The sequence below is a fragment of the Sinobacterium caligoides genome (assembly GCF_003752585.1).
Taxonomy (GTDB): Bacteria; Pseudomonadota; Gammaproteobacteria; order Pseudomonadales; family Sinobacteriaceae; genus Sinobacterium; species Sinobacterium caligoides.
Genome location: NZ_RKHR01000006.1, coordinates 230,687 through 288,357 on the forward strand (window position 1 = coordinate 230,687; position 57,671 = coordinate 288,357).

Annotated in this window: 51 protein-coding genes (1 of these 51 cut by a window edge); 37 read left to right on the top strand and 14 right to left on the bottom strand. The window is 51.8% G+C overall.

Features of this window, described 5'->3' with window-relative positions; translation table 11 throughout:
• Nucleotides 1-962, top strand: the 3' portion of a protein-coding gene (locus EDC56_RS15950) for a M48 family metalloprotease (RefSeq protein WP_162844218.1). 358 nt of this gene lie to the left of the window's left edge; the window shows 962 of its 1,320 coding nt (coding positions 359-1,320); its start codon lies off the left edge, out of view; the stop codon is at nucleotides 960-962.
• A 1-nt stretch (nucleotide 963) separates the two neighbouring features.
• Entirely contained in the window at nucleotides 964-2,385 is a 1,422-nt protein-coding gene (locus tag EDC56_RS15955; RefSeq protein WP_123713571.1) for a hypothetical protein, read from the top strand.
• Nucleotides 2,386-2,566: 181 nt separating this feature from the next.
• On the opposite strand, the gene EDC56_RS15960 is transcribed toward EDC56_RS15955, so the two are convergent.
• Genes EDC56_RS15960 through EDC56_RS19480 form a run of 3 tightly spaced genes read right to left on the bottom strand, consistent with a single transcriptional unit; the run spans nucleotide 2,567 to nucleotide 4,157 of the window.
• Nucleotides 2,567-2,998: a hypothetical protein gene (locus EDC56_RS15960; RefSeq protein ID WP_123713572.1), complete on the bottom strand. Its 432-nt coding sequence runs from the start codon at nucleotides 2,996-2,998 to the stop codon at nucleotides 2,567-2,569.
• Between the two features lie 60 nt (nucleotides 2,999-3,058).
• Nucleotides 3,059-3,913: an SDR family NAD(P)-dependent oxidoreductase gene (locus EDC56_RS15965; protein WP_123713573.1), complete on the bottom strand. Its 855-nt coding sequence runs from the start codon at nucleotides 3,911-3,913 to the stop codon at nucleotides 3,059-3,061.
• Nucleotides 3,914-3,950: 37 nt separating this feature from the next.
• Nucleotides 3,951-4,157, bottom strand: a complete 207-nt coding sequence (locus EDC56_RS19480) for a hypothetical protein (protein ID WP_148059438.1) — start codon at nucleotides 4,155-4,157, stop codon at nucleotides 3,951-3,953.
• Nucleotides 4,158-5,046: 889 nt separating this feature from the next.
• Between EDC56_RS19480 and EDC56_RS15975 the strand changes: the two genes are divergently transcribed.
• Genes EDC56_RS15975 through EDC56_RS15985 form a run of 3 tightly spaced genes read left to right on the top strand, consistent with a single transcriptional unit; the run spans nucleotide 5,047 to nucleotide 11,148 of the window.
• Nucleotides 5,047-8,670 carry a Dyp-type peroxidase gene (locus EDC56_RS15975; protein WP_123713575.1) on the top strand — a complete coding sequence of 1,208 codons (3,624 nt, stop codon included), beginning with the start codon at nucleotides 5,047-5,049 and terminating at the stop codon, nucleotides 8,668-8,670.
• Nucleotides 8,671-8,728: 58 nt separating this feature from the next.
• Nucleotides 8,729-9,694: a DUF2608 domain-containing protein gene (locus EDC56_RS15980; protein WP_123713576.1), complete on the top strand. Its 966-nt coding sequence runs from the start codon at nucleotides 8,729-8,731 to the stop codon at nucleotides 9,692-9,694.
• A 14-nt stretch (nucleotides 9,695-9,708) separates the two neighbouring features.
• A complete protein-coding gene (locus EDC56_RS15985) occupies nucleotides 9,709-11,148 on the top strand; it encodes an alkaline phosphatase family protein (RefSeq protein ID WP_123713577.1) in 1,440 nt (479 codons plus the stop codon).
• A gap of 116 nt (nucleotides 11,149-11,264) precedes the next feature.
• On the opposite strand, the gene EDC56_RS15990 is transcribed toward EDC56_RS15985, so the two are convergent.
• Together EDC56_RS15990 and EDC56_RS16000 are read right to left on the bottom strand one after the other, a co-directional pair.
• Nucleotides 11,265-11,879 carry a hypothetical protein gene (locus EDC56_RS15990; protein WP_123713578.1) on the bottom strand — a complete coding sequence of 205 codons (615 nt, stop codon included), beginning with the start codon at nucleotides 11,877-11,879 and terminating at the stop codon, nucleotides 11,265-11,267.
• A gap of 572 nt (nucleotides 11,880-12,451) precedes the next feature.
• Nucleotides 12,452-13,114 (bottom strand): hypothetical protein, encoded by a 663-nt coding sequence (locus EDC56_RS16000; protein WP_123713580.1) that lies wholly within the window; start codon nucleotides 13,112-13,114, stop codon nucleotides 12,452-12,454.
• Nucleotides 13,115-13,821: 707 nt separating this feature from the next.
• On the opposite strand from EDC56_RS16000, the gene EDC56_RS16005 reads away from it, so the two are divergent.
• Complete coding sequence (locus tag EDC56_RS16005) at nucleotides 13,822-14,391, top strand: class I SAM-dependent methyltransferase (protein ID WP_123713581.1); 570 nt, start codon at nucleotides 13,822-13,824, stop codon at nucleotides 14,389-14,391.
• Here the strand turns inward: EDC56_RS16005 and EDC56_RS16010 are convergent.
• Entirely contained in the window at nucleotides 14,376-15,287 is a 912-nt protein-coding gene (locus EDC56_RS16010) for a lysophospholipid acyltransferase family protein (protein ID WP_123713582.1), read from the bottom strand. The two genes, EDC56_RS16005 and EDC56_RS16010, sit on opposite strands and share 16 nt — an antisense overlap.
• 330 nt (nucleotides 15,288-15,617) lie before the next feature.
• On the opposite strand from EDC56_RS16010, the gene glyQ reads away from it, so the two are divergent.
• From glyQ to EDC56_RS16030, 4 genes are read left to right on the top strand one after another with little or no spacing between them, the layout of a single operon-like run.
• A complete protein-coding gene (gene glyQ, locus EDC56_RS16015; protein WP_123713583.1) occupies nucleotides 15,618-16,565 on the top strand; it encodes a glycine--tRNA ligase subunit alpha in 948 nt (315 codons plus the stop codon).
• Nucleotides 16,565-18,658 (top strand): glycine--tRNA ligase subunit beta, encoded by a 2,094-nt coding sequence (glyS, locus tag EDC56_RS16020; protein WP_123713584.1) that lies wholly within the window; start codon nucleotides 16,565-16,567, stop codon nucleotides 18,656-18,658. The genes glyQ and glyS overlap by 1 nt, the downstream gene beginning before the upstream one ends.
• Before the next feature lie 8 nt (nucleotides 18,659-18,666).
• Nucleotides 18,667-19,272, top strand: coding sequence for a D-glycero-beta-D-manno-heptose 1,7-bisphosphate 7-phosphatase (gene gmhB, locus EDC56_RS16025; protein WP_245980720.1), 606 nt, complete (start codon nucleotides 18,667-18,669; stop codon nucleotides 19,270-19,272).
• Nucleotides 19,244-19,984 carry a lysophospholipid acyltransferase family protein gene (locus EDC56_RS16030; protein ID WP_123713585.1) on the top strand — a complete coding sequence of 247 codons (741 nt, stop codon included), beginning with the start codon at nucleotides 19,244-19,246 and terminating at the stop codon, nucleotides 19,982-19,984. The genes gmhB and EDC56_RS16030 overlap by 29 nt, the downstream gene beginning before the upstream one ends.
• Before the next feature lie 22 nt (nucleotides 19,985-20,006).
• Here the strand turns inward: EDC56_RS16030 and EDC56_RS16035 are convergent, their stop codons facing one another.
• Together EDC56_RS16035 and EDC56_RS19655 are read right to left on the bottom strand one after the other, a co-directional pair.
• On the bottom strand, nucleotides 20,007-20,474 hold the full coding sequence (locus EDC56_RS16035; RefSeq protein WP_342770050.1) for an Lrp/AsnC family transcriptional regulator: 468 nt from the start codon (nucleotides 20,472-20,474) through the stop codon (nucleotides 20,007-20,009).
• 52 nt (nucleotides 20,475-20,526) lie between these two features.
• Nucleotides 20,527-20,781: a hypothetical protein gene (locus tag EDC56_RS19655; RefSeq protein WP_211333736.1), complete on the bottom strand. Its 255-nt coding sequence runs from the start codon at nucleotides 20,779-20,781 to the stop codon at nucleotides 20,527-20,529.
• Between EDC56_RS19655 and EDC56_RS16040 the strand changes: the two genes are divergently transcribed.
• Complete coding sequence (locus tag EDC56_RS16040) at nucleotides 20,699-21,229, top strand: LysE family translocator (protein WP_162844220.1); 531 nt, start codon at nucleotides 20,699-20,701, stop codon at nucleotides 21,227-21,229. The genes EDC56_RS19655 and EDC56_RS16040 overlap by 83 nt on opposite strands.
• A 492-nt stretch (nucleotides 21,230-21,721) precedes the next feature.
• Here the strand turns inward: EDC56_RS16040 and gyrB are convergent, their stop codons facing one another.
• From gyrB to dnaA, 4 genes are read right to left on the bottom strand one after another with little or no spacing between them, the layout of a single operon-like run.
• A complete protein-coding gene (gene gyrB / locus EDC56_RS16045) occupies nucleotides 21,722-24,139 on the bottom strand; it encodes a DNA topoisomerase (ATP-hydrolyzing) subunit B (protein WP_123713588.1) in 2,418 nt (805 codons plus the stop codon).
• A complete protein-coding gene (gene recF, locus EDC56_RS16050; RefSeq protein WP_211333729.1) occupies nucleotides 24,132-25,250 on the bottom strand; it encodes a DNA replication/repair protein RecF in 1,119 nt (372 codons plus the stop codon). Before recF ends, gyrB begins: the two co-directional genes overlap by 8 nt.
• A 41-nt stretch (nucleotides 25,251-25,291) precedes the next feature.
• On the bottom strand, nucleotides 25,292-26,407 hold the full coding sequence (gene dnaN / locus EDC56_RS16055; RefSeq protein ID WP_123713590.1) for a DNA polymerase III subunit beta: 1,116 nt from the start codon (nucleotides 26,405-26,407) through the stop codon (nucleotides 25,292-25,294).
• Between the two features lie 47 nt (nucleotides 26,408-26,454).
• Nucleotides 26,455-28,071, bottom strand: coding sequence for a chromosomal replication initiator protein DnaA (gene dnaA / locus EDC56_RS16060; protein WP_123713591.1), 1,617 nt, complete (start codon nucleotides 28,069-28,071; stop codon nucleotides 26,455-26,457).
• Nucleotides 28,072-28,549: 478 nt separating this feature from the next.
• Between dnaA and rpmH the strand changes: the two genes are divergently transcribed.
• The 26 genes from rpmH to EDC56_RS16190 all read left to right on the top strand — a co-directional run bounded on the left by rpmH (nucleotide 28,550) and on the right by EDC56_RS16190 (nucleotide 54,923).
• Nucleotides 28,550-28,684, top strand: a complete 135-nt coding sequence (gene rpmH, locus EDC56_RS16065) for a 50S ribosomal protein L34 (protein WP_123713592.1) — start codon at nucleotides 28,550-28,552, stop codon at nucleotides 28,682-28,684.
• 20 nt (nucleotides 28,685-28,704) lie between these two features.
• On the top strand, nucleotides 28,705-29,085 hold the full coding sequence (rnpA, locus tag EDC56_RS16070) for a ribonuclease P protein component (RefSeq protein WP_123713593.1): 381 nt from the start codon (nucleotides 28,705-28,707) through the stop codon (nucleotides 29,083-29,085).
• 17 nt (nucleotides 29,086-29,102) lie between these two features.
• The gene (gene yidD / locus EDC56_RS16075) at nucleotides 29,103-29,378 is read left to right on the top strand and encodes a membrane protein insertion efficiency factor YidD (RefSeq protein ID WP_123713594.1); all 276 of its coding nucleotides are present in this window, start codon (nucleotides 29,103-29,105) and stop codon (nucleotides 29,376-29,378) included.
• Nucleotides 29,375-31,051 carry a membrane protein insertase YidC gene (gene yidC / locus EDC56_RS16080; protein ID WP_123713595.1) on the top strand — a complete coding sequence of 559 codons (1,677 nt, stop codon included), beginning with the start codon at nucleotides 29,375-29,377 and terminating at the stop codon, nucleotides 31,049-31,051. The genes yidD and yidC overlap by 4 nt, the downstream gene beginning before the upstream one ends.
• Before the next feature lie 112 nt (nucleotides 31,052-31,163).
• The gene (gene mnmE / locus EDC56_RS16085; RefSeq protein WP_123713596.1) at nucleotides 31,164-32,540 is read left to right on the top strand and encodes a tRNA uridine-5-carboxymethylaminomethyl(34) synthesis GTPase MnmE; all 1,377 of its coding nucleotides are present in this window, start codon (nucleotides 31,164-31,166) and stop codon (nucleotides 32,538-32,540) included.
• Nucleotides 32,541-33,191: 651 nt separating this feature from the next.
• A complete protein-coding gene (gene mnmG, locus EDC56_RS16090; RefSeq protein ID WP_123713597.1) occupies nucleotides 33,192-35,096 on the top strand; it encodes a tRNA uridine-5-carboxymethylaminomethyl(34) synthesis enzyme MnmG in 1,905 nt (634 codons plus the stop codon).
• A complete protein-coding gene (gene rsmG, locus EDC56_RS16095) occupies nucleotides 35,071-35,718 on the top strand; it encodes a 16S rRNA (guanine(527)-N(7))-methyltransferase RsmG (protein ID WP_123713598.1) in 648 nt (215 codons plus the stop codon). The genes mnmG and rsmG overlap by 26 nt, the downstream gene beginning before the upstream one ends.
• Before the next feature lie 45 nt (nucleotides 35,719-35,763).
• On the top strand, nucleotides 35,764-36,558 hold the full coding sequence (locus EDC56_RS16100) for a ParA family protein (protein WP_123713599.1): 795 nt from the start codon (nucleotides 35,764-35,766) through the stop codon (nucleotides 36,556-36,558).
• Nucleotides 36,559-36,611: 53 nt separating this feature from the next.
• A complete protein-coding gene (locus tag EDC56_RS16105) occupies nucleotides 36,612-37,505 on the top strand; it encodes a ParB/RepB/Spo0J family partition protein (protein ID WP_123713600.1) in 894 nt (297 codons plus the stop codon).
• A gap of 227 nt (nucleotides 37,506-37,732) precedes the next feature.
• Nucleotides 37,733-38,140: an ATP synthase subunit I gene (locus EDC56_RS16110; protein ID WP_123713601.1), complete on the top strand. Its 408-nt coding sequence runs from the start codon at nucleotides 37,733-37,735 to the stop codon at nucleotides 38,138-38,140.
• A gap of 18 nt (nucleotides 38,141-38,158) precedes the next feature.
• Nucleotides 38,159-39,082 (top strand): F0F1 ATP synthase subunit A, encoded by a 924-nt coding sequence (gene atpB, locus EDC56_RS16115; RefSeq protein WP_123713602.1) that lies wholly within the window; start codon nucleotides 38,159-38,161, stop codon nucleotides 39,080-39,082.
• A 48-nt stretch (nucleotides 39,083-39,130) separates the two neighbouring features.
• Nucleotides 39,131-39,370, top strand: coding sequence for a F0F1 ATP synthase subunit C (gene atpE / locus EDC56_RS16120; RefSeq protein WP_123713603.1), 240 nt, complete (start codon nucleotides 39,131-39,133; stop codon nucleotides 39,368-39,370).
• 60 nt (nucleotides 39,371-39,430) lie between these two features.
• Complete coding sequence (locus tag EDC56_RS16125) at nucleotides 39,431-39,901, top strand: F0F1 ATP synthase subunit B (RefSeq protein WP_123713604.1); 471 nt, start codon at nucleotides 39,431-39,433, stop codon at nucleotides 39,899-39,901.
• Nucleotides 39,902-39,910: 9 nt separating this feature from the next.
• Nucleotides 39,911-40,447, top strand: a complete 537-nt coding sequence (locus tag EDC56_RS16130; RefSeq protein WP_123713605.1) for a F0F1 ATP synthase subunit delta — start codon at nucleotides 39,911-39,913, stop codon at nucleotides 40,445-40,447.
• Nucleotides 40,448-40,465: 18 nt separating this feature from the next.
• Nucleotides 40,466-42,010, top strand: a complete 1,545-nt coding sequence (gene atpA, locus EDC56_RS16135; protein WP_123713606.1) for a F0F1 ATP synthase subunit alpha — start codon at nucleotides 40,466-40,468, stop codon at nucleotides 42,008-42,010.
• A 62-nt stretch (nucleotides 42,011-42,072) separates the two neighbouring features.
• Entirely contained in the window at nucleotides 42,073-42,933 is an 861-nt protein-coding gene (gene atpG / locus EDC56_RS16140; RefSeq protein ID WP_123713607.1) for a F0F1 ATP synthase subunit gamma, read from the top strand.
• A 48-nt stretch (nucleotides 42,934-42,981) separates the two neighbouring features.
• Nucleotides 42,982-44,379 (top strand): F0F1 ATP synthase subunit beta, encoded by a 1,398-nt coding sequence (atpD, locus tag EDC56_RS16145; RefSeq protein WP_123713608.1) that lies wholly within the window; start codon nucleotides 42,982-42,984, stop codon nucleotides 44,377-44,379.
• Between the two features lie 31 nt (nucleotides 44,380-44,410).
• Nucleotides 44,411-44,836, top strand: a complete 426-nt coding sequence (locus EDC56_RS16150) for a F0F1 ATP synthase subunit epsilon (RefSeq protein WP_123713609.1) — start codon at nucleotides 44,411-44,413, stop codon at nucleotides 44,834-44,836.
• 119 nt (nucleotides 44,837-44,955) lie between these two features.
• Nucleotides 44,956-46,338, top strand: a complete 1,383-nt coding sequence (gene glmU, locus EDC56_RS16155) for a bifunctional UDP-N-acetylglucosamine diphosphorylase/glucosamine-1-phosphate N-acetyltransferase GlmU (protein ID WP_123713610.1) — start codon at nucleotides 44,956-44,958, stop codon at nucleotides 46,336-46,338.
• Between the two features lie 58 nt (nucleotides 46,339-46,396).
• Entirely contained in the window at nucleotides 46,397-48,226 is a 1,830-nt protein-coding gene (glmS, locus tag EDC56_RS16160; RefSeq protein WP_123713611.1) for a glutamine--fructose-6-phosphate transaminase (isomerizing), read from the top strand.
• A 377-nt stretch (nucleotides 48,227-48,603) separates the two neighbouring features.
• Nucleotides 48,604-49,968, top strand: coding sequence for an ATP-binding protein (locus EDC56_RS16165; protein ID WP_123713612.1), 1,365 nt, complete (start codon nucleotides 48,604-48,606; stop codon nucleotides 49,966-49,968).
• A 20-nt stretch (nucleotides 49,969-49,988) separates the two neighbouring features.
• On the top strand, nucleotides 49,989-50,660 hold the full coding sequence (locus tag EDC56_RS16170; RefSeq protein ID WP_123713683.1) for a response regulator: 672 nt from the start codon (nucleotides 49,989-49,991) through the stop codon (nucleotides 50,658-50,660).
• Nucleotides 50,661-50,746: 86 nt separating this feature from the next.
• Complete coding sequence (locus tag EDC56_RS16175; protein ID WP_123713613.1) at nucleotides 50,747-51,295, top strand: hypothetical protein; 549 nt, start codon at nucleotides 50,747-50,749, stop codon at nucleotides 51,293-51,295.
• Nucleotides 51,296-51,490: 195 nt separating this feature from the next.
• On the top strand, nucleotides 51,491-52,501 hold the full coding sequence (locus tag EDC56_RS16180) for a TIGR03617 family F420-dependent LLM class oxidoreductase (RefSeq protein ID WP_123713614.1): 1,011 nt from the start codon (nucleotides 51,491-51,493) through the stop codon (nucleotides 52,499-52,501).
• Between the two features lie 95 nt (nucleotides 52,502-52,596).
• The gene (locus EDC56_RS16185) at nucleotides 52,597-54,051 is read left to right on the top strand and encodes a coniferyl aldehyde dehydrogenase (RefSeq protein WP_123713615.1); all 1,455 of its coding nucleotides are present in this window, start codon (nucleotides 52,597-52,599) and stop codon (nucleotides 54,049-54,051) included.
• A gap of 95 nt (nucleotides 54,052-54,146) precedes the next feature.
• On the top strand, nucleotides 54,147-54,923 hold the full coding sequence (locus tag EDC56_RS16190; RefSeq protein WP_148059440.1) for a DUF2889 domain-containing protein: 777 nt from the start codon (nucleotides 54,147-54,149) through the stop codon (nucleotides 54,921-54,923).
• An 8-nt stretch (nucleotides 54,924-54,931) separates the two neighbouring features.
• On the opposite strand, the gene EDC56_RS16195 is transcribed toward EDC56_RS16190, so the two are convergent.
• The gene (locus tag EDC56_RS16195) at nucleotides 54,932-55,561 is read right to left on the bottom strand and encodes a class I SAM-dependent methyltransferase (RefSeq protein WP_123713617.1); all 630 of its coding nucleotides are present in this window, start codon (nucleotides 55,559-55,561) and stop codon (nucleotides 54,932-54,934) included.
• Nucleotides 55,562-55,669: 108 nt separating this feature from the next.
• Nucleotides 55,670-57,607: a polysaccharide biosynthesis protein gene (locus EDC56_RS16200; RefSeq protein ID WP_123713618.1), complete on the bottom strand. Its 1,938-nt coding sequence runs from the start codon at nucleotides 57,605-57,607 to the stop codon at nucleotides 55,670-55,672.
• Nucleotides 57,608-57,671: the final 64 nt, after the last annotated feature.

Below are 57,671 nucleotides of genomic sequence, written 5' to 3' on the forward strand. Positions count from 1 at the left end.
AAAACGAGCAACAGCTGGCGGCGATTCTGGCCCATGAAATCGCCCACATCACCGAGCGCCACAACGTCAAAAATGTCATTTCTACCAAGAATTCGCTGATGGCCGGTCACGTCTTGGATGTGATCACCACGACTGCAATCGGCGTCGGCGGTATCGGCTACCTGCCCTCGGCACTGTCGATCGCCGATCACTCGCAGAGTGCCGAATCCGACGCTGACCAGCTCGGTTTGCAGCGCCTGGTCGCCGCGGGCTACCCGCCGACAGCCATGCCCGATGTCTTTGCCAAGCTGCAAAGCTTGCCGCGCTTAACAGCTAATAGCTACAGCATTTTTTCCAGCCACCCCAGCCACCCACAGCGCATTGCCGAGCTGCGCCAATCAATCGCTCGCGACTATGCCAGCATCGCCGCCCCGGCACCGGCGGATAATACGACGTTCACGCAGATCAAGGCATTACTGATGGAACAAAACGCCAAAATGTATTTGCTGCGCCGTGACTACCTCAAGCTGCGCATGATGCTCGAACAGGCGAAAGACAGCTACCCCGACAGCGATAAAATCGCCTTCTATCAGGGCGAGGCCGCATGGGGCGTTTATCAACACTGGTCCGAGCAACAGATTCTCAGCCATTGGTTTAACGCTGAAAGCGACCCCGAAACAACCGTAAAAACAGACAATAATGAGCAGAATAGCGAGGTCGAAGAAACGCTGAAACCGCAGCTGCTGGATAACGCCGAAGCCTTTTATCTGCAGGCGCTGAACAACGGTGACGGCTATCTACCAAGCTATAAGCGACTGGCCAAGATCGCCCTAGCGCGCGGACAGCCAGCGACGGCCGAGAGCTGGTTAACACGCTACCTTGACAGCAAGCCCGATGCACGCGAGCGTCGCCGCTTAGAACGTATGTTAGAAAAAATAAAAACCAACACACTATCAACTAAAACTCACTTGGAAGAAAAATAAAATGCGTTTTTTAAAATTGATTACGGTATCGCTACTGTTAACCACAGGAGGCTGTGCCGTCAATCACACCACCTCGCGCACCCACCCAACGTTGGAGCAGGAGCTGGAAAAGATCGACAGCGTGGTAATCGTGCCACCGGCGGTCGACATTCACTTACTCACGCTCACCGGCGAGAATGAACCTCTCGCCGACAAACAACAAGAAATCAAAAAAGAATTGATCGCTATCGCCAAACAGGAACTTTATAGCGGCGGCTATGAGGTTGTCGACTACGATTTTGATCAGGCGCTGATCGATAATGCTGAATTAAGTTTTGTTGTTAACCAACTGCGCGTCGGCTTCGACGAGGCGAAAAAAGAGCTGCGCCATGGCGCCCGGCTCGCCCCGGAAGAAGCCAGCAGCATGCGTGCCTCCGTCGGTGAGGCTGTGCATATTGTCGCCGATGAATCCGGTGCCGATGCGGTATTAATCATGCGCTATGTCGGCAGCCAGAAATCAGATGGCTATATCGCCAAAGACCTGGGTCAATCGGTATTAATCGGTGTGCTCACCGCCGGTACGGTGATCCCCGTCAACCAGACGAACAGTGGCTTTACCGAGGTCGCCCTGATCGACGGCCACAGCGGTGATGTACTATGGACCGACCTGCGCTCAGGCCAACTAACCAGCACGCTATCGGATAAGGCGATGGACTCACTGCCGGACGATACCGGCTTTGCCGATGATCTCGCCCGACAGCAGCAGATGTACGCCAAGGCGATGCCGCTGGTCAGTGCCACACAGATCCGCGAGCTGGCCAACAAGGCTTACAACTTGCCCGAATACGGCCAGCCACTACTCGATGCCTCGGCTCAGCGCGCCTGGCAGTATCGTCGCAGTGAAGACAAGTTAGTCGTCGATGGCGTCGCTTGGTTGACAAAAATTCTCGCCAACAGCGGCGAGCCCCGCTACCGTCAGGTATTGAATCAGATCGTCAGCGATGCCGGCACCTCGAAGACCAAGAGCGCAGCAAAATCAGCCTTAAAGGCCTTACGTGAAGGCGAGGCAGAGCAGTTTGTCGCCGTCGAGCTGCCGCAGCACGTCAAAGACCAAATGGCCATGGATCTACTCAGCAAGGCACCTAAGCGCAAGCGTGCCAGTGTGCTAAAAACACTGGCCGAGTCCGAGCAACTAAGCCCGTCGGTCTACGACACCATCGCCAAGATGGGCTGGGACGAGCGCGCAACGCGGAAGATTCAAGAAGCGAAAGTCGTCGATGAAGTCGCACGAATACTGGCCGCCAGCGGCGACAACCGCTACAAGACCCTACTCGACAGCATCGCCGAAGACGCTTATATCCCTGCGTTAAAGAAGAACGTGCGCATCGCCGCTGATAAACTCAGCCTCGACGGCAGCGAACAGCTGGTGTTTGCCGCCGAGTAACAGCCCATTATCAATGCAGTATTGCAGCGATAAAATAGGCAACAAAAAAGCGCCCACGAAGTGATTCGTGGGCGCTTTTTTATTGGGTTTAGCCCCTCTTCAAGCCAAAATTGAGTGAATCAAAGCAAATAAAACTACCGAGAAAATAATTCACGATCCAAACACGATCCACTCTACGCTATCAGCCAAGTAATTTTTGCCCGGTTAGCACCATAACGGCAATTGCAGACCAACCTAGGCCAATTGTTAAAGGTAAAAAACCCAATACCACAGCTGCCTTACTCATAAGATCGTTACCATCGGCAATATCCGGCTTAATCGCTTGCAGCAGAAAGCCAAACGGATTGTATAGAGCGCCTATAAAAATCAACCATAATATAAAGCTCGGCAATATCATACCGAGATTAACTATCACTAAGTATAATGAAAAAATAAGTGACGCCATCATTAAGTAATCGATATGTGAGCGAACTAAATTTCTATAACCTGGAAAGAGTTTTTTTACAGCCTCCAGTTTTAAATACCTAACCATCGTCATAAACCAAGCCTGGATTAGCGCTATAGTCAGGCAAATAGATGCAGCGAGTGGTAATAAATAAATATTCGATGCCATTTCTACCTCTTTTAATTAGTTTTCCATAACAATAACTTTTCTTATATTATTTTATGCGATTCAATCGGCCAAGCTTGGGTAAGAATAACCAGAGAGCCTTTCCGATTCAGACCACAGCCATTTAGCGAGTGATGGATCACTGGCCAAGGAGCTCACCTTTTTTATTTTTTTATCTTTAAAATACTGGCCAGAAACATTGTCACCCGCTGTATTATTAGCAAGGTACACGCCTGTTTCAGCCCCTTTCTTTGGCGTACGCGCTATAAACCTTCGTACAAACGGATACAGGAAATTTAGTTTTTTAGGAAATCCCTGCTTTAACATCGGAGTATCAACAATCCCCGGATCAAAACAGTTCACTGAAATCGAAGTATCTTTAAGTAAGCCAGCAAGCTGCTTAGTGAACAAGATGGAATATAACTTACTGTTACAATAGGCTAACTCGGAGTTATAGTCAGATTTAACCTCGATATCATTTCTATTTATTTTTGCATCAGAATGACGAAAAGAAGCGGTATTAATTATCGCTGATTTTTTACCGCGATGTAATAGTGGCAACAGGTTTCCGGTAAGAAGATATGGCGCTAATTGGTTCACCGCGAATGTCATTTCGATATTATCTTGCGAGAGTTCAATATTATCCCCAGACCATACCCCCGCATTATTGATCAAAATATCCACGCTATCGGTTAAAGCCGAGACCTTCTCCGCGGCAGACTCTATTGATTTTAAAGCGCTGAAATCACAGTTGATAAAGTGAGCGGTATTTTTTAACGGCCGCGCCGCTACAATAGCGTCAAATTTTGCTTTATTTCTCGCTAATATAAAAAACTCAGCCTGCTTATCTTTATCCAATTCATAGAGCCACTCAATACCAAAACCTGATGTCACTCCTGATATTACAATTTTTTCCATCTTGCTCTTCTGTTTCCCTGTGCTGTTGATCTGTGACTCAAACGCACTGTGTATAAATAACCGCCATTATTTCTCCAACAATGAGCCCCGCTAAAATACCGCCGCCTATCGCTTGCTCTGTCCCGATCATGGCACCCAATGCTCCACCCATTAAAGCACCAAAAAACAGGCCTAGGATGTGATGCTTGAATCGATAACGATTACCAACACCTTCTTTTCTGCTTGATGGTTTATTTGAGTTCAATTGCGTCCTTTCCTAATGCCACATACCGCCGCTAACTATGGCTAACATCGTGAATGCGGCTTTACTGACGATGCTGCTTACGTTGTTATCGCTGGGCTACACCGTTGCTGGTTGTGAGGTCGTCCATGCTTACTGCCGCTAAGCCTTATTGTTCACTAGTTGAACAATACAGTAGCGCACTAGCAAGCTGATTGGAAGATGCAAGTATCTGAAAGTTGTAAGTATTTACGACAACTAGAGGAAAGTCGATCACTATCGATCGATAACCACCGCTGTCACCATTAATATTCAAACCACTCAAATTAGAGCCGCTAACCACTCAGTCAAGTCCTACTAAAACCCACCCCTTCTCTTATGGCTATCAGCGTCCTTTTTCTGCGCCGTTATCTCTCACCCTGGTGGCCTTTCCAAGTTAACGATGAAGCGCGTGTATTTGGCTTTCTGAGTGACCAAGATTGCCGGCTGTTATCTGACGGTGGCGTCTCCTGTCATCTTGATCAATCAACAAGCCAAAAGAGAATAACAATCCAACATTTATTACCATTGATTATTAGGGGATGTATGGCCATTTGCTCAATCTTTACTAAATTGAAAAACGTAGTTTTCGTTCCAAAATATTTTATATTTGCATTGAGTAATATCCAATACGATAAAAACAAGGACACATCATGCAAGCCGTAAGCGAAGTAAATAAGGACAAAGATCCAGTCATAATAACTCATTATTTACTGCATATAATGACCGAATGACCTACGAACCCACTACCACAATTTTTTTACTTTTGTGTCTAACAGCGTAAACAGAAGATAAATTTTCGCTGAAAGCGACACCGATTTTTATTTATCAATTTCTAATAAAGCACGCATAATAACTAACCCGGAGGTTAGATATGAATGATCTCGTCCGTGAGAAAGCTGTCGATCAAATACAGCAACCCCAGCCATTAAATTTAGATTTTAGCCAGCCCGGCATCCCCTATTTTCCCGCCTCTGCGCACTTTGTCACCATCTACCTGAAAGACAAAGACTGCTTTGAAGTTTGGCAAGGGTTGTGTCAAACCCTCCAGACGCTCTGCGACTCCGCCACCGCGGAAACTGTCTGTCTGCGCGGCGTCAGCTTCGATTTATGGCTTCAGTGGTGTGACAACCACTCCATGCCTATACCATCGGGTATCACCTCTACAGACAAGCTCAATCAATCCCCCTTTGCCCACACCGGCGGTGATCTCTGGTTTCATATTAAAGGCGAAAACAATCAAGCTTGCGAAATAATTCGCGATGAAATTCTGCTGGTATTGGCACCGCTCATCGATCGCCATATTGAAACACCCGCCCATAAACGCCACCAAGGTAAGGTGATCGGTGGGCGCTTTCGCGATGCGATGATTAACCCCGTCGATCGTGTCAATTTATCCGAGCGCTCTATTGTCGGTGATGAAGATAGCTTCTACAAAGGCTCTGCCTATGTGATTCAGCAAAAATTTAAACACAATTGGTCACGCCTGGACGACATGACCATGGTAGAAAAAGAAAACATGATCGGTCGTAATCACAACGACGCAGTACTACCCACTCATGATGATCGCAGCCATATTAAATGCGTCAGACAACTGAGCGGCGAGCGGGTGACTCAGCGCATCCTTCGCCAAGCGATCCCCTATGGTGAAGTGGACAGCGGCAAGGGGCGAGAAGCCGGTATTTACTTTGCTGCCTACACCAATGCGGCAGAAGTCTATGATGAGTTGATCGACAATATCGTCGGGCCAGAGCCCGGTTTTATCAAAGACAAACTGCTCAACAACACGCACTCAGAATCCGGCAATTTCTGGTTTATTCCACAGGCCGAGTTGGCGGGTTTAAAGCCGGTTCAACGGGAGCCGGAAACGGTTCCGATCAATGAATATTATCAAGAGCGCAGCCAAAACGGTCTGATGTATTACAACAACCGCGACTTCCTCAATCAGGCCCAGCGCAATAACGGCAGCGGTGTTGATGCCATCAGTGATCGTATCATGGCGCTGCTGGGCCAAACCTTTAGTCGCTGGAACGATACCTGGTCGAAAAAATCGCTGATGCCTTCGCTGGGACACCTGCAAGACTATCTGAAAGAAACACGCTGGCAGGCCTACCGTGATTATGGCGACAGTGACTCCGCGGCGCTGCGCAAAGGCTTGGCCATCAAGATTAGCCTGTCCGATGTGTTGCAGCGCCAAAACTATATCGATAACGCCGGCTTATTCACCATCACAGCTAATGAAATTATTGTCGGTAACATGCCGCCGCTCACCCTCGGCAGCGGCTCGCAGGTGATGGAGTACCTCAACCCGCAGGAAAAGATCGAACACTTCTTTGGTATGCTCAATGAGTACTCTGCCACCGGCCACAATATTCCCAACTACCGAAAGGTACTAAAGCTGGGCGTGCCCGGCCTACTTAAAGAAGCTAACAACGGCTTAGAAAACGCTCGTGACGACCAGCGCGATTTTTATCAATCCACCGTTTGGGCGCTGGAGGGGCTGCAAAACTTTATTAAAAACTATGCCACCTTAGCATCACAGTTAGCCGAACAGACAGGCAAAACAGATCGGCAACTGTACGACAACTACCGTCAGATCGCCGAGCGCATGCAGCGTCTGGCCCATGCCAAACCTGAGGGTCTGCTCGACTGTCTACAGCTGATTTTCATCATTAACTGCTCGCTGCACCAAACCGGTGAGCCGATGTCGATTGGCCGCCTCGACCAATACCTGATAGCGCCTCTGGAGGCAGACCTAGCCTCCGGAGTATTAACGCAGGCGCAGGCACAGGAGGCGATCGATGCCTTCTGGTTAAAAATGGACGAGACAGTGCTCTATAACCGCCAGCATATGCAGGACTACCTGACCTATGGTACCGGGGCGGTGTTCTATTCCGGCGGCAACTTCCCGCAGGGCTCGGCACTCAATCAGTGGGTGCAACAGGTGACCGTTGGCGGCTATCTGCCCACGGATGATGAGCAGGGACTAGATGGCTGCAACCTGGTCACGTTAATGTGTCTGCGCGCGGCGCGACGGCTGCCACTCAACGCCCCCTGTCTGTCGCTGCGAGTGCACAAAGGCATGGATTCACCATTGCACAAAGAGATTATTGCCGAAGCCTCTAAAGCCATTCTCGCCGGCGGTGCGCACCCGGTGCTGCTAAACGACGACAAACTCTGTGAAGGCTTGGCCGAGAGCGGTCCTCTCACACGCAGCGACGCCCGCGACTATGTCTGTGATGGCTGTTACGAGCCTATTATTGGCGGCAAGAGTGAATGGGCCTTCAGTTATGTGCCGATTTTACCCGTCGTTGGCATGGCCATGAACCAAGGGGCTACCATTGCCGGTGCCGGCTGGGTACATTTACGCGGCATGAAAACCGGTTGGAACTCACCACCGGCGGAAGACATTCATAGCTTCGATGAGTTTATGACGATCTTCTACACCCAGTACAAGTGGCTGATCAGCGGTTTCTTTAATACTTTGATGAACAACTATGGCGCGCTCTGGAATGTCTGCCCCAGCCCGCTGTTTTCAGCGATGACTGACGGCTGTATGGAGTCCGGCCGAGACATGAGCAATGGCGGCGCTGAGTACCATATCGTCGCACCGATGATGTGTGGCATCACCGATGCCATCAACTCACTCTATGTCATTAAGCAGCTGGTATTTAATCCAGACACCGCCGTCACCACCTTGCCGGAGCTGCTGCAAGCCCTTTACAACAACTGGGGCAATACCATGCAGGAGCCTTTCCAAAACAGCTTTGCCGGCGAGGCTCGCTCAGAGGATCGAGCGGCTCGTTACAAAGACCTACGCAACCACGCACTGCAAGTCGCCAAGTTTGGCGAGGCCACCTCGGAAGAGCTGAAACAGTTTGCCGATGAAGTAGTCGGGCACTGTGTCAGTATCATTCGCGACAGTATTGAAACCCCGCTGCCATCGGTGAAAAAAGCCTATGACGCGATCATTGAAAAGTACTCAACACCGGAGCGAAAGTTTGCCTTTACGGTGACGCCCGGTGTGGGCACCTTCGAGGATAACGTCGGCCTCGGTTTGACCATGGGCGCCTCGCCCGATGGCCGCTTGATTGGCGACCCGGTCGCCGATGATTTTTGCGCGGCACCCAGCCCGTCGGATCAACCGCCAAAAACCCAAGCCCACGATATTTTCACCTGCTTAAATGATTGGAATATCGACGCCATTAATATTGGCCTATCCAACGCCGCGCCGGTCGACATTAATATTCGCGAAGATTTTGGCACCGAGAATATGGAAGAGGTGATTCGCCAATTTGCCAACAGCCAACTGGGCTCCAACCTGTTGACGGTGACCACCGCCAACCCGGAGACCTTTGCCCAGGCACAAATTTTCCCAGAGAAATACGACCTGGTTCGCGTCCGTCAAGGTGGCTGGAGTGAGTTTTATATGGCCATGTTCCCCGATCATCAAAAATATATTTCGCGACGCCCTTACTACTCAGCGAAAAATAAATAACTGACATGTTTGCCTGGCGCTAGCCAACACTAGCGCCAATGTTTCTCTGGAGAAAATCATGAATAACTGGAAATCCTATTGCATTACAAGTTTGCTGAGCCTGATATCGATACTGCTATCCAGCAATAATTACGCTCATGCTGACCTCAAATCAGCGCAAAGCTTCGAGGTCATCAAAACACTGGTCGAGGGTTTTGATAATAAAGGCATAGAACAAACCCTGATTGTGATGGATGACGATGACACCCTGACCATGATGCAATGTAACGATCAAAATTCACCCTCGAAATGCCAGTACTTGGGTGGCCCGGCCTGGTACAGCTGGCAGTCGGAATTAATTAGCAATAATTCTTCATCAAATTTTCGCGTGGCGGAAAAAAATAAGGAACTGCTACAGATTTCTGCACTGCTGTTGTCGATCAACAATATGCCCTACACCGACCCAATCATCCCCGGTGTTCTGCGTGAACTAACCGACAAAGGCTCGAAAGTATTGGTGTTAACCGCCCGCGGCGTCAGCAATCTTTCAGCCTCAGAAAATCAATTCGACAATCTCTATTTGACAGAGGATAAACAGCAATCTTTTCTCAGCTTTCTCAATAGTCATGCCCTGCTCGGTACCAACAGCGGCATCAGCAGCATTGCCGGCCCCATCAAGCCCGCGAGCTGTAATGCCGAGCGGCGCATCGCCTATCAACAGGGGGTGATGTATGTGGCTGGGCAAAATAAAGGGGTAATGTTGGAATGTCTGCTGGCGCGCACCGACGCCAAAGCCATTAAAAATATCGTCTTTATCGATGACACACTGCAAAACGTCAAGAACGTCTACAACGCCTTTAAAGACAACGAAAAATATACCGTTTACGCCTATCACTATACCAAACTTCAAGCGCACAAGGAGGCTTTAACCCAACACAAAGGCAAGCAAAATAAAAACCCCTATCAAGTTTCAGCCAACCAACGCTGGTTAAAAATCAGCGAAGTATTAAAAGCAACCCTGAAGCAACCAACCGCCATCCACTAAGCGAAGCTATCACTATGACGACATCCAATAAATTAAATAATATTGAGCACTTTGTGGTGCTGATGCTGGAAAATCGCTCCTTCGATCATATGCTCGGTTACCTGTATACCGAGCAGGGCAATGTCTCACCTCTGGGGCATGCCTTCGAGGGCTTAACCGGCAACGAAAGCAACCCCGATGAACACGGTAACGCTGTCCCTGTTTACAAGATTAGCGAAGCTGACGAACACCCTTATTTTATGCCCGGAAGTGACCCTGGCGAAGGCTATTTCGCCACCAACAGCCAACTGTTTTCCGACCATCAGGTAGCGTCGCCGGCACCCTCAGCAACCAACCAAGGCTTTGTCACAGACTACGCCTACACGCTGGGCTGGGAGGGTAAAAGCAAAGGCTGGAACGTGATGCCGGGAACCACGCCATCGAGCATTATGGGAATGTACACACCGGCCATGTTGCCCATTTTATCCGGCTTAGCAAAAGGCTACGCGGTATGCGATCACTGGTACTGCTCCGTGCCCACCGAGACGCTGCCCAACCGCGCCTTCGCAACCATGGCCACCTCCCAGGGCCGCATGAATGACAAAGACAAGCAATATACCGCACCGACCATCTTTAATGCACTGGCCAACAACGGCCAAAGCTGGGCCATCTATGGCTACGACGCGCCGCCGTTAAGCCGTGCCTCCTATACCGATATCACCGATGCCGACAACGCACACTTCGGAGAATTTAAAGATTTTCAACAGGCTGCCCAAAGCAACCAGCTCGCCAACTATACCTTCCTTGAACCGCAGTGGGGCAAAGGCGGCAACAGCCAGCACCCCAACTATGATGTCGCTAAGGGCGAAGCCTTTATTCAACAAGTCTACGACACCTTGAAAAACTCAGCGGCTTGGGAGAAAACCCTGCTGATAATTACCTACGATGAACATGGCGGCTGCTATGACCATGTGCCACCACCGGCGAATGCCGTCGCGCCGGACAGCTGTACCGGTATGTACGGTTTTGATTTCACCCGCTTTGGTCCAAGGGTACCGACGGTACTAGTATCCCCTTTAATTGCAGCCGGTACCGTTTACCGCGCCGAAGAAGGTGGCACACCGTTAGATCACACCGCCATTTTAAAAACCCTGCAAACACGCTTCGACCTTGCGCCCTTGACCAAACGCGATGCCGCCGCGCCCGACATTGCCAGCGTATTAACCCTCGACACAGCGCGCACCGATGATCCGCTGGCCGGGGTAAAAGCGCCGCAGAGCAAACAATCCTTCGCTGTTGATGACAGCGCAGATCACCTACAACAGCTCTATGTCCAATCCATGGAGTCGCTACCGATGGAAGAGCTACACCGTGAATCATACCCCGATGCGCTGCGTCACTATAAAAGTAGCGACCAAGCAATCGCCTATGGCCGACGCCGCTACGAGGATTACAGTAAATACAAAAAGCGTTAGAAGCGTTAAAAGCGCTTAATACAAGACGAAAGTGGCACCTTGGTATGATGACGATCGACAGACTAAGGTGTCATGGTTAACCCTTGTTATATCCGCTTTAAGTTAGGCCTACTTCCTTAACCATTATATAGATACACGACTGTTTTTTTACTTGGGCTTACGATGATTAAGCCTATACGACCGAATGAATAGAAATTACCTGATTCATTCACCATCTGATTAGCTAGCTCAACCATTTCACTATCGATATCAATACAAAAACCATAGGCACAAACATAATCGTAAATATCTAATATTTCTGTCTCTTTACTTCTTTTCCAATATCTCGTTGACTTAACAGGTGTTACATTCCACTCTGTAAACGAGCGTGTCATTCGTCTTTGCGAGCGATCAACGGCCATATTCTGAAAAAAACTTATTCCTTTCGCTTTAATTTCTGAAACCACTGATGGCGTTAACTGAAACACTCTGATTCCCGCCTCATTACCGCCAGGGCCGAACCCCCAAGATTCCTCATTATTATAAAGGACCTCATCAACCTTTAAAGCAGATGGGATAGAGCCGACAATAACGTTTTTCTCCGTGATTTTTAATGTCATCAAAGATGTGGCAATGAGAATAAAAATTATTAAAAAGAAATACTTTTTAGGTAAGGTTTTGTATGCATAGAATACTATCAATGATGTGAGGAATATTAAAAATACTATTGCAATTAAAAGATAATAAACCATAGTCTCGCCTCCCTAATCGTCTAAACGTGACGTAAGAGCTTAAACAGGGTGGACTGATAATTAACACACCCTAGAAACATTGAAAACCAGCTAATTACTCCTTAAAAAAACCTCCAAAAAAATACTAATCAACATAACAATACCACCTGCAACATTAAGAACAATCAGAATATTTAAACGACTATCTGACAACTTCAAAAATCTAAGGCTGAACACAAAACAAAGATACCGATAAATAACTACCAGCAGATGATCTAGCCTCAAACCAAAAAATGTCAATTTTGGCCAACTAGATACGGCGTCGCTATGGAGCTTAATCAACCTAACATAAATAACAAAACATAAAACATTCCAAACGAACATACTAACAATAAAAACTAACGTATTAATATCCAAGATCATTCCTCATACTCGTTAGGATGACACTCACATGGCCCGTCAATTGTCACTTCATTTCTTCCGTATCAATAACGCCTAGCTTGCCAACAAACTGATCAAATCGGTCAACATTCTTGTCCAAGCCATCCAGCCAATTTAAGTGATTTTGTGGTAGTCAGTCCGATACATCGCTATCAGTCAATGGCTGTATTGAGCCGTTCACAGGTATTAAGGTGGGTGGCCGCCCCATTGACCTCAATCTCTTTGAGCTGCCGAATAGTTTCTTCTAGCGCCATAGAGACGCTGGCATCTGGCTCTCTTGTTAACGCCTCATTCAGTTCATCAACATAATCAGTACTATCAAACATAGTCAGTCGAGTAGCCGTTAGATATCTGATACGTATATTCGGCGAGAGCAACCCATTTAATACAATATCAACACACTCTTCACAGTCTTTTGTTGTATTTAAAATAACGGAAGCAATATGTATTTTAATAGCCTCAGAACAGCGAGATTCTCGACAATTCTCTAAAGCAATTTTGTAACCCTCTATTTCATTATTTGTATAACCATATGTATTAACAAAAGCGACATGTTCAGCAACGGCCAAATCAGTCAAACCCAGCATACACCCTAAAACCACCAACTGACCAGAGGAAGCATATTCCAAGCAATCTACATTACTCTCTAATAGGCCACTATCAACCACATCACTTTCATTAACTTTTATTGCCCTGCCCTCAACACCTCTTTCTACCCTGAAAGGACTGTTACCAGTTAAAAACGCATAAAATATAACAAGAATAAAAAAATAAAATATAAAACGAAAAAAACCAACTCTTACTTTTACCTTCATACTGCTTACCTCACAGTCCAATGATTTTTATTTTTTCATAACCAGGTTCACCAGACCCAACCCGATAGTTAACCCGCATTCATTTTTGAGCTTAGTACTCACCCGTACAACAAATAGTCATTACCGTGAATCTCCGGTTAATTTATTTTTAAAAAATTAAAAATGAAACATTCAAATGTTGCCAGTAATTTTCCTAAGTCTATTGATATAATTGTCAGTTTACTTGCAAGCATATAGATGAGATCGCAGCAAACCTTAACCAAAAACCAGCATATTCTGGCCTATTATTTTCCACTAGAACGCCCTCATTCCTGTCAGCGTATGTCACCGCAACCTGCGCTACACCACCGTGGAGTTGTCACACTGAGATTCATTATTTTTTTAGTGGCGAATAAACTAAACGATTTACATTAACTTATCTAGCTTGATTGCAGCGCTTCTGACCATCACAGGCCAGCTTTAGCTGTTTTGGCTAGCAGCAGCGTACCGATGTATCTGTTTACTGTTGGCTCAGATCTAACGCCTTAATTATGGTTATAGTGCTGCATTCAGTGTCGGGGGGCTGTTATTTTTTATTAGGCTGACAGTTGTGATAAGGGCTCGATGGATTACGGTTTAACGCTAGATTTAGAAAGCCTGCATATGCGCGCAGCACCAGCTTCGCGTACAATGCCGGCCAAACAATGGCCGCAGGCGGAGTGAGATCGATGGATAACAGCAAACAGGCAAAGTGGGATGCACGCTATCAACAGCCGCGTGAGCAGCCTACTGCGGCGGCGGTATTGCGCCAGCACCATCAACAACTGCCCGCCAGCGGCCGAGCGCTGGATTTAGCCTGTGGCCTCGGCGGCAATGCGTTACTACTAGCAGCACATGGCTTGAGCGTCGATGGCTGGGATTTGTCACCGGTCGGCCTCGCCCAGCTCGAGCAGTTTGCCGAGCGTCGCGGCCTGCACATCGACACCCTGGCCCGCGATGTCGAGCGTCAGCCGCCGGCGGCGAAACAGTACGATGTTATCTGTGTCAGTTATTTCCTGCACCGCGCCAGCTGTGCGGCGATCGCCGAGGCGCTGCGCCCCGGCGGCCTGCTGTTCTACCAGACCTTCACCGTCGACAATCAAAACGGCCCCAGCAATCCCGACTTCGTGCTACAGCGCGGCGAGTTGTTGCAATTATTCCCCGAGCTGCAGGTGTTGGACTACTGTGAAGATGCCTCTATCGCCGGCCAAGCCTGGCTGCTCGCACGCCGGCCGGAGGACGATTATAAGCCTTTGTAGAAGCGCGGCTGACCTTCCGGCTGCTTGTTAAAGCGCTTGTATTCCCACTGATACTGCTCCGGGCACTGGCGCACGCAGGCCTCGACGGAGCGGTTCATCGCCGCCAGCGCCTGATCGCGGTCCTCGTGGTAAATATCCTGATCGGGGGCGCTGAAGATAATCTTATAACCCCCCTCGACACGCTTGGCATAGCCCATCACGGCAACGCAGCCGTTGCGCCGAAGCAGGCTATCGACCAGCGTCACGGTCAGTGCCTGCACGCCAAAGAACGGCGCGAAGCTGCCGCCGCTTAAATCCGGCTGCTGGTCCGGCAAGATGCCGGTGGTACCGCCGTTTTGCAGTGTCTTGATCAGCGACAACACACCGCGCTTATTGGTCGGCACCGACACCGAGCCAGAGCGTTCCCGCGAGGACTTGATCACCCACTCCAACGCCGCTTGCTTGGGCGGCTGGTAGAGCACGGTCATCTGTGTCACATCCTGCAGGTACAGGCCCAACACTTCCCAGTTGCCTAGGTGCGGGGCCAACAGCACGGTGCCGCGACCGGTGGCGATCGCCTCTTCGAACAGTGCCTGGCCCTCGACCTCGACAATCTTGTCGCGGGTGCGCTGCCACGGCGCCGCCCATACCTGGGCCAGCTCGGCACCGACCTTAGCGGTCTCCTCCAGCGAACGACGCACCAGCTGTTGGCGCTGCTGCTGGTCGAGCTCGGGAAAACACAGCTCGATGTTCTTCTGAGTGACCTTGTAGGCGCGGCCCTGTTGTCGCCACATCAGATATCCGGCGGCGGTGCCGATGCCACGCAACAGGCGCAGTGGCAATAGTCCCATGGCGCGAAGCACGCCGTGCACTAGACGAGCCTTTAGCGTTGGGGTATCGGGGGTAGAGTCGGGCATAGTGCTGTTACCGGGCTGCGTGGTGATGTCGCCATCGGGTGTTTTCCGGGCGCGACAAAGTCGATGTTGCCCGGCATCTTATAGCATTCCGCTAGGCGCTCGCAATCGACTGCAACAGGGTGTGCGCAGACAATGAACCGAAGCCAATAACAGGTTATAATGCCCGGCTGAATGATAAACACTGGTTATGCACGCCTTTTTAACGGCCAACCAGCGTCTGTTCGACCCAATATCAGCGTCAGCGCAAAGCGTGTGGAGTGAGTCCTTACTCCGCCCAGAGGCGTTTGACGCTCTTTTAATGACGATTTTTAACGACAATAGGTGGCTTAGGTGACACAACAAACAGCCAATGCGCAGACCTTTCAGGGGTTGATCCTCGCACTGCAAGAATTTTGGGCAAAACAGGGCTGCGTGATCTTGCAGCCCCTCGATATGGAAGTCGGTGCCGGCACCTTCCACTGGGGTACTTTTCTACGGGCGATCGGCCCGGAGACGTGGAACGCCGCCTATGTGCAACCGAGCCGCCGTCCCACCGATGGCCGTTACGGTGAAAACCCTAACCGCCTGCAGCATTACTACCAGTTCCAGATGGTGATGAAGCCGAGCCCGGACAATATCCAAGAGCTCTACCTAGAATCGCTGAAGGCGCTGGGCATCGACACCGACGTGCACGATATCCGCTTCGTCGAAGACAACTGGGAATCCCCGACACTGGGCGCCTGGGGTCTCGGTTGGGAAGTCTGGCTGAACGGCATGGAGGTGACCCAGTTTACCTACTTCCAACAGGTCGGCGGCATCGAGTGCTTCCCAGTCACCGGCGAGATCACCTACGGCCTTGAGCGCATCGCGATGTATCTGCAGGGTGTCGACAGCGTCTACGACCTGATCTGGACCCACGGCCCTGAGGGCCCGGTCACCTATGGCGATATCTATCACCAGAACGAAGTCGAGCAGTCGACCTATAACTTCGAGCACGCCAACGTCGATTTCATGTTCAGCGCCTTCGATGAATCCGAGGCCGCCTGTCTGCGTCTGATCGATGAGGGCTTAGCCCTACCCGCCTACGAGCATGTATTGAAAGCGTCACACTACTTCAACCTGCTCGACGCCCGCCACGCCATCTCGGTCACCGAGCGTCAACGCTTCATCCTGCGCGTGCGCACCCTGTCTCGCGCCGTCGCCGAGACCTATTTAGCTAGCCGTGCCAAACTCGGCTTCCCCCTTGCCCCTGCCAGCTTACGCGAGCAAGCCCTGGCCCAACTGGCGGAGAAAAAATAATGAGCACCCAACACTTCCTCGTCGAGATTGGCACCGAAGAACTGCCGCCAAAGAACCTCAAGAAGCTCGGTCTCAGCTTCCGCGACTCGATCATCCGCGACCTCGCCGATGCCAAGCTCAGCTACAGCGAGCTACAGTGGTTCGCCGCGCCGCGCCGCCTTGCCGTATTGATCAAAGACTTGCAGCAGAGCCAGCCCGATAGCGTGGTCGAGAAGCTCGGCCCCAACGTCAAGGCCGCCTTCGACGCCGACGGTAACCCGACCCGCGCCGCCGAAGGTTTCGCCCGCGGTCTCGGCATCAGCGTCGCCGAACTCGGTCGCAAAGAAACGCCGAAGGGAGAGCAGCTGGCCTTCAGCCAGTCGATTCAGGGTCAGCCCTGTACCGCCCTGCTACCCGGCTTCGTCAACAACGCCCTGAAGGCACTGCCTATCGCCAAGCGCATGCGCTGGGGCGCCAGCCGCATCGAGTTTGTGCGACCGGTGAAATGGATCGTAATGCTCAACGGCAGCGACGTCGTCGACGCTGAGATCCTCGGGCTCAACAGCGGCCGTGACAGCCGCGGTCACCGCTTCATGTGCAAGCAGGCGATCCGTTTTGAGCACGCCGGCGACTACCAGCAGGTGCTGCTAGAGCAAGGCAAAGTGATCGCTGACTATCAACAGCGTCAAGCGCTGATCAAGGATCAGGTACAGCAGCAGGCCGATCAACTGGGTGCCCGCGCCGTCGTCGAAGCCGCCCTACTGGACGAGGTTACCGGCCTGGTCGAGTGGCCCGTCGCCCTCACCGGTCAGTTCGACCAGCGCTTCCTCAGCGTGCCCCGGGAGGCGCTGATCTCCTCGATGGCCGAGCACCAGAAGTATTTCCACGTCGAAGATGAGCAGGGCCAGCTACTGCCCAACTTCATCTTCCTCGCCAACCTCGCCTCCAACGATCCGGCCCAGGTGATCAACGGTAACGAGCGCGTTATTCGCCCTCGCCTCGCCGACGCCGCCTTCTTCTTCGAGACCGATAAGAAGTCATCGCAGGCCGCCCGTTGTGAACGCCTGAAGCCGATCGTGTTTCAGGCGCAGCTAGGCAGTGTCTGGGAGAAGAGCCAGCGCATCGCCGGCCTCGCCGCCACCATCGCCGAGTTGATCGGCGGCAACCGCGACGACGCCGAGCGCGCCGGTCAACTCTGTAAGGCCGATCTAGTCAGCGAGATGGTCACCGAGTTCTCCGACATGCAGGGCATCGCCGGTTACCACTACGCGCTAGCCGAGGGCGAGAACCAGGAAGTGGCCATGGCGATGGTCGAGCAATACCTGCCCAAGGGCGCCAGCCCGGCACTGCCGACCACCCTCACCGGCTGCGCCGTCGCCCTCGCCGACCGCCTCGATTCGCTAGTCGGTATCTTCGGCATCAACCAGCCACCGACGGGCTCGAAAGACCCCTTCGCACTGCGTCGTGCCGCCCTCGGGGTGATTCGCATCATCGCCGAACACGGCTTCCTCAACATCGACCTGTGCAAGCTGATCGAGCAGGCGGTTGCCCAATACGGCGATAAGCTGGCCAACGCCAACACCGCCGCCGACGTCAACGCCTTCATCTTCGACCGCTACCGCGCCATCAACCAAGATGCCGGCATCAGCACCGAGACGGTGATCGCGGTACAGAACGTATTGCAGCAACCCGGCCAGGTACACAACTGCGCCGACTTCGCGCTGCGCATCGACGCGGTCGAGGCGTTCCGTCAACTTGAGCAGGCCGACGCGCTGGCCAGTGCCAACAAGCGAGTGAAGAACATCCTCGCCAAGCAGGCCAGCGACAACAGCAGCACCGCCATCGACAGTGCCCTGCTCAGCGATGCCTCGGAGCAGGCGCTGAATGCCACCCTGGCCGAGCTGGCGACGCAGATCCCCGGTCTCTGTGCCGAGCGTCAGTACAGCGAGGCGCTACAGCGTCTAGCGGCACTGAAAGAGCCCGTCGATAGCTTCTTCGAATCGGTAATGGTGATGGACGAGGACGCCGCCGTGCGCACTAACCGCATCAACCTGCTGCGTCAGCTGACTGCGCTGTTCGCACAGATCGCCGACATCTCTGAGCTACAAGGGTAGGCGGCGCGGTGTTCGATTGCAGCTCACTGGGCATCCCCAAGGCGGTCATTCTCGACCGCGACGGGGTGATTAACCAGGACAGCGACGACTACGTACGCACGGTCGATCAGTGGCAGCCCATCGCCGGCAGTATCGAGGCGATCGGGCGGCTCTGTGACGCCGGCTACCAGGTCTATATCGCCACCAACCAGTCCGGCATCGGCCGCGGCTACTACGATCTCGACGAACTACACGCCATGCATCGCAAGATGCAGGCGCTACTCGATGCCGTCGGTGGCCACATCGCCGCCATCGAGTTCTGCCCCCACACCCCGGACGTCAACTGCGACTGTCGCAAGCCGCTGGCCGGGATGATCGTCAACATCGAGCAACACATGGGCTGTAGTGCCCGTGGTGTGCCGATGGTGGGGGATAGCCTACGCGACCTAGAGGCAGGCATGCTGCGGGGCTGCACACCGGTGTTAGTTAAGACCGGCAAGGGCGAACGTACTCTCAAAAAGATTGCCCAGGACCCACTGTGGACGGGACTGACAATCTGCGATGACCTCAACGCGGTCGTCGACCAAATTCTTTCAGGTGAACTTTATGAACAGGCCAGTAACACTCGGGCTTAAACTGCGCGCGATTCTCTTCTACATCGGCTACGGCATCAGCGCTTTCTGGTTTGGCACGACCGGGATGATCTTCTTCGGGCTGCTACCCTTCAGCATTCGCAGTAAGTACCTACTGCTATGGAATCGCTTCATCTGCTGGTGGTTGAAGGTGACCTGTGGCATTCGCTACGAGATCAAAGGCCTCGACAATATCGCTGCTGATGGCCCACGCGTGGTGCTCGCCAAACACCAGAGCTCGCTGGAGACGATCTATCTACAGCTGCTGTTCCAGCCGCTGTCGACGACGCTCAAGCGCGAGCTGCTGCGCATCCCCGGCTTCGGTTGGGGGCTCAGCCTGCTGAAGCCGATCGCCATCGACCGCGGTAACCCACGCCAGGCGATCCGTCAGGTGATGGAGAAGGGCAAGGCGCGCCTCGCCGAGGGCATCTCGGTGTTAATCTTCCCCGAGGGCACGCGTATCTTACCCGGCAAGAGCGGCAAACACGCCAAGAGCGGTGCCGCCCTCGCCGTTGCCGCCGAGGTGGCCGTCATTCCGGTCGCCCACAACGCCGGCGAGTTCTGGCCCAGCGAGGGGCTGGCGAAATTCCCCGGCACCGTCACGCTGTCCATCGGTGAGAAGATCGACAGCGCTGGCAAGACCGCCGAGCAGTTAAAGGAAGAGGTAAAGAACTGGATCGAGAGCGAGTGTGAGCTGATCTCGACGCTGAACTAACGCGTCGAGCGAGAAAGCCCGACTAGAGGGGCAGCGCCGTGGTGTATTTAATCGTCTCCATGGCGAAGCTCGAGGTCACCTTGGTGACACCATCGAGCTGCTCCATCAGCCGCTTGTAGAAGCGGTCGAAGGAATGGATATCCTTCACCTGCACCCGCAGCATGTAATCGAACTCCCCGGTCATCCGATACACCTCCATCACCTCGTCAAACTTCTCCACCACGCTATTGAATTCGTTCATCCACTTGGCGCTGTGGTTGACGATCGACAGCGTCATGAAGATCGACGTCGGCAGGCTGACCTGTTCCGGGTTCAGTAGTGCCACCCGCTTGACGATCACCCCCTCATCCTCCAGCCGCTTGACGCGCTTCCAACACGGCGTGGTCGACAGATTCACACGCTCGGCCAAGACCGAGAGAGAGATGGTTGCATCGGCCTGCAAATAGGAAAGTATTTTTTTGTCTTTCGTATCGAGAGAAACCATTTTCATCTACTCAAGCTAGTTAGAAATTTTTCCCAATAATACACCGATTGCCCTCTATTTAAAGAATCTTTTTCTCGTCCGACAGGCATAGAATTGCACCATACAGCCACAAGCTTTCTAACAATAAAATAGAGACTGCACCCATGTTAACCTTCGCCAGCTTAACAACGCTTTTCGCCGCCGCGACCTTCTCGTTCGTCGCCTCCATCGCACCGGGCATCAACACCCTGTTGCTGGCAAACTCCGGCGCTAACTTCGGCATTAACAGAACCCTACCGCTGTTGCTCGGCTGCAACATCGGCCTGTTTATCATGCTGCTGCTGGTCACCTGCGGTGCCGGTCAACTGTTCGAAATCTATCCCTGGCTGAACCATGTGTTGCTCTATCTTTGCACCGGCTACCTGCTCTACCTCGGTTACCAGCTCACCTTCGGCAGCAGCGCCAAGGCAGATGACGAAGCCACCACCGTCAAAACACCCATCGGTTTTCTGCAAGGCGCTTTCATCCAGGCGATTAATCCCGGTATCTGGATGCTCGCCGTCGCCTCCATGGGCTTTGCCAGCCAGGTCGGCAGCGGCCTCTCCGCCGGCCTGATTATCTGTACCATCGTTACCCTCGCCAACCTCCCTGCCATCGGCATCTGGGCTGTATCAGGCAGCAGCATCAACAAGCTACTACAGTGTCCACGCCGCCAGCATCAATTCAATATGGTACTCAGCGTGCTCACCCTGCTCACCATTCCGATGCTGTGGTTAAACTAACAGCTTCATTCTTTTTGGTCCGTTTGCCGGCTATATTCGCCGGCTTTTTTTTGCCTGCTCGATCCGTACAGCCTCTCGCTAGCTCTTCACTACCTGCTTCACTATCTTCCTCACTGTGCTGCTCACAGGGAGCCTGTCAGAGCGGCGAGAAGCCTTATTCGCTGGCCAGGCAGACACTGCCTCGCATCACTCAATTAAACCGTTATATCGCAGCGACACAGCCCCTCAGCCAATGCGTTGTTCGCCTACATCGTTGGCCCTCAACGATGTCCCTCGATAAACACTCATCATTCATCCACCCTGTCCTGGCCAGAGCAACTACGCTGCTTTTCCATCACCCCTTCGTACTTCATAGCTTCATCGTTTCGCTCGTTGTGCGACGCTACAGCTTCACAGGTTACGTCGATACTTTTCTTCGGGCACAAAAAAGGCCGCTATTTAGCGGCCTTTTATTATTCACTGCCCTAAGGCGGTGATCTCATCTACCCCATACTAGACGTCGAGGTTGGCGACGCTCAGCGCGTTCTCGACGATGTAGTCGCGACGCGGCTCAACCTGATCGCCCATCAGCGTGGTAAAGATCTGATCGGCACCGATAGCATCATCGATGGTTACCACCAGCATGCGGCGGACCTCGGGGTCCATCGTGGTCTCCCACAACTGCTCTGGGTTCATCTCACCCAGTCCCTTGTAGCGCTGAATGTTATAGCCACGACGTGCTTCTTTCATCAACCATTCGATCGCCTGCTCGATGTTATCGATGTCAGCCGTCTTCTCACCGCGCTTAATATACGCCGTTGGCTCCAACAAGTTATCCAGCTTATCGCCCAGGGCGAGAATCGCTTTGTAGTCGTTAGAGGCGAAGAAGTCTTGATTGAGTGCGTAGGTTGTCGGCAGCCCGTGTTCGGTGATGATCACCTGGGGCAACCACAGCTCACGCTCAGGGTCTTTCGCCGCTGTTACGGTGTAGCGGTTAGCACCACTGCGAGTATCAATATCCAGCTTCGTCTGCAGCTTGACACACCAATCTGTGACGATGCTCTCGGTGCCAAGACCGGCCACAGTCAACGCGTCAAACTCAACCAGCTCGCGCAATACTTCCTGTGGATAGACCTTCGATAGGCGCTCGATCAACCCCATGACCTTGCGGAACTCTTCCAGCAGCGCGCTGAGCGCAGTACCGGAAATCGCCGGTGCATCGACATTCACGTGCAGACTAGCGCCGTCTAAAGCGCTCTCTGTCATGAAGCTGTCCATCGCCTCCTCGTCCTTCAGATACTGCTCCTGTTTACCCTTGGCAATCTTATAAAGCGGCGGTTGAGCAATGAGGATGTGACCGTTCTCGATCAACTCCGGCATCTGACGGAAGAAGAAGGTCAGTAATAGTGTGCGGATGTGTGAACCATCCACGTCGGCATCCGTCATGATGACGATGGAGTGGTAACGCAGCTTCTCGACGTTGAATTCGTCCTTGCCGATACCACAGCCTAACGCCGTTACAATGGTGCCAACCTCAACAGAGGATAACATCTTGTCGAAGCGCGCCTTCTCGACGTTGAGTATCTTACCCTTCAACGGCAGAATCGCCTGATTCTTACGGTTGCGACCCTGCTTCGCACTACCGCCCGCAGAGTCACCCTCCACCAGGTAAATTTCAGAGAGGGCCGGATCTTTCTCTTGGCAATCCGCCAACTTACCCGGTAAGCCGGCGATATCCAGAGCGCCTTTACGACGCGTCATCTCACGTGCCTTACGGGCCGCCTCACGCGCACGAGCGGCGTCGAGCATCTTCTGCACGACCTGTTTCGCTTCGTTGGGATTCTCAGCCAGGTAGTCGCCAAACTTATTACTCATGGCGTTCTCAACAGCGCCCTTCACCTCGGAGGAGACCAGCTTATCTTTGGTCTGCGAGGAGAATTTGGGATCAGGCACCTTGACCGAGACAATCGCGGTCAAACCTTCACGAGCATCGTCACCCGAGGTATTGACCTTGGACTTTTTTGCCAACCCTTCACGCTCGATATAGCTGTTCAAATTTCGCGTCAATGCACTACGGAAACCGGCGAGGTGAGCACCACCGTCACGCTGTGGAATGTTATTGGTATAACAGTGAATGCTCTCCTGATAGGAGTCATTCCACTGCAGCGCCACCTCGACACCAATATCTTCATACTGGTGCGTGAAGTGAAAGACCTTATTGACGGTCTGCTTGTTCTGATTCAGATAGTTGACGAAGGCACTTAAGCCGCCCTCGTACTCGAACACCTCTTCCTTACCACTGCGCTCATCTTTTAAGACGATGCGAACACCCGAGTTAAGGAATGACAACTCACGTAGACGCTTGGCAAGCTGTTCGAAGACAAATTCAATATTACTGAAGGTCTCGCTCGAAGCCATGAAGGTGACCTCGGTGCCACTGCGATCGGTCTCTCCGACAACAGCCAGCGGCGCTTGAGGTACACCGTGTACATAGACCTGTTCGTGTACCTGACCATTGCGTCGAATGGTCATTTTCAGGTGTTCGGAGAGTGCGTTCACCACCGAGACACCGACACCGTGCAGACCACCAGATACTTTATACGTGTTGTCGTCGAACTTACCGCCGGCGTGCAGCACAGTCATGATGACCTCTGCAGCTGAAACCCCCTCCTCTTCATGGATATCGGTGGGAATGCCGCGGCCGTCATCTGAGACGGTGACAGATTCATCGGGGTGAATGGTGACACAAACCTCATTACAAAAACCCGCCAAGGCCTCGTCGATCGAGTTGTCGACGATTTCGAAGACCATATGGTGTAGACCGCTACCATCGTCGGTGTCACCGATATACATGCCTGGGCGTTTACGTACCGCATCTAAACCCTTTAGGACTTTGATACTGGACGAGTCGTAGTTTTTCTCTTCAGTCATTACTCTCTCCGATATTGCCTTCGTCTGAAGGCTGTTGTCTCACGCATCCATGTTCCACGTGAAACACCTCTAATTCTTCATTGCTCTGAAAACAAGACATCACACTCGCCTTGTCGATACAGGTCATAAACACCTGAGCATCTTGCGCCAAAAAAAGATCACACAGTGTCTGACGGTGTCGCTTGTCGATCTCTGCTGGCAAATCATCGACCAGGAAAATACAGGGGCGTTGCAGCAGCTGCTTATAATATAAGCCCTGGGCGATTTTCAACGCAGCCGCAACAATCTTCTGCTGACCACGTGAAAGTAACGTCGCGGCATCAACACCGCGATAGCGAATCTTTAAATCGGCTCGCTGTGCACCATATTGAGTATAACCAAGCTGTAAATCTCTCGACAGCGAAGCCGTCAACACATCGCCTAATTCCTTGCCCTCTTCCCAGCCTCGACGATAATGCAAACTCAAACCATCTAATTCGGTTAGCTCTGCCAACACCTGGCCAAATACCGCCTCAAACCCTTGAAAATAGCGTTTTCGATACTCATCAATAGCCTGGGCATAGCGTACTAATTCAACGTCCCATATTGCCATTTGTGAGCTATTTATTCCACTGCTACGCAGCAGTGAATTCCGCTGTTTGAGGCAGCGTTGATACGACTTCCATGTGTTGAGGAAGTTTTGTTCCACGTGGAACACGCCCCAATCCAAAAACTGACGACGTACCTTCGAACTGCCCTCGAGCAATAGGAAGGCGCCGGCATCTAGCACCAGCACCGGGAGTAAACTCGCCAGCGCCGAGACACTCCTCACCGACTCACCATCGATGCGAATCAACGGCTCACCACGCAACGAGCGTTGAATACCCACCGAGCGCAAGCTGCCACGATCCTTAAGCTGTGCATGAACCACCAAGCTCTGCTCACCGCGGCTGATCACCGGGCGGGCCTGGCTATGACGAAACGAACGCGCCAAAGAGACCATGTGGATCGCCTCTAGAATACTGGTCTTACCGCTGCCGTTTTCGCCATAAAAGATATTAATCTGTGCGAGCGGCATCACCACCTGTTCGGCAATATTGCGCACCCGCGTGATCGAGAGTTTACTGAACATCAAAAAACACTCTCGACAAACAACCTAATGATTAACAAGGACTAAAGACGCATCGGCATGATGACGTAGAGCGCTTCACTGATACCGTTGGCAACCGACTCCTCGATCTTCGCCGATGTGACCGCGTCGACCAAGGAGAACTTCACCTGCGCACAATTCAATACACTCAACACGTCGAGGATATAGCTAACGTTGAAGCCTATCTCGATAGGTGCACCATTATACTCCAGGCTCACGACCTCTTCGGCCTCTTCCTGCTCCGGGTTATTGGCGACGATATTTACCGTATCGGTCTCGAATTTTAAGCGTACACCACGGTACTTCTCGTTAGAGAGGATCGCCACACGCGACAGTGCCTGCTTCAGCTCAGAGCGATCGGCGTTGGCGATGTTGATCGCCCCCTGCGGTAATACACGCTCATAGTCAGGGAACTTACCGTCGACCAGCTTAGTGGTAAAGGTAAAGGCTTCCGTCTTCGCCCGCAGGTGATTGTCACCCAACACTAGCTCAACACTATCGTCCTCGCTGAGCAGCAGTCGGTTCATCTCCAGCACACCCTTGCGCGGCAAGATCAATTGGCGGTCGATATCGACCTCCAGACTGCGGTTTAGCGTACACATCGCCAGCCGGTGACCATCGGTAGAAACAGCCTTAAAGGTATTGTTCTTGATCTCCCAAAGCATGCCGTTGAGGTAGTAACGCACGTCTTGCTGCGCCATCGCAAAAGCCGTGCAATCGATCAAACGCTTCAACTCACCCTGGGTCAACGAGAACTGCTGGTTGCTCGGCTCATCATCAATGGCAGGGAAGTCGGCCGCAGACAGTGTGGATAAAGTAAAACGGCTACGCCCACTCTTCACAACAGCACGTTGATTGTCGACGACAAAGCTGATCACAGCACCATCAGGTAACGACTTGCAGATATCCACGAGCTTTTTAGCCGGCACGGTAATCTCACCGGAGACTGCCTCGGGGTCCTCAAGTTCAACGCGGCCGACTAATTCAACCTCTAGGTCGGTGCCGGTAAGTGATAACACGCCCTCTTCGAGACGCAGCAGTACATTAGACAGGATAGGCAGAGTCTGACGGCGCTCTACTACACCAGCAACCAGGTTAAGCGGTTGCAACAAAGCTTCACGGGCAATAGTAAATTTCATGAGTCTGTTTAAAATCCTCTAAAATATAGTATGTTATGAGTGCTAAATTAAGTTGTTAGCGAACGTAATAAGTTTTGGTAGTCTTCACGAATGTCGTTATCAGACCCTCGTAATTCCTTAATTTTGCGACAGGCGTGTAGCACCGTCGTATGGTCTCGGCCGCCGAAGGCGTCACCGATCTCCGGCAACGAGTGATTGGTCAACTCCTTCGACAGCGACATCGCCACCTGACGTGGCCTCGCGATCGAACGTGTTCGCCGCTTCGACAATAGGTCGGCAATCTTAATCTTGTAATACTCGACCACGGTGCGCTGAATGTTATCGATACTGACCTGCTTGTCCTGCAGCGCCAGCAAGTCCTTCAACGACTCCTTGATCAAGCTAATATCAATCTTGCGCGCGGTGAAATGCGCATTGGCGATGACACGCTTCAGCGCCCCCTCCAGCTCGCGTACATTAGAGCGGATCCGCTGCGCGATAAAGAAGGCAGCATCAGGGGGGAGATCGACATTGGCCTGCTCGGCCTTCTTCATCAGGATCGCCACCCGCGTCTCTAACTCAGGCGGCTCGACCGCGACGGTTAAGCCCCAGCCAAAGCGTGATTTCAGCCGCTCTTCCAGGCCCTTTATCTCCTTCGGGTAGCGATCACAAGTCAGAATCATCTGCTGACCACCTTCAAGTAAAGCATTGAAAGTATGGAAGAATTCTTCTTGTGAACGTTCCTTGCCGGCAAAGAATTGAATGTCGTCAATCAACAGTGCATCGACCGAACGATAGAAGCGTTTGAACTCACTAATCGCATTGAGCTGCAGCGCCTTCACCATATCGGCAACGAAGCGCTCTGAGTTTAAGTAGACAATCTTGGCATCCGGATTCTTTGCCACCAACGCATTGCCGACCGCGTGCATCAAGTGCGTCTTACCCAGACCAACGCCACCATAAAGGAATAGTGGGTTGTAGGAGCCGCCGGGGTTCTCCGCGACCTGAGAGGCGGCAGCACGAGCCAACTGATTCGACTTACCCTCGACAAAAGTATCGAAGGTGTAGTGATCGACTAAGTGACTCTTGTGCTTGATGCCACCCTCGACCTCTACTTTGCGCCCCCCCGTCTTCGACTGAGTGATAATGCTCGGCGCTACGGGCATAGGGATCGTATCAGCAGCACCAGGCGGTGCCTCAAACAGCTGCCCCTGCTGTACCGCCACCTCAGCGACGGTCTCCGCAGGCGCAGGGTTGAGCTGATGGCGACGCACCGGGGTTGGCGGCTTTGGCGAATGCGTCGGCGCGACAGGTACAGCCTCAGGCTCCACTGACGCCATCGGTTGCTCTGTACTGTAACTGGGCTCCGTACGACTAAACTGACGGCTAGTGCGCGTGGTGCGACGACGACGACGTCCGGTAAACTTGGGCATCACCGCCGCCTGCCCACCGACCTCGACCATCACCGTGGTAATGACTCCGCCACTGACATCACGGATCAACTCGCTGATGCGGTTTAAGAAACGATCACCCACCCACTCCTTGATAAAGCGGTTAGGCGCCAGCAGACAGAGTGTGTTCTCTGTCGTCTCCACCTGAAGCGGTTTTATCCAGGTATTGAACTGTTGTGCTGATAACTCTTCATGCAGCACAGAAAGGCTTTTCTGCCAAATATCTACAGGCAAAGTTGTTCCCTTGCGTAATACGGCCTAGACCGAATATTCAAAATGTAGATCGACCGCCAACTCGGACGGCAAAGAGACCCAAAACAAGCCCCCTACTTTAGCAAATACACACAACCTTATCCACAACTATATAACCATACATGAACAACTATTAAATCAATTAAAAACAAGAACTTATTTGTTTTAGGGAGAAAATGCACAGCACGACATCAAGCCCTCCTGAGCGATGACAACTACCTCTTCAGCAAGCGCTCTGAAACCGTCAAACTTAGCGCTATTCAGGGTGATGAGTAGCGCTAAAATCACGGCGCATAAATAAAGCGCTCAAATGCATTGAAAAAGACAGCTCAATTCAATATAATTCGCCGTCTTTAAAACCAGCCAGATTTACTGGTTGAAAATTGAACAATGCTTTGTTGGTCGAAACAACAGAAGTTGTTCGTTGAATCCACCAACTTACTTATAGAAGGGTGACGTCATGAAACGTACTTTTCAACCTAGCGTCTTAAAGCGCAAGCGTACCCACGGTTTCCGTTCACGTATGGCTACTAAAAGCGGTCGCGCTTTGATCAACCGTCGTCGTGCTAAAGGCCGTAAGCGCCTAGCTTGCTAAGTTGTTGTTGCTGATAAACTGTGACTGCCAACAGAGATAAATCATTTTGTTTTAGTCGTCAGTTACGTTTACTCACAGCCAATGACTACAAAACTGTTTTCGACGATGCCCAACTAAAAGTGGCCTGCCCACAACTGTTGATTCTGGCACGTCGAAACAGTGCTCAACACCCCCGCCTAGGCCTTATCCTCGCCAAGAAAAACATCAAGCAAGCCGTTCAGCGTAATCGCATCAAACGACTGCTGCGCGAAAGTTTCCGCCACCAACAACACCATCTACCGGACTACGATATCGTCGTTATGGCCCGCAGAGGACTTGGTGAAATGGAAAACGACGCCGTGCATAAGCTGATAGTAAAACAGTGGCAGCGACTCTGTAAGCGCGCCGCCGCCACCTCGTAAGCACACAGGAGAGCGCAGTGAAAAGCTTAGCCCTACTGATTATCCGTTGCTATCGCTACTTTATTAGTCCTTTACTCGGGCCCCGCTGCCGCTTTTATCCCACCTGTTCAGAATATGCCAGCCAGGCGATTGTTGATCACGGTGTCCTGAAGGGAAGTTTTTTGACGATTAAACGCCTTTTACGCTGCCACCCATTCCATGAAGGTGGTTGTGACCCAGTTCCACAGGTAGAATGTTCAACCACCAAAGATAATCCGACCCTAAATTCATCAACCGATCCCAACTCACTATGAATTTTATTAGATACGGTCTTATTGCTGCCATCGCTGCGGTGAGTATTATGCTCATCCATCAATGGACGCAGTTTAAAGACGAAAAACACGCGCAAGTTGCCGTCGAACGCTCTAATCAGACTATTGTCGATACGCCAACTTACAATGTTCCCGAGGCGACAGAAAGTAGCCATAACGGGGATGTGCCCGTTGACAGGGGTGATCAACAGGCGGTTACCCTACCCGCCAAGCTAGAGCAGTCACGCTACACCAAGGTCAACACCGATGTATTTAATGTCGTGATTGATCAACATGGTGGCGATATCGTCTCCGTTTCACTGATTGGTCACAAGGAAACCCAGGGCAAGGACGGCAAGCCATTTGTGCTACTTGAACGCACTGCCCAACGTACCTATGTGGCACAGAGTGGCCTGATCGGTCTCGATGGCACCGACACCGCAAATGGTCGCCCAATGTTCAACTCAGCCAAATCGACGTATAGCCTGGCTGACAAGGACACACTACACGTCGACCTGACCTATACCCAGCAAGGTGTAAAGATCACCAAGCGTTTCACCTTCAATCGCAATCAATACACCATCGGCGTCGACTACCTAATTAACAACCAGTCATCACAAGAGTGGAAGGCCACGCTATACGCACAGCTTAAGCGTGATAACTCAGAAGACCCTGGCGCGAATAGCTCCGGCATGGGCATGAAACCTTTCCTTGGTGTTGCCACCCGAACCAATGAGGATAAATACCTGAAGTTTACCTTCAAAAAGTTGCGCGAGGAGGAGTTTAGCGCCAAGGTCGATAACGGTTGGATCGCCATCGTACAACACTACTTCATCAGCGCCTGGGTGCCACCGAAGGATGGTGCCTTCTATTACAGCACCTACGTCACCAAGAATAATATGAATATTATTCGCTTCAAGGGTGAGAGCGCCACTGTAGCCCCGGGGCAACAAGGTAAAATATCCGCCTCTTTCTATGCAGGCCCTAAGGATCAAGACACCCTCGGCGCGCTCGCGCCCGGCCTTGATCTAACCGTCGACTACGGCTGGTTATGGATGGTGGCACAGCCGCTGTTTAAGGTGTTGGTGTGGATTCACAACATCGTCGGCAACTGGGGTTGGTCGATCATCTTCCTCACCGTGCTGATCAAAGCACTATTCTTCAAGCTCTCCGCTGCCAGCTACAAGTCAATGGGGCGCATGCGCAAGTTCTCGCCGAAGATGCAGCAGATCAAAGAGCAATATGGTGACGATCGTCAGAAGCAGTCTCAGGCGATGATGGAACTGTACAAGAAGGAGAAGATCAACCCTCTTGGCGGCTGTCTGCCTATCCTGATCCAGATGCCGGTGTTTATCTCACTGTACTGGGTATTGATGGAGAGTGTCGAGCTGCGCCACGCGCCATGGATGTTCTGGATTCAAGACCTCTCGGCGATGGACCCCTACTACATCTTACCGGTATTAATGGTCGGCACCATGTGGTTCCAGCAGACGCTGAATCCACCACCACCCGATCCAACACAGGCCAAGATCATGAAGATGATGCCCTTTATGTTCGGTATCTTCTTCCTCTGGTTCCCGGCCGGACTGGTCCTGTACTGGGTGGTTAACAACACCTTGTCGATTGCCCAACAGTGGTACATCACCAAGAAGATCGAGTCAGGTGAGATCACCTAAGACGATAAAGAAGGCTGCTGATGCAGCCTTTTTTTATGCGTCAAATAATGCAAATGGCGGACAAAAACTCTAGTATGCCCTCCTAAATTATCAGCTTAATAGCGACAGACTCATGAGCAACCTCTTCAACATCGATACCATTGCCGCCCTCGCCACGGCCCCGGGTCGCGGTGGCGTCGGCATTATTCGTATCTCCGGCCCGCAAGCCAGAGAGATCGCCACGGCAATGAGTGACAGCCCGCTGACCCCTCGCTATGCCCACTACGGCAACTTCTACGAACAACGCGACGGTCAAAAGTCTCCTCTAGACCAGGGTTTGACACTCTTTTTTCCTGGCCCTAACTCGTTCACCGGTGAGGATGTGGTCGAGCTACAGGGCCACGGTGGCCCGGTTATCCTCGACTGCCTGCTGCGTGCTGTATTGCTACAGGGGGCGAGGCTGGCTCGGCCAGGGGAGTTTTCCGAGCGTGCCTACCTGAACGATAAGATCGATTTGGCACAGGCCGAGGCCATCGCCGATCTGATCGATTCGGCCTCCGAACAGGCGGCCCGCGGTGCATTACGCTCACTGCAGGGGGAGTTCTCTCGGCGCATCAATCAACTACTCGAACGCCTAATCCAACTGCGCATCTACGTCGAGGCGGCCATCGATTTCCCAGAAGAGGAGATCGATTTCCTCGCCGATGGCAAGGTGGCCGGCGATCTCGCCGATGTTCAAGCCGAACTACAGCAAGTGATGCGCGAGGCGAAGCAGGGCAGCCTGTTGAGCGAGGGCATGACGGTGGTGATTGCCGGCAAACCCAATGCCGGAAAATCCAGTTTGCTCAACAGCCTGTCCGGTAAAGACAGTGCCATCGTTACCGACATTGCGGGGACTACCCGTGACGTGCTGCGCGAGCAGATACAGATTGACGGCATGCCGTTACATATCATCGACACCGCCGGCTTACGTGAAAGCACCGACTTGGTCGAACAGATTGGTATCGATCGCGCCTGGGCGGAGATTGATAAGGCTGACCGTGTACTGCTGGTCGTCGACAGTACAGAGACAGAAGAGACCGACCCACACCGCTTATGGCCCGACTTTATTGATCAGCTCCCCGACCAACTAAAAGTCACCGTGATCCAAAATAAGTGTGACCTCAACGCCAGCAGTGCGGAGATTCACAGCGGCCAACACACCGTCATCCGCCTATCGGCAAAGCAGGGTTTAGGGATCGACCTACTGAGAAGCCATCTGAAGGAAATCATGGGCTATCAGGCCGGTGGTGAGGGGAGCTTTACCGCTCGTCGACGTCATATCACCGCCCTGCAATCGGCAGAGCGCGCCCTGGCTAACGGCAGCGCACAACTGCAAGGCTACGGTGCCGGTGAGTTACTCGCCGAGGACCTGCGCCAAGCACAAAACGCCCTGGGCGAAATTACCGGTCAGTTTAGTCCGGATGACCTGCTTGGACGTATTTTCTCCAGCTTCTGTATCGGCAAATAATGTCCTTTCCGAGGGCAGACTCATCTGCTCTCACCTCTCGCTAGCCTCTTCTATTTTCCTGCCTCTCAGCCTTTACCCTCGCCTTGCAGACTTTCGCTAACTTTTCCCCGACTTTCCCCCAACTTAATCACCGATAAAGCACAGCCTCTCCATGCTCAATGGAGATACTCCAAGCTATTAACGATTAATACCCTGCTTATCCACTTATCGATGTGGCTAACTGCGGTATAAGCTGTATACAAGAAAATTAAAATACTTATCCAAATTTCACGAGGGATAAGCTGTGTTTCTAAGTGAAGAAGTCGGTGGATGAAATAAGGCAAAAATCACCTCATTGAGAACCCGTTGTATAAGTCGGCTATTTATACAGAGCTTATCAGCCACTTTTAGACCCCTCATACCGCCGTTATTGACAGCATAGTAAGTATACTAACCAACTGATAGTTAAGGTTGGTATGGGTTTATCAAAGGGAAAAGGGGGGCCTATATATAGTAATAAGAATAATAAGATATATAGATAAGAGATATGTATAGATAATATATTTAATACTTTAAGCGTTATCACAATATTTCTAGTTTTGCTCAACGCGACAGATATCCCTATAATTACGTCCCCCTAAATATTTCAGTCAGCGGCTCAAAGGTTTTTACATGGACTATCCCAATCACTACGGTGTCATCGTCATTGGCGGTGGCCATGCAGGCACAGAAGCCGCGCTCGCCTCTGCTCGCATGGGAGTGAAAACCTTACTGCTTACCCATAACATCGAAACCCTCGGTATGATGTCGTGTAATCCAGCTATCGGCGGCATCGGTAAAAGTCATCTGGTGAAGGAGATCGATGCCCTCGGTGGTGCCATGGCGACGGCAACTGACTTTGGCGGCATTCAGTTTCGCGTGTTGAATCAACGCAAGGGCCCGGCTGTACGTGCTACTCGAGCACAAGCTGACAGAGCACTGTACCGTGCTGCGATACGCAAGATACTGGAGAACCAGGCCAACTTGGAGATCTTCCAACAGTCTGCCGACGATCTTATTGTTGAGGGGGAGACGGTACGAGGTGTCGTCACCGATACCGGTATTCGCTTCCGCGCAGATACAGTGGTGTTAACCGCAGGCACTTTTCTGGGGGGCTTACTGCATGTCGGCTTGAAAAATAGTCGTGGCGGTCGCGCCGGTGACCCACCGTCAATCGCTCTTGCCGACCGTTTGCGTGAACTCCCCTTTCGCGTCGATCGTTTAAAAACAGGCACCCCGCCACGTATCGATGCAAAATCAGTTGATTTCACCGACTTGCAGCAGCAGTGGGGGGATAAACCTGAGCCGGTAATGTCTTACATGGGGCGTGTTGAGCAACATCCTGAGCAAGTTTGCTGCTGGGTGACCCACACCAACGAGAAGACCCATGAAATTATTCGTGGTGGCCTCGATCGCTCACCGATGTACTCCGGTGTTATCGAGGGCGTTGGTCCCCGTTACTGCCCCTCCGTCGAAGATAAGATCCATCGCTTTGCGGACAAGACATCACATCAGATCTTCGTCGAGCCGGAGGGGCTTAACACCCACGAGTTATACCCTAACGGTATCTCGACCAGCCTGCCGTTCGATGTACAAATTGACTTGGTGCGATCGATTAAGGGCTTTGAGAATGCCCATATCACTCGACCGGGCTATGCTATTGAGTATGACTATTTCAACCCTCAGGATTTGAAGCACAGCTTGGAGACCAAGTTTATCAATGGCCTATTTTTTGCCGGTCAGATCAACGGTACTACCGGCTATGAAGAGGCCGGGGCGCAGGGCTTGCTTGCCGGCCTCAACGCCGCACGGATGTCACTGCAGCAAGAGGTTTGGTACCCTCGGCGCGACGAAGCTTATCTCGGTGTATTAGTCGATGACTTAATCACCTTGGGTACCCGTGAACCCTACCGAATGTTTACCAGTCGCGCGGAATATCGTCTGTTGTTACGTGAAGACAATGCTGACCTGCGACTGACTGAGAAGGGGCGCGAACTAGGCTTAGTAAATGATGAGCGTTGGCAGGCTTTCAGTGCTAAGCGTGAAGGTATTGCCCGAGAAACCGAGCGTCTAGGGCAGACTTGGGTACACCCACAGCAAGATAATATTGAGCAGGTTAACAGCGTGCTCGGTCAGCCGATCAGCCGAGAGTATTCTCACCTGGAGCTATTGCGCCGCCCTAACCTAAATTATCAACAGGTTGTCTCTCTTGCCGAGGCACCGGAGGTGTCAGAGCAGGTAGCTGAACAGGTCGAGATTCAGGTGAAGTACGCAGGCTATATCGAGCGTCAGCAAGAGGAGATTAAGCGCCTGCGACGCTACGAGGATACGGTGATCCCCGCCGTCTTCGATTACAGCACCGTCGAGGGCTTGTCGAATGAGGTGAAGCAAAAGCTGATTGATGCGCGCCCCGCCTCACTGGCAAACGCCTCGAGAATACCGGGCGTAACACCGGCAGCAGTGTCACTACTGCTGGTCTACCTGAAAAAACAAGGCCATTTAGTGAAGAGCAATGCGGGAGCACAGTCTGTTGAGTAACTTGTTACGGGCGCAACTAGAGCGCGGTATTGCTGCATTACACCTCGAGCTTCCCGAGGCAACCGTCGACCAGTTGATGGCTTACCTGCAGCTGTTGGTAAAATGGAATAAGGCTTACAACCTCACCGCCATCCGCAACGCCGAGGAGATGGTGGATAAACACCTGTTAGACAGCCTCAGCGTCGTGCCTCATATCCGCGCCCAGCGACTACTGGATGTCGGCACGGGGGCCGGCTTGCCTGGGATGATTCTGGCTATCGTCTACCCCGAGCGACAGTTCACACTGCTGGACACTAACGGCAAGAAGACACGCTTTCTGGTACAGGCGAAAGCCGAGCTGGGGCTCGACAACGTCACCGTCGAGAACCGCCGGGTGGAGAGCTGGCAGCCGGAACAGTTATTTGAGGTGGTGATGTCACGCGCCTTTAGTTCAATTGTCGATATGGTTAACTGGACACAGCACCTTGTGCAAGACGATGGTTTGATCTTGGCAATGAAGGGGCAGTTCCCAGATATGGAGCTTTCTCAGCTACCAAGTGGATTTATACTGTCGTCAAGTCAACAATTGGTCGTGCCAGGGCTTGACGGCGAGCGCCACCTGTTGGAAATTAAACGGTCCTGATTATTTATCTTCGTCCATCATTGCTCACAGAATAAGGATTGCCCCTTGGCCCGTATCATTGCCATCGCAAATCAGAAGGGTGGCGTCGGTAAGACCACCACATCGATCAATCTCGCCGCCTCACTCGCCGCCAGTAAACAGCGTGTCTTGCTGGTCGATCTCGACCCGCAAGGCAATGCGACGATGGGCTGTGGCATCGACAAGAACGAAGTCGAACACTCGGTCTACGATGTCTTAGTCGATGAGCTGGCGCTCACCGAGGCCGTGCTACACTCTGAAAGCGCGGAGATGGATGTGCTGGCGTCGAACGCCGATGTCACCGCCGCCGAAGTCGAACTGTTGAACGTTGCGGGGAAGGAGCGTCGACTCTATAGCGCCCTTGAGAGCTGTGCTGATCGCTACGATTATGTGGTAATTGATTGTCCGCCTAGCCTCAACATGCTGACCCTTAACGGCCTAGTAGCCGCTGACGGGGTGATTATCCCGATGCAGTGTGAATACTATGCGCTCGAGGGTATGTCGGCGCTGTTGCAGACTATCGAGCAGATAAGGGAGTCGGTTAATCCACGCCTAGAGATTGAGGGCATTGTGCGCACCATGTACGACCCGAGAATGAGTTTGACCACCGATGTCTCAGCGCAGTTGATTGAGTATTTTGGCAAGGTGGTTTATCGCACGGTGATTCCGCGTAACGTCCGTCTCGCAGAGGCTCCGAGCTATGGTATGCCGGCGGTGAAGTACGATCGCTTGTCGAAAGGAGCGGTGGCGTATATGGCGATGGCCAGAGAGTTACTGCGTAGGGCGAAGAAGAAAAGTGAGGCCGAGGCAGTCACGGTATAGATTAGAATGATTCATTGATAAATAATCGATTGGTTAATAATTAGGCTGAGTGGATGGCAAAGAAACGCGGTGGTTTGGGCAAGGGCTTGAGTGCCCTGATCGGAGAGGCAAAGGCCTCGGCGGCAAGTGGTGAGTTGGCGACGCTGACGGCGGAGCAGCCTAACGCAGAAGACGGTCGTCTGAAGTACCTCCCTATCGAGTGGATTGAACGAGGACGCTATCAGCCGCGTAAAGACATGCATGCGGAGGCGCTAGAAGAGCTGGCTGAATCGATTAAGGCCCAGGGCGTGATGCAGCCTATTGTGGTGCGCGCCATCGGCAAAAATCACTATGAGATTATTGCCGGAGAGCGGCGTTGGCGTGCGACTCAACTCGCGGGGCTCGATACGATTCCGGCTGTTATTCGTCAGGTCAGCGATGAGGCTGCCGGGGCCATGGCGTTGATTGAAAATATTCAACGTGAAAACCTGAATCCGGTTGAAGAGGCTGTCGCCCTACAGCGCCTGCGTGATGATTTTGGCTTGACTCAGCTGGAGGTGGCCGAAGCTATAGGCAAGTCGCGGGCAACGGTTGCCAACCTGTTGCGTCTACTATCCCTGGGTGATGAGGTCAGGACGTTGCTTGAGCACGGCGACCTTGAGATGGGGCATGCGCGTGCATTATTGGGACTCACTGGCGCAGCCCAGGTGAAGGCTGCCCAGCAGGTTTTGGCCCGAGGTATGTCGGTGCGCCAAACTGAGGCGTTAGTACGCAGCATGTTGTCGGAACAACAAAGTTCAACGGCTTCGGTAGTGGTCGATAGTAATATCAGTCAGCTCGAGGAAAGCCTGGCGGAGAAGATCGGTGTGCCGGTACAAATTCAACATGGCGCGAAGGGAAAGGGTAAATTAGTGCTGAAATATAATAGCCTAGACGAGCTCGATGGTATTCTTGCGCATATAAAATAAACCCTTTGTTTTTAATGGTTTATGTGACATTTTTGGTGCGTTAAAAATCTTCCCTGTAGGTATAACTACGGATGATGCCAGATATGTGCGTATTATCTGACATCAGAGTAGCGGTTTATATTGAACCGCGGCGTGATTATTTCTATAATCCGACGCCAATATAGGTGACCTCCACAATACGGTGGGTCGCTTTAAGCAGATGGAGTCAACTCTAGAGGGTTTAGGCGATGCGATCACCAACCGCAAGGCGCGGTGCAGCGATTGCTCGGCCGAGGTTCGCTAAGGTGTTTTTGCTTGAGATAGCAGCGCTATTCGCTATATCACTCCTGTTAGGCTTGATATGGGGGATAGCTTTTGCTATTTCAATGCTGCTAGGTGGAATGATTGCGTTAATCCCGCAAGCCTATTTCACCTATCAGGCGTTCCGTTTTTCCGGAGCAAGAGCGGCTCGACAGGTATCGCAGGCTTTTTATCGCGGTGAGGCAGGAAAGTTCATTTTGAACTTAGTATTGTTCGCAGCGGTGTTTATGTTTGTCGATAGTGTGAATGTGTTAGCACTGTTTGCCGGCTACATATTTGTTTTACTAGGCAATTGGATGGGGGCGGCATCGGTCATTCGACACCGCTCAAATTAATGGTTCGAGAGAAGACTCATGGCAACAGAAGGTCAAACTAGTTCTGATTATATCATCCATCACTTGACCAACCTGACTTACGGCAAGCTGCCTTCAGGTTATGAACGTGATGGACAAGCCCTCGCACAAGACACTTGGACTATGGCGCATAGCCCCCAGGAAGCTTCGGCGATGGGGTTCAATGCAATCCATGTCGATTCTATCGGCTGGTCTATCGTACTGGGCGTACTTTTCTGCTGGCTGTTTAGCCGCGCAGCGAAGCGAGCAACCAGTGGCGTACCAAGTGGCTTTGTTAACTTCGTAGAAATGGTCGTCGAATTTATCGACAGTACTGTTAAAGATACTTTCCATTACAAAAATAAGTTAGTAGCACCGTTGGCACTAACAATTTTTGTCTGGGTACTATTAATGAATACGATGGACTTGTTCCCCGTTGATTGGTTGCCACAATTGGCGGCTAAGATCAGTGGCGATGCCCATATGTATTTCAAAGTTGTCCCATCGACTGACCCGAACGTCACACTGGGCATGGCTTTTACCGTCTTTGGTCTGATGATTTTCTTCTCGATACAGCAGAAGGGCTTCATCGGTTTTGTGAAAGAGTTGACTTTCCACCCTTTCGCACCGCCGACTAAAGGTTTTGCTATCGTATTGGCGCCACTGATGATTGCCATCAACTTCATTCTCGAGTTTGTCTCGTTGATCGCCAAGCCTGTGTCACTCGGTTTGCGACTTTTCGGCAACATGTACGCGGGTGAGATGATCTTCATCTTGATTGCCATCATGTTTGGCGCTGGTTGGGCACTGGGTCTATTTGCAGGCGTATTACAGTGGGCGTGGGCGGTATTCCACATCCTTGTTATTACCCTACAAGCATTTGTCTTCATGGTGTTAACCGTTGTCTATATGGCGATGGCGCACGATGTAGAAGAAGAACACTAAAAATTTTTAACCGCTTTACTTTTACTTTCTAAACTTAGGAGAAAAACAATGGGCTTAGCTCTTATCGCTGTTTCACTACTTATCGGTCTTGGTGCTCTTGGTACTGCCATCGGTTTCGGTCTACTGGGTGGCAAGCTACTCGAAGGCTCTGCGCGTCAGCCTGAGATGGCACCAATGCTGCAAGGTAAGATGTTCCTTATCGCCGGCCTATTGGACGCCGTTCCAATGATCGGTGTAGGTATCGGCATGTACGTACTGTTCGTTGTTGCCCCTACCCTAGCCGGCTAATCTTTTGTCAATTATCTCCATCATTGACAAAAGCCAACCACTGAAAACAGAGGTGTCGGTGTGAATATAAATGCAACGATAATAGGCCAGTCTATTACATTTGTAATCTTTATGCTGTTTTGCATGAAGTACATCTGGCCTGTAATCACGACTGCCATGGCAGAGCGTGAGCAAAAAATTAAAGATGGTCTAGAAGCCGCTGATCGTGCCGATAAAGCTCTCGAGCTAGCACAGGAAGAGGCCGGCCTGAAATTGCGTGAAGCAAAGCAGGAAGCCGCTGCGATTCTGGATGCCGCTAATAAGCGTGCCAACCAGCTTGTCGAAGAGGCGAAAGACCAGGCTCGTACAGAAGGTGAGCGCCTGAAGGCCGCAGCGGAAGCTGAGGTTGAGCAGGAAGTGAACCGGGCGAAAGAAGAGCTTCGTGCTCAAGTCGCCGTACTCGCCATTGCTGGTGCCGAAAAGATCCTAGGATCACAAATCGACGCTGCAGCAAACGAAGAGTTAGTTAATAAGTTAGCAGCAGAGCTATAAGGGGGCGTCATGGCAGAATTGACAACCTTAGCTCGACCTTATGCCAAGGCCGCATTCGAATATGCGATTGGTGAAGGTGAACTCGACCAATGGTCGACTATGTTGGCCCTGACAGCGGCAATTACCGGCGAAGAGCCGGTGCAGAAGCTGTTGGGCTCGCCATCGTTGACCACTGCGCAGCAAGCGCAGTCTTTTGTCGAGGTCTGCGGCGACGCGTTAACCGATCAAGTGAAGGCCTTCATCAACGTTCTCTCTGAGAATAAGCGCCTGCCTTTGCTGCCAGAAATTTCAGCGTTATTTGATACGTTGAAAGCTGAGCAGCAAATGAGCGTCGATGTTGAAGTCACCAGTGCTTTCGAATTGGATAGCGCTACTACTGATAAACTGGCAAAAGCTCTGACTGGCACGTTGAAACGTGAAGTGTCGATGACCACCGCTGTTGATAGCAGCTTGATTGGTGGTGTAGTGGTACGCGCAGGCGATACCGTGATCGATGATTCCATCCGTGGCAAGCTCAGTAAGCTAGCCGAAGCAATGAACTCTTAGGGGTTTGAGGGATATAGCATGCAGCAATTGAATCCTTCTGAAATCAGCGAAATTATTAAATCTCGTATCGAGTCTCTCGATGTGAAATCAGAAGCCCAAAATGAGGGCACTATCGTCAGTGTATCTGACGGTATTATTCGTATTCACGGCCTCGCTGACGTGATGTACGGAGAAATGATCGAATTCAACGGTGGTGTCTACGGTATGGCACTGAACCTTGAGCGCGACTCTGTCGGTGCAATCGTCCTCGGTGACTACCAGGGACTACAGGAAGGTCAGACATGTAAGTGTACTGGTCGTATCTTGGAAGTACCGGTCGGTCCTGAGCTTCAAGGCCGTGTCGTTGACACTCTCGGTGTGGCAATTGATGGCAAGGGTCCTGTTGAGACCAAGCAGACTGCACCGGTCGAGAAGATTGCTCCCGGTGTTATCGAGCGTAAGTCGGTCGATCAACCTGTGCAGACGGGTTACAAGTCGGTTGACTCGATGGTACCCATCGGGCGTGGTCAGCGTGAGCTGATCATCGGTGACCGTCAGACCGGTAAGACCGCGCTGGCGATCGATGCGATCATCAACCAGAAAGGTACCGGCATCAAGTGTGTCTACGTTGCCATCGGCCAGAAGCAATCAACCATTGCTAACGTCGTACGCAAGCTAGAAGAACACGGTGCTATGGAGCACACCATCATCGTCGCCGCCGGCGCTTCTGACCCTGCAGCGATGCAGTATCTGGCACCGTTTGCCGGTTGTGCGATGGGTGAATATTACCGCGACCGCGGTGAAGATGCTCTGATCGTCTTTGATGATTTGACTAAGCAGGCTTGGGCCTACCGTCAGATCTCACTGCTTCTTAAGCGTCCACCAGGACGTGAAGCTTACCCAGGTGACGTTTTCTATCTACACTCACGTTTGCTAGAGCGCGCCTCGCGTGTCAACGCCGACTACGTAGAGAAGTTCACCAACGGTGAAGTGAAAGGTAAAACCGGTTCGTTGACCGCTCTACCGATCATCGAAACTCAAGGTGGCGACGTTTCTGCTTTCGTACCGACCAACGTAATCTCGATTACCGATGGTCAGATCTTCTTAGAAGAGAACTTGTTCAACGCGGGTATTCGCCCAGCGATGAACGCCGGTATCTCTGTTTCTCGAGTTGGTGGTGCCGCTCAGACTAAGATCATCAAGAAGTTGGGCGGTGGTATCCGTCTGGCTCTCGCTCAGTATCGTGAACTGCAGGCCTTTGCCCAGTTCGCCTCCGACCTAGATGACGCTACCCGCGCTCAGCTAGAGCACGGTACCGCGGTTACTGAACTGATGAAGCAGAAGCAGTACGAGCCACAATCCATCGCTGACATGGGCGTAATTCTTTACGCAGCCAACGAAGGTTTCCTTAACGGTTTAGAAGTTGCCAAGATTGGTAGCTTCGAAGCGGCGCTGTTGTCATACATGCGTGCCGAGCACAGCGATCTGATGAATGAGATCGATGCGAGCGGTAAATACGATAATGACATCGCGGCCACGTTTAAGTCTGCCATTGAGAAATTCAAGGCGACGCAAACTTGGTAATGACAACACACCCTTCGGGGTGTGTTATCTAGCTTCCACTTAAACCAGAAAAGGCAAGCATAATGGCTGGCGCAAAAGAGATACGTACTCAGATAGCGAGCATCCAGAGCACTCAGAAAATCACCAATGCCATGCAAATGGTTGCGGCGAGTAAGATGAGACGCGCTCAGGAGCGTATGGCAGTAGGTAAGCCATACGCCGCTCGCATTCGAGCTGTGGTAGGGCATATTGCCAACGCCACACCCGAGTACCAACACACTTTTATGACCGAGCGTGATGTGAAGCGCGTAGGCTACATTATTGTATCCTCTGACCGCGGCCTCTGTGGTGGTCTCAACATTAACCTGTTCAAGAAAACGGTTGCTTCGATGAAGACGTTTGCTGAGCAGGACGTTGAGATCGACCTCTGCGTCGTGGGTGGCAAGGCACAGAGCTTCTTTAATAGCTACGGCGGTAATGTCGTCGCAGCTGTTAAAGACCTGGGCGATGCGCCTAAGGCTGCCGATCTAATCGGTGCTGTAAAAGTGATGTTGGACGCCTTCAGCGAAGGCAAGATTGACAAACTATTTGTGGTTTCTAACAAATTCGTCAACACCATGACCCAGGACGCTACTGTAGAGCAGTTATTGCCACTACAGGCGGCCGATGAAGCTGATTATAAGCATCACTGGGACTACATTTATGAGCCCGATGCAAAAGAGCTCCTAGATGGGTTGTTGGTTCGCTATCTTGAATCACAGGTTTACCAGGGCGTTGTAGAGAACCTGGCCTGTGAGCAAGCGGCGCGAATGATTGCGATGAAGGCTGCGACAGATAACGCAGGTGACCTGATTAACGACCTTCAGTTGGTTTACAACAAGGCTCGTCAGGCTGCAATCACCCAAGAATTGTCAGAAATCGTTAGTGGTGCGGCGGCTGTATAGGCCCCGCATGACTAGCAATCGACTTGAGAAATTAAAGAGGATCCGGAAATGAGTAACGGACGTATCGTACAAGTAATTGGTGCGGTTATCGACGTTGAGTTCCCACGCGATTCTGTGCCTAAGGTGTATGACGCCTTAACAGTAACCGAGCAAAACTTGGTTCTAGAGGTACAGCAGCAGTTGGGTGACGGCGTGGTACGCGCGATTGCCATGGGTTCTTCTGAGGGCGTTAAGCGCGGCTTGGAAGTCTCTAACACAGGTAACCCTGTTCAGGTACCAGTGGGCCAAGAAACCCTTGGTCGTATCATGGACGTACTGGGTAACCCTATCGACGAGTGTGGCCCTATCGGTGAGCAAGAGCGTGCCTCTATCCACCGTAAGGCTCCGACCTACGCCGAGCAGTCTTCGACTAACGAGCTATTGGAAACAGGCATCAAGGTTATCGACCTTGTCTGCCCATTCGCCAAGGGTGGTAAAGTTGGTCTATTTGGTGGTGCCGGTGTTGGTAAGACCGTCAACATGATGGAGCTGATCAACAACATCGCTAAGGCGCACTCTGGTCTATCGGTTTTTGCCGGTGTCGGTGAGCGTACTCGTGAAGGTAACGATTTCTACTACGAGATGGAAGAGTCAGGGGTTGTTGACCTGAAAGAGCCTACCAACTCTAAGGTAGCGATGGTTTATGGTCAGATGAACGAGCCACCAGGAAACCGTCTACGTGTTGCCCTGACTGGCTTGACCATGGCGGAGAAGTTCCGTGATGAAGGTCGTGACGTTCTGTTGTTCGTTGACAACATCTACCGTTATACCTTGGCGGGTACCGAAGTATCGGCACTTCTGGGTCGTATGCCTTCAGCGGTTGGTTACCAGCCGACGCTAGCGGAAGAGATGGGTGTGTTACAGGAGCGTATCACCTCGACTAAGGTAGGTTCTATCACGTCGATCCAGGCGGTATACGTACCGGCGGATGATATGACTGACCCGAGCCCGGCGACGACGTTCTCGCACCTTGATGCGACCGTATCGTTGAGCCGTGAGATTGCTTCTAAGGGTATTTACCCGGCGATCGATCCACTGGCGTCGACTTCACGTCAGCTCGATCCACTGGTCATCGGTCAGGAGCACTATGATGTTGCTCGTGGTGTACAGACCATTCTACAGCGTTATAAAGAGCTGAAGGACATCATCGCCATTCTTGGTATGGATGAATTGTCTGAAGATGATAAGCAGGCGGTTAACCGCGCACGTAAGATTGAGAAGTTTATGTCTCAAGCCTTCCACGTGGCCGAGATCTTCACTGGCTCTCCTGGTAAGTATGTACCGCTAAAAGATACCATTGCGGGCTTTAAAGCTATTTTGGCTGGCGAGTATGACGACTTACCTGAACAGGCTTTCTACATGGTTGGTACCATCGAAGAAGCCGCTGAAAAGGCGAAGGCTCTTTAATTAGAGTCTTTATCCTTAAGGGGCAAAGCTAATGGCGATGACTATTCACTGCGATATTGTTAGCTCGGAAGAAGAAATCTTTTCCGGACTAGCTGAGATGGTAGTGGCGACGGGTGCGATTGGTGAGTTGGGAGTAGGCTACGGCCACGCCCCCCTACTCACTAAGCTAACCCCTGGCCCTGTTCGTGTGCGTAAGGCTGACGGTGAGGAAGATGTTTATTACATCTCCGGCGGTTATCTTGAAGTACAGCCCGGTGTGGTTTCAATCTTGGCCGATACAGCTGTTCGTGCGGGTGACGTCGATGAAGCTGCGGCGCAACAAGCGTTGCAACAGGCACAGTCTGAAATTGCTAACCAGGCGGGTGATTTCGATTACTCGCGTGCGGCGACTCGATTGGCCGAGGCTGCTGCGCAGTTACGTACCATTGAGCAGATCAAGCGTAAGATGGGTAAGTAATACCCAAACCCTGACGCAAACGAAAAAAAAGGTGGCTTTAGCCACCTTTTTTTTATCAATTTTTTTTTATTCCAAATGAAACGGTTACACTGTGGCTATATCGTAGTTACAGTCTTTTGATGGATAAGGATCGCACCGTGAATCTTCAAATTGTTATCTTGGCTGCCGGCCAGGGCACCCGCATGAAATCCACTAAACCTAAGGTGTTGCATCCCGTTGCAGGTAAGCCGATGGTGGGCCACGTGATCGATACCTGTAAGCTGATCGGTGCCAATAAAATGGCGGTGGTGATTGGTCACGGTGCCGACCAGGTGCGTCAACAGTTTGCCTCGGAGGTGAGCCTTGAGTGGGTCGAACAGTTGGAGCAGTTGGGTACCGGTCATGCGGTACAGATGGCAGAGCCTAACCTCGATGATGATGCCGTGGTATTGATCTGCTACGGTGATAGCCCACTGATCGAGGCAGATACTTTTCAGCAGTTGATCAAAGATGTTAGCGATAATTCGATGGCTCTTTTGACTGTCGAGATGCCAGACCCGACGGGTTATGGACGCATTATTCGCGATGACTCTGCGAATGTGATCGCCATTGTCGAACAGAAGGACGCCGACGAACAGCAGCGTCTAGTCTCTGAGGTGAATACCGGGGTAATGGCCGTCGCGGCAAAGCATCTCAAGCAATGGCTGCCTCAGCTCTCCAATGATAATGCTCAGGGTGAATACTACCTGACTGATGTGATTGCCCTCGCCGCCGAAAACGGTGTGACAGTCATAGCGAGTCAGCCGGCCTCAGTCGATGAGGTGATGGGGGCTAACAATCGAGTGCAATTGGCAGAGCTCGAGCGTTGCTATCAACGCCAGCAGGTGCAGCGCCTGATGCTTAATGGGGCGACGCTACTCGATCCCGCACGTGTCGATATCCGTGGTGAATTGGCTACCGGTCGTGATGTGAGTATCGATATAAACTGTGTCTTCGTCGGCAAGGTAACAATTGGCGATAATGTTGTGATTGAGCCCAACTGTTTTATTAGCGATAGTGAGATCGGTGATAATACGGTGATTAAGGCCAACAGTGTACTGGAACAGGCGGTGGTCGCAGAGGGCTGCGATATTGGCCCCTTCGCACGTTTGCGCCCTGGTACCGTGCTGGCCAACAAGGCGAAGATCGGCAACTTTGTCGAGACCAAGAAGGCGATCATTGGTGAGGGCTCCAAGGTCAACCATTTGAGTTATATTGGTGACTGCGAGGTGGGGATAGGTGCTAATATTGGTGCCGGTACGATCACCTGCAATTATGACGGTGTGAATAAGTCGAAAACGGAGATAGGTGATGGCGCCTTTATCGGCTCCAACTCTTCGTTGGTAGCACCGGTTAAGGTGGGAGACGGAGCTACTGTGGGGGCTGGTGCAACGGTGACCAGTGATGTTGCCGCAGGTGAATTGGCGGTGGCGCGTGCCAAGCAGCGAAATATTGCCGGATGGAAAAGACCGGTTAAGAAGTGATTGCTACCTCTGTGTGGCTGTTTGTGATCACGGTTAATTAATTGAGAAGGAATAATCTATGTGCGGCATTGTTGGCGCAGTAGCGAAACGGGAAGTCAGTGATATTCTTGTCGAGGGTTTACGACGTTTAGAGTATCGAGGCTATGATTCGGCCGGAGTTGCTGTCATTGATGGTGACCAGGTTGGCCTCTGTAAACGCTTAGGTAAAGTGGAAGTGTTAGCGAAGGCGCTTGAGCAGTCAGCTCTACCGGGCTGCACCGGTATCGCTCATACCCGTTGGGCTACTCATGGCCAACCCAGTGAGGAAAACGCCCACCCGCATACCTCGCACGACCGCCTTGCGCTCGTGCACAATGGTATTATCGAGAATCACGAGAAGTTGCGTCAGCAGCTGCAGGGCATGGGCTACCATTTTAGTTCACAGACGGATTCCGAGACGGTCGTCCATCTGATCGACAGTAAGATGCAATCGGGGCTCGATCTCTTGGCGGCGGTTAAGTCGGCTATCAAAGAGTTAGAGGGCGCCTTTGGTCTCGCGGTGATTAGCCTCGCCGAGCCAGAAAAGGTGGTTTGTGCGCGCTCGGGTAGCCCGCTGGTGATAGGGGTAGGTATCGGTGAGAACTTCCTCGCCTCTGATCAGTTGGCGCTGCGTCAGGTGACCGATCGCTTTGTCTATCTCGAGGAGGGTGATATCGCCTGTGTGACCGCTGAGGGTTATTTGATCTGGGATGAGAGTGACCAGCCGGTTATTCGTTCCACGCTATCGATCAGCGATAAGGTCGATGCCGCCGATAAAGGCGAGTATCGTCACTTCATGTTGAAGGAGATCTTCGAGCAGCCGACGGTGATTAGGAATACACTAGCGGGCCGTATTGGCAAAGATAAGATTCTCGAGCAAGCATTTGGCGCCGAGGCTAAGCTGATCTTAGATAAGACTGAGCACGTGCAGATCGTTGCCTGCGGCACCAGCTATCACTCGGGTTTGGTGGCGCGCTATTGGTTGGAAGAGATTGCCGGCATTCCCTGTAGCGTCGAGGTGGCTTCGGAATTCCGTTATCGTAAGTTTGTGGTGCCGAAGAATAGCCTGTTTGTGACGATCTCTCAGTCGGGAGAGACTGCCGATACTTTGGCGGCACTGCGTCTGGCGAAGACGTTAGGCTATGCCTCATCACTGGCGATCTGTAATGTTGCGCAGAGTTCACTGGTGCGGGAGTCAGACCTCGCGCTGATGACGGAGGCCGGCACCGAGATTGGCGTCGCATCGACCAAGGCGTTTACCACGCAGCTCGTAGCGCTACTGCTGGTTACTATCGCGCTGGGGCGTCGCCACGGCCTGACTGCCAATGCCGAAGCGACGATGGTCGAGGCGTTGCAGCAGCTGCCTGAGTTAATCGAGCAGACGCTAACTCTAGATGAAACAATTAAGCAGAGTTCAGAGCATTTTGCGGAGAAGAATCACTCGCTATTTCTCGGCCGTGGCGCTCAGTACCCGGTGGCGATGGAGGGGGCGCTGAAGCTGAAGGAGATCTCCTACATTCACGCCGAAGCCTATCCTGCCGGTGAACTAAAGCATGGCCCGCTGGCCCTTGTCGATGCGGATATGCCGATCGTGGCTGTGGCGCCAAACAACGAGCTGCTGGAGAAGTTGAAATCTAACCTTGAGGAGGTCGCAGCACGCGGTGGTGAGCTGTTTGTTTTTGCCGATGTGGATTCAGGCTTACAGACTGGCCCAGGGATCATCAGCATTCAGGTGCCTTCGGTGCCTGCGGTGATCGAGCCGATTATTTATACCATTCCATTGCAGCTATTGTCTTATCATGTGGCGGTGTTGAAGGGCACGGATGTCGATCAGCCTCGCAACTTGGCTAAATCGGTTACGGTTGAGTAATATGGCAACCATGCTTGGACGTATCGGGAAGTGTTTTTGCACTCTCGAGCGGCCAAGCAGCGATTAAGATACCCCCTCCCCGTTAATTCTTAATTAGCCTTTTAAAAATACCTACATCTAAGCTCGTTAAGGTGGTGCTTGAAAGCCTGCTATTTAGCTCGTAGCACAGGCTTAAATTAATGACGCCGATTGCTATTTTTTTGACCGCTGGATACGCTGGATAGAATGTGAAATAAACAAGGAACTCGCCCTTGCTGGGCGTTACATGCAGCCATATCGGTTATATTAGCAGTGAGTCCCCCCCTTGGTTAGTACTGGAACATGAGTGCAGACTATTGAAACTGTCGAATAAGTTAAAATATAGATTGCTCGTGAAGATGCTGCTAATCAATGCCGTCATCGTTTTGTTGATGTTTTTGCTGAGTCGCTGGAGTATCGGCAGCGGTTTCTTAGACTATGTGAATAAGTCTGAGCAGCAGCGGATGACGACGCTGGTGGACAATTTATCGGATTACTATCAGCAACATGGTAGTTTTTCGGCGCTGGCGGAGGACGGCGCGTGGCCGCGCTATGTTCATCGGCCAAGGTTTATCGAGTTAGAGCCACCAACGCCCGTAATAGCATCAAAGCGAGAGCCGACACATCATCGTCGTGAGCGTGGAGCAAAATACCACTTACTAGACCGAGATAAGCGACAGATTGCCGGCCCGAGTTATAAAAATATTAAGTCCCTGCTGTTGATTCCGATAGAGGTTGACGAGCAGACTGTGGGCTACCTGGCCTTCAAGCAACACAAGCAGATAGCTTCGCGCTTAGACCGACTCTTTATCGAGCGACAGACCGCCAACCTAGTGTTGATAGGCGGCTTTTTATTATTATCTGCTGCACTATTGGCACTGTTAATCGCCGCCCAGTTGGTACGCCCTCTCAAGCGTATGGCGGTGGCGACTCAAGCGATGGCTGCCGGCGACTACCAGGTGCGTATTGCGGCCGATAGCAGCGAGGAGATTGCGGCCTTAGCCATGGATATTAATAATCTGGCTACCTCGCTAGAGCAAAACAGAGAGGCGCGGCAACACTGGATTGCGGATATAGCTCACGAGCTGCGGACTCCGTTGGCGGTGGTGACCGGTGAAATCGAGGCGATGATAGACGGTGTGCGACCGAGCTCTCGCCAGGGCCTCGAGTCGTTGAAGCAAGAGGTCTGGCAACTAACCCGCCTCGTCAATGATCTGCGTGAGCTAGCCAACTCCGATCGAGGAGCCCTGGAGTACCACAAGTTACCGATGACAGTCGCGGAGGTGGTGCAGCAGGTCTGTGACAGTGCCCGTGGTGAGCTCGAGGAGCGTGCTATTAATCTGCGACTTGAGTTGTCATCGTCACAGCAGATCTGGGCTGACGAGGCACGGATGCGGCAGCTGTTTAGTAACTTGATGCAGAATACCTTGCGTTATACCGATGCACCGGGAAAGCTGTGGATAAAGCTTTATCAACAGGATGATCGACTGGTGATTGAGTGGCAGGACTCCAGTCCCGGGGTGAGTGATGAGGAGCTACCGAGGTTGACGGAAAGGCTCTATCGGGTGGAGCAATCGAGGTCACGGGTCGAGGGCGGTAGCGGCCTAGGCCTGTCGATTGTCGCCAACATTTGTGCGGCCCATGAGGGGCGGTTGAGTGTACAGCACTCTCCGCTCGGAGGTATCGCGTGGCGATTCAGTTTTAAGCTTATCGATGAACAGTAAAAGCAGGTGATAGCCATATGATGCAGCAACACATTTTAGTCGTTGAGGACGAACCCAAGCTCGCGGCGCTGTTGCGAGATTACCTACAGGCAAGTGACTTTCAAGTGACGATCGCCGATCGTGGCGATCGCGGGCTGGAGTTATGGCAGCAGTTGCAGCCGGATCTATTGTTGCTCGACCTGATGTTGCCGGGTATTGATGGTCTTGAGGTCTGTAAAGAGGTTAGAAAGACAGCCAATACGCCGATCATTATGGTCACCGCCAGGGTGGAGGAGATCGATCGCCTGCTGGGCCTCGAATTGGGTGCCGACGATTACATCTGTAAGCCGTATAGCCCGAGAGAGGTAGTGGCACGGGTAAAGGCGGTATTGCGTCGAGGGGGAGCTGAAGAGCCCTCCCCATCGTCACTATTGAGCCTCGATGAGCTGAGTTACAGTGCGCTGCTGCAGGGCGTGAAGCTGGAGTTGACGGCGGTTGAGTTTCAGTTGCTGAAGCATCTCGCAGATAACCCGGGAAGGATCTATTCGAGAAACCAGCTGATGACCGGCATTTATACTGATAATCGAGTGGTCTCCGATCGCACTATCGACAGTCACATTAAGAAGCTACGTAAGAAAATTGCCGAGGTTTATGCTGACGGTGAGCTGATACACTCAGTCTACGGTGTGGGCTATAAGTATGAGGCGGAGTAAAAAGTGCACACTTTCACGATTGCTGCATAATGTTTGCAAGATTACTCGGGATACTCTACTCATCCACTAATTGATGAGGTCTCACAATGAAGAAAACACTCACAGCACTATTGATGACGGCCGTTGTTGCCACCCCTATTTTCGCCGTAGCCGGCACCTCGGCCGATGGCGCCAAACATCACGGCTTGATGCACAAGCTTGAATTGAACGAGCAGCAAAAAAAGCAGATGAAAGAGGTGATGAAGGACAACCGTGAGTCCAAGCAGCGCTATATGAAGCTACAGCAGCAAGAGACAGTGAAGAAGTTGCAGGGCTTCTTATCGCCTGAGCAGGTCGCGCAGGTTGAGCAGAGGATGGAACAGCGTCGTCAGCACCATCAGAAGCAGGAAAAAAGCCAGCATCATCGTGGCGAGCGCTTCAAAGCACTCAACCTAACCGCGGAGCAACAGGTGCAGGTGAAGAAGCTGATGAAAGAGAACCGCGCGGAGCGACAGCAGGCGATGAAGCTACAGCGTGCTGAGCATGAGGCGAAGTTTGCTAAATTGCTCACCGCGGAGCAGATGGAAACATTCAAAGCACAAGAGACAAAACGTGCACAACACCGCCACGATAAGGCAGCGAAACACGGTAGCTAATTACTCGCCAGAGAGATAAAGCAGCCCCGTTAATCATTTGGTTAACGGGGTTTTGTCGTTTAGGGAGGGCTTTATCCGTCTACATCGCCTCTTTTGGCGACTACGCTCGGTCGTACGCTGGGTACACTGAGTGTTCATTTATTTATGCGTCCGTCGCCCCCTTCTCGGCCGCTACTCAGTGTTGGATGAAATACCATGCGTGTCTACGGCAGTTTGATTGATGATCTACGAGCAGTGCCTGAAACAATCGCAGACCTTGAGAGCTGTGGCTATACAGGCGCCTTTAGTGCTGAGATTAATAATGACCCGTTCTTGCCGCTGCTGTTAGCGGCTGAACATAGTCAGACGATAGAGTTGATGACTTCGATTGCGGTTGCCTTTGCCCGCAACCCGATGAGTGTTGCCAATATTGCTCACGACCTTAATCAATATAGTAACGGACGCTTTGTGCTGGGACTTGGCTCGCAGATTAAACCGCATATCACCCGACGTATGAGTATGCCGTGGAGTAAACCAGCCGCAAGGATGCGGGAGTTCATCGAGGCTATGCGGGCTATTTGGGCTTGTTGGTACGAAGGTGAGCCGCTCAATTACAACGGTGAGTTTTACCAACACACGCTGATGACACCGATGTTCACCGCCGAGGATAAGCAACAACTCGGTGCTCCACTGGTGAAGCTGGCCGGCGTCGGCCCACTGATGACGCAGGTGGCCGGTGAGGTGGCAGACGGCCTGATCGCTCATGGTTTCACTACAGCTGAGTACCTGCGGCAAGTGACATTACCCAATGTTGAAAAAGGTTTGGCGACTAGACAGCGTCAGCGTGACGGCTTCGATATTTGTTGTCCGGTTATGGTTGCTAGCGGTGATACGGAGCAGGCGTTCGAGCAAGCGGTATTACGTGTGCGTAGCCAAATTGCCTTTTACTGCTCCACACCCGCCTACCGTGGGGTATTAGAGGTACATGATTGGGGAGAGATGCAGCCGCACTTTACTCGCCTCTCTAAGCAGGGTGACTGGGTCGCGATGACAGAGATGATCGATGATGAAATGTTGAACACTTTCGCGGTGATCTGTGAGCGACCTGATGATATTGCGGCAGAGTTGCAGCGCCGTTACGGCGGGCTGATTGATAGTTGGATGTGCACCTATCAGGGGACAAACGCGCAGCAACAGCGAGCTATGATTGATGCGCTAGAGAGTTAGTTTAGCTCCTTTTGTATTGATAAATATAGAAAATTACAACTTATAAACAGTTTTTAAGTATAGCTAATAACAACAAATTATGAGGATAAACCGTCATGACCGTGCAACAGATGATCAATCCAAGTGCCGCCGAGATGGCGAAAGTTGTCGAGCAACAGCGTCTCGCCTACGTTCGAGAAGGCAAGGTCGCTGCCGAAGTGCGGATGGAGCGCCTAGATCGATTGATTACGTTGGTTCATGATCACAAGGATGAGTTTGCGCTGGCAATGAGTGCTGACTTTGGTCATCGTTCGACGCACCAATCGTTAATGGCCGATATTTACTCGACGTTGGAGACGTTGAAACATACTAAAAAGCAGATTGCCAAGTGGATGAAGCCGGAGAAGCGTAAGGCACCGTTTCCGATGGGCTTGTTCGGTGCCAAGGCACGTATTGAATACCAACCCAAGGGCGTCGTTGGCGTGCTGGGCACTTGGAACTTCCCGATCAGTACGGTGATCGGGCCGCTGTGCGGAATCTTGGCGGCGGGGAATCGCGCGGTGATTAAGTATTCAGAAGTAACACCGGCCTCTGCAGAGCTGATGGATCAGTTGTTTAAGCGTTATTTTAAGCGTGATGAAGTGGCGGGCTTTCTCGGTGGCGCGGAGATTGGTGCAGCCTTCAGCGCCCTGCCCCTCGATCACCTCATTTTTACTGGTGCCACTGGTATCGGTCGACACGTGTTGCGTGCAGCGGCGGAGAACCTCACGCCAGTGACGCTGGAGTTGGGTGGAAAGTCGCCGGTGATTATCTCCAGTGCGGCGGATATCGAAGAGTCTGCTAAGCGTATCATGACCGGCAAGGCACTGAATGTAGGTCAAGTTTGTCTCTCGCCGGATTATGTCTTGGTACCTGAAGATTTAAAGGAACGGTTCATCGATGCGCTTGTTGAGCAGGTGAAGACGATGTTCCCTAGTATGTTAAACAACCCCGATTATACCTCGGTGATCAATCCGCGACACCAGCAGAGGCTGCTGTCCTACCTAGAGGATGCGAGGGTCAAAGGGGGCGATGTACGTGAGATTAATCCTGCTAATGAAGATTTTAGTCAGCAGAAAGGCGTACAGAAGATACCGATGACACTGGTGGTAGACCCTAGTGATGAGATGTTGGTGATGCAGGAGGAGATGTTTGGGCCGCTGCTGTGCATCAAAAGTTATCAACAGATAGAGCAAGCGATCAGTTATATTAATAGCCGCCCTCGCCCATTGGCGCTGTATTATTTTGGGGATAAGAATGGCCAGGAGGTGCGAAAGGTATTGGATAGCACTTGCTCTGGGGGCGTCACCATCAACGACGTATTAGTCCATGTTAGTTGTGAGGACCTACCGTTTGGCGGTATTGGTCCTAGTGGCATGGGTAGCTACCATGGTATTGAGGGGTTTAAGACCTTCTCCCATGCTCGCTCGGTCTATACCCAGACCAAGATTAACCTACAGGCTCTCGGCGGCATGATTCCGCCCTATGGCGATAAGTGTGACAAGACCCTTAAGGGGATGATTAAGAAGTAGCGGCTGTTGATAACTGCGGTATAACGTAATGCACCGTCTGCATGGTGTTGCTATTCCAACTTTAACAGAGGTCAGTGGTCGCCGAGGGTAAGCTTATGTCATCGATGACAGAACAATTTACAGCACCGTTAAACGAGGCGTATGGCGAGGGCGTCTATCGTCGTCGAATTCGTCTGATAGCTAATGAAGGCACAGTCGTTGCCGAGCTAGAGGATATTGCCCACGGCTTTAGGGTACGACTTGAGCATGATGGTGAAAGGGTGACACGGTTGCTTCCCGAGGTGATACGAGCGCCCTTTAGCACCTGTACTGGGGCAGTGGAGCCGCTACAGTCGCTGTTGGGGGTGTCGATAGGCAGTCGGGCAGTAGAGGTCGTTAAGCAGAGCGATATTGCCAGTCAATGCACCCACCTATTCGACTTGGCGACGCTGGCTATCGTACATTGTCGACGGGGGGGGGAACGTCTCTGGGATTTAACCGTGGCAGACCAGCCACAGCCGGGTGAGCCAGTGCTTGCCACCGCCCATCTCGATGGAGAACTGCTGCTGTCGTGGCGGGTGGCAGATTGGACAGTAAAGGCGCCGGCACTGCTGAATGGTAATACACTGTTTAAAGGCTTTAGTGCATGGGCTGATGAAGCTTATAGTGGCGATGCGGCGGAGGCGGCATTTGCATTGCAGAAAGCCTACTTTGTCGCTCAGGCACGACGCTTTGAGGTCGATAACATGGCCGGTCGAGCGGCGATTGAAGACGGGGCGATGCAGGGGGTCTGTTACACTTACTCACAGCCAGTGATTGAACAGGCGGTGCGCCTTCCCGGTGGCACCAGAGATTTTACCGATAACCCCGAGCAGCTGCTTAGCTTCCTTTAGCGGGAATATTAGGCGTTGTTAATCACCATGATGGCTCCGCGTGCCGCTGGTGGCCCGGCGAGTTCGATGAGCTCTATTTGGGCGCAGTGTTGCTCGGCACAGTATTCCGCCAATTCCACGAAGGGCTCGCGCTCCGGGTCGGCATAGACTATCTGTTCGACATCGGCGGCGATGGCCCGATCGATTAATTGTTGGTGTATGTCGCTTAGCTCGTCCCAGAAACAGACGTCGGCGGCGATGATAATGTCGAAACTTCCCAGCACTTTTTGCTCGAGTTGCTCGAAGCGACTTTGCTGGCAATCGATCTTGGCGTCGTTGACCGTCGCATGCAGCTGCAGATAGGGAAAAACGTTGGCATCGGCATCGACGGCAGTGACGACACAGCCATAATACTTACTGAGATAGATACCTGCGAGGCCCCAGCCACAGCCCAGCTCTAACACCTTGCTGCCGGTTTGTGGTGGGTTTTTTCTGAAATGATCAATCAACAGAAAGCAGGCGTCCCAGACTTTGTCGCCATGGATCGAGGTCGGGTGCTGTTGTTTCAGTTGCTCGATCGCAGGGTGCTGTGGGGAAAGTAGCTCTAAGTCATAGACTTTTTCGCTGATAGTGCTGGCGGTATGAGAATCTTGAGGCATGTTGAACCCGAGTAATTTGTCTTGTTGAGTAGGGTAATAACTTTACTTAGTCGAATGAGGACTTTCTATCCAAATAGCAGTGTGTCTATGCTTGTCGATACGAGTAGCTTAGCTATTGGTGACAGTGACTAGCTTAGCTTTTTCTTGTTCGCTAAATACGCTGTCTGGAATGGTTTGCTCGGCTTGTTTTGCCTGCCAGACGAGATCACTGATACCGTCGGAGGGGGCAAATGCGGCAGGAGTGTCTAACAGTAGTTGACGAATCTTCACGTGGTCGAAGTTGTGGCAGGCGTGATCGAGTTGGTCTATCAGGGCGGTATAATCATCGTGGGCTAAAAAGCTCTCGGAGGCAGTCATGATACGCTCGTGAGCCGTTTCACTAACATTATCGCCGATCAGTAGCTCCTCGTAGAGTTTTTCGCCTGGGCGCAGGCCGGTGAATTGAATCTCAATATCGCCCTTAGGGTTCTCTTCTGATTTCACCTCAAGGCCCGAGAGCCGAATAAGGTCTTTTGCCAAGTCGGTAATCTTCACTGGATCACCCATATCGAGTACAAAGACATCGCCGCCCTTGCCCAGTGCGCCAGCTTGAATTACCAGTTGGGCGGCCTCGGGTATCGTCATGAAATAACGAATGATATCTGGGTGCGTGACGGTAATGGGGCCACCGTCGGCAACCTGCTTTGTAAACAGCGGAATGACAGAGCCTGAGGAGCCGAGTACATTGCCAAAACGCACCATGCAAAAGCGGGTGCTATGCTCTTGGCTGGCAAGAGCCTGCAGGCCGAGCTCGGCAACGCGCTTACTGGCTCCCATGACATTGGTGGGACGAACGGCCTTATCGGTTGAGATCAGCACGAAGGACTCGACTCCTGCATTTATGGCCGCCTTAGCTGTGAAATAGGTACCAAAGATATTGTTGCGAAGGCCTTCTACAACGTTATATTCAACGAGGGGGACGTGCTTGTAAGCGGCTGCATGATAGACCGTTTGAACGCCAAATGAGCGCATGGCAGCGAAGACCCTATTCTGTTTTTGTACAGAGCCGAGCAAGGGGATTATTTCGATATCAATTGCCTCAGCTTGGGCAATGGCGCTTAATTCTTTATCAATCTTATACAGGGCGAACTCTGTCAGTTCGAATAAGATAAGTTTACGAGCGCCCTGGCGAATGATCTGCCTAGTGAGCTCTGAGCCGATGGAGCCGCCGGCTCCGGTCACCATGACGACCTTGCCTTTAATGTTGGCTTCTAATAACGATTGTTGAGGCTCTACCGAGTCCCGCCCAAGCAGATCTTCGATGGGGACATCACGCAGCTCGTCTATCTTTGCTTTGCCACTGACAATGTCGTTCATGCTGGGGACGGTTAATACTTCGACAGGCAGATGTACGAGACTGTCGATAATCGCCTTGCGTTCAGTACGGGTAATTCGGGGAACGGCGAGCAGTATTTTGTGTGCGCCTTTGCGTTTAATAATACTTTCGAGGGCAGATGTTTTGTAAACCCTAATACCTTGGATAACAGTGCCTTCTAACGTTTTGTCATGGTCGATAAAGGCTTTTACTTGATACCGCTCTGCATGACGCAGTGCCATAGAAAGCAGTCTACCTGAACTTCCTGCACCGTAGATAACCACCGGCTCGCTGCCTTTCTCAAGGCTCTGTGCGATTAATACACCAATAATGAGGCGATAACCGCCGCAGAGCAGGCTAAGAAAGGCGAAATAGATGATTGGTACTGTGCGCGGAATATGTATATTGAAGAAGAAGGATAAAAAGGTCAGCGTTAGCATGGAAATAAGGGCGCCAACGATAACAACAAGTAAGGCGTGAAAGGTCAGATAGCGAAGGACTGCTTGATAGAGACCAAATTTGACGAAAGCTAGTAGTGTGATGAGTATCGTGCCTGAGACTACATACCAGTTTACTGTAGAGTGTAGTACCTCTAAATTGCCAAGCCGTGACCAATAAGCGCCCCAAAAAGCAATGCTAATGAAAAGACAATCGGCCCCTACACTGATAAGGCGTTTGTACGGCCGAGGCATAGACAATATACGGTAAAGAATGATTATGGTTACCTATATAAATTCAGTGAGCATAAATTAAAAC

Excerpts from the sequence above, each read along its gene's own strand:
- EDC56_RS15955 (WP_123713571.1), top strand. The coding sequence starts at position 964 with ATGCGTTTTTTAAAATTGATTACGGTATCGCTACTGTTAACCACAGGA.
- EDC56_RS15960 (WP_123713572.1), bottom strand. The coding sequence starts at position 2,998 with ATGGCATCGAATATTTATTTATTACCACTCGCTGCATCTATTTGCCTG.
- EDC56_RS15965 (WP_123713573.1), bottom strand. The coding sequence starts at position 3,913 with ATGGAAAAAATTGTAATATCAGGAGTGACATCAGGTTTTGGTATTGAG.
- EDC56_RS15975 (WP_123713575.1), top strand. The coding sequence starts at position 5,047 with ATGAATGATCTCGTCCGTGAGAAAGCTGTCGATCAAATACAGCAACCC.
- EDC56_RS15980 (WP_123713576.1), top strand. The coding sequence starts at position 8,729 with ATGAATAACTGGAAATCCTATTGCATTACAAGTTTGCTGAGCCTGATA.
- EDC56_RS15985 (WP_123713577.1), top strand. The coding sequence starts at position 9,709 with ATGACGACATCCAATAAATTAAATAATATTGAGCACTTTGTGGTGCTG.
- EDC56_RS15990 (WP_123713578.1), bottom strand. The coding sequence starts at position 11,879 with ATGGTTTATTATCTTTTAATTGCAATAGTATTTTTAATATTCCTCACA.
- EDC56_RS16000 (WP_123713580.1), bottom strand. The coding sequence starts at position 13,114 with ATGAAGGTAAAAGTAAGAGTTGGTTTTTTTCGTTTTATATTTTATTTT.
- EDC56_RS16005 (WP_123713581.1), top strand. The coding sequence starts at position 13,822 with ATGGATAACAGCAAACAGGCAAAGTGGGATGCACGCTATCAACAGCCG.
- EDC56_RS16010 (WP_123713582.1), bottom strand. The coding sequence starts at position 15,287 with ATGCCCGACTCTACCCCCGATACCCCAACGCTAAAGGCTCGTCTAGTG.
- glyS (WP_123713584.1), top strand. The coding sequence starts at position 16,565 with ATGAGCACCCAACACTTCCTCGTCGAGATTGGCACCGAAGAACTGCCG.
- EDC56_RS16030 (WP_123713585.1), top strand. The coding sequence starts at position 19,244 with ATGAACAGGCCAGTAACACTCGGGCTTAAACTGCGCGCGATTCTCTTC.
- EDC56_RS16035 (WP_342770050.1), bottom strand. The coding sequence starts at position 20,474 with ATGAAAATGGTTTCTCTCGATACGAAAGACAAAAAAATACTTTCCTAT.
- EDC56_RS19655 (WP_211333736.1), bottom strand. The coding sequence starts at position 20,781 with ATGATAAACAGGCCGATGTTGCAGCCGAGCAACAGCGGTAGGGTTCTG.
- gyrB (WP_123713588.1), bottom strand. The coding sequence starts at position 24,139 with ATGACTGAAGAGAAAAACTACGACTCGTCCAGTATCAAAGTCCTAAAG.
- recF (WP_211333729.1), bottom strand. The coding sequence starts at position 25,250 with ATGTTCAGTAAACTCTCGATCACGCGGGTGCGCAATATTGCCGAACAG.
- dnaN (WP_123713590.1), bottom strand. The coding sequence starts at position 26,407 with ATGAAATTTACTATTGCCCGTGAAGCTTTGTTGCAACCGCTTAACCTG.
- rpmH (WP_123713592.1), top strand. The coding sequence starts at position 28,550 with ATGAAACGTACTTTTCAACCTAGCGTCTTAAAGCGCAAGCGTACCCAC.
- yidC (WP_123713595.1), top strand. The coding sequence starts at position 29,375 with ATGAATTTTATTAGATACGGTCTTATTGCTGCCATCGCTGCGGTGAGT.
- mnmE (WP_123713596.1), top strand. The coding sequence starts at position 31,164 with ATGAGCAACCTCTTCAACATCGATACCATTGCCGCCCTCGCCACGGCC.
- mnmG (WP_123713597.1), top strand. The coding sequence starts at position 33,192 with ATGGACTATCCCAATCACTACGGTGTCATCGTCATTGGCGGTGGCCAT.
- rsmG (WP_123713598.1), top strand. The coding sequence starts at position 35,071 with ATGCGGGAGCACAGTCTGTTGAGTAACTTGTTACGGGCGCAACTAGAG.
- EDC56_RS16105 (WP_123713600.1), top strand. The coding sequence starts at position 36,612 with ATGGCAAAGAAACGCGGTGGTTTGGGCAAGGGCTTGAGTGCCCTGATC.
- EDC56_RS16110 (WP_123713601.1), top strand. The coding sequence starts at position 37,733 with ATGCGATCACCAACCGCAAGGCGCGGTGCAGCGATTGCTCGGCCGAGG.
- atpB (WP_123713602.1), top strand. The coding sequence starts at position 38,159 with ATGGCAACAGAAGGTCAAACTAGTTCTGATTATATCATCCATCACTTG.
- atpE (WP_123713603.1), top strand. The coding sequence starts at position 39,131 with ATGGGCTTAGCTCTTATCGCTGTTTCACTACTTATCGGTCTTGGTGCT.
- EDC56_RS16130 (WP_123713605.1), top strand. The coding sequence starts at position 39,911 with ATGGCAGAATTGACAACCTTAGCTCGACCTTATGCCAAGGCCGCATTC.
- atpA (WP_123713606.1), top strand. The coding sequence starts at position 40,466 with ATGCAGCAATTGAATCCTTCTGAAATCAGCGAAATTATTAAATCTCGT.
- atpG (WP_123713607.1), top strand. The coding sequence starts at position 42,073 with ATGGCTGGCGCAAAAGAGATACGTACTCAGATAGCGAGCATCCAGAGC.
- atpD (WP_123713608.1), top strand. The coding sequence starts at position 42,982 with ATGAGTAACGGACGTATCGTACAAGTAATTGGTGCGGTTATCGACGTT.
- EDC56_RS16150 (WP_123713609.1), top strand. The coding sequence starts at position 44,411 with ATGGCGATGACTATTCACTGCGATATTGTTAGCTCGGAAGAAGAAATC.
- glmU (WP_123713610.1), top strand. The coding sequence starts at position 44,956 with ATGGATAAGGATCGCACCGTGAATCTTCAAATTGTTATCTTGGCTGCC.
- glmS (WP_123713611.1), top strand. The coding sequence starts at position 46,397 with ATGTGCGGCATTGTTGGCGCAGTAGCGAAACGGGAAGTCAGTGATATT.
- EDC56_RS16165 (WP_123713612.1), top strand. The coding sequence starts at position 48,604 with ATGCTGCTAATCAATGCCGTCATCGTTTTGTTGATGTTTTTGCTGAGT.
- EDC56_RS16170 (WP_123713683.1), top strand. The coding sequence starts at position 49,989 with ATGCAGCAACACATTTTAGTCGTTGAGGACGAACCCAAGCTCGCGGCG.
- EDC56_RS16175 (WP_123713613.1), top strand. The coding sequence starts at position 50,747 with ATGAAGAAAACACTCACAGCACTATTGATGACGGCCGTTGTTGCCACC.
- EDC56_RS16180 (WP_123713614.1), top strand. The coding sequence starts at position 51,491 with ATGCGTGTCTACGGCAGTTTGATTGATGATCTACGAGCAGTGCCTGAA.
- EDC56_RS16185 (WP_123713615.1), top strand. The coding sequence starts at position 52,597 with ATGACCGTGCAACAGATGATCAATCCAAGTGCCGCCGAGATGGCGAAA.
- EDC56_RS16190 (WP_148059440.1), top strand. The coding sequence starts at position 54,147 with ATGTCATCGATGACAGAACAATTTACAGCACCGTTAAACGAGGCGTAT.
- EDC56_RS16195 (WP_123713617.1), bottom strand. The coding sequence starts at position 55,561 with ATGCCTCAAGATTCTCATACCGCCAGCACTATCAGCGAAAAAGTCTAT.
- EDC56_RS16200 (WP_123713618.1), bottom strand. The coding sequence starts at position 57,607 with ATGCCTCGGCCGTACAAACGCCTTATCAGTGTAGGGGCCGATTGTCTT.